At 34.3% G+C, this 57,671-nt stretch carries 37 protein-coding genes, 3 tRNA genes and 2 pseudogenes (1 of these 42 running past the window's edge); 22 read left to right on the forward strand and 20 right to left on the reverse strand.

Annotated features, from left to right (window positions below; genetic code table 11):
* Positions 1-412 precede the first annotated feature (412 nt).
* From BW942_RS15670 to BW942_RS15680, 3 genes are all read right to left on the reverse strand, one after another.
* A complete protein-coding gene (locus tag BW942_RS15670; protein ID WP_000536645.1) occupies positions 413-592 on the reverse strand; it encodes a hypothetical protein in 180 nt (59 codons plus the stop codon).
* Between the two features lie 564 nt (positions 593-1,156).
* Positions 1,157-2,497 carry a hypothetical protein gene (locus BW942_RS15675; RefSeq protein ID WP_000809922.1) on the reverse strand — a complete coding sequence of 447 codons (1,341 nt, stop codon included), beginning with the start codon at positions 2,495-2,497 and terminating at the stop codon, positions 1,157-1,159.
* An 835-nt stretch (positions 2,498-3,332) separates the two neighbouring features.
* Entirely contained in the window at positions 3,333-3,878 is a 546-nt protein-coding gene (locus tag BW942_RS15680) for a YbhB/YbcL family Raf kinase inhibitor-like protein (protein ID WP_000695952.1), read from the reverse strand.
* Positions 3,879-5,679: 1,801 nt separating this feature from the next.
* Between BW942_RS15680 and BW942_RS15685 the strand changes: the two genes are divergently transcribed.
* Positions 5,680-7,725, forward strand: coding sequence for a guanylate cyclase (locus tag BW942_RS15685; protein ID WP_000691480.1), 2,046 nt, complete (start codon positions 5,680-5,682; stop codon positions 7,723-7,725).
* 552 nt (positions 7,726-8,277) lie between these two features.
* Here the strand turns inward: BW942_RS15685 and BW942_RS15690 are convergent.
* From BW942_RS15690 to BW942_RS15710, 4 genes are all read right to left on the reverse strand, one after another.
* Positions 8,278-8,901 (reverse strand): TetR/AcrR family transcriptional regulator, encoded by a 624-nt coding sequence (locus BW942_RS15690; protein WP_000866993.1) that lies wholly within the window; start codon positions 8,899-8,901, stop codon positions 8,278-8,280.
* Positions 8,902-9,013: 112 nt separating this feature from the next.
* Entirely contained in the window at positions 9,014-12,265 is a 3,252-nt protein-coding gene (locus BW942_RS15695; protein WP_001046744.1) for an efflux RND transporter permease subunit, read from the reverse strand.
* Between the two features lie 1,677 nt (positions 12,266-13,942).
* Positions 13,943-14,659, reverse strand: coding sequence for an Lcl C-terminal domain-containing protein (locus BW942_RS15705; protein ID WP_000002920.1), 717 nt, complete (start codon positions 14,657-14,659; stop codon positions 13,943-13,945).
* A gap of 9 nt (positions 14,660-14,668) precedes the next feature.
* Positions 14,669-15,403 (reverse strand): LIC_13076 family protein, encoded by a 735-nt coding sequence (locus tag BW942_RS15710; protein WP_000793394.1) that lies wholly within the window; start codon positions 15,401-15,403, stop codon positions 14,669-14,671.
* 422 nt (positions 15,404-15,825) lie between these two features.
* Between BW942_RS15710 and BW942_RS15715 the strand changes: the two genes are divergently transcribed.
* A complete protein-coding gene (locus BW942_RS15715) occupies positions 15,826-16,833 on the forward strand; it encodes a YheT family hydrolase (protein ID WP_000625202.1) in 1,008 nt (335 codons plus the stop codon).
* A 187-nt stretch (positions 16,834-17,020) separates the two neighbouring features.
* Entirely contained in the window at positions 17,021-17,890 is an 870-nt protein-coding gene (locus BW942_RS15720; protein ID WP_001013218.1) for a hypothetical protein, read from the forward strand.
* A gap of 939 nt (positions 17,891-18,829) precedes the next feature.
* Here BW942_RS15720 and BW942_RS15725 read toward each other — a convergent pair.
* Together BW942_RS15725 and BW942_RS15730 are read right to left on the reverse strand one after the other, a co-directional pair.
* Positions 18,830-19,249, reverse strand: a complete 420-nt coding sequence (locus tag BW942_RS15725) for a DoxX family protein (protein WP_000376389.1) — start codon at positions 19,247-19,249, stop codon at positions 18,830-18,832.
* A gap of 72 nt (positions 19,250-19,321) precedes the next feature.
* A complete protein-coding gene (locus BW942_RS15730) occupies positions 19,322-20,206 on the reverse strand; it encodes a pirin family protein (protein WP_001053462.1) in 885 nt (294 codons plus the stop codon).
* Between the two features lie 71 nt (positions 20,207-20,277).
* Between BW942_RS15730 and BW942_RS15735 the strand changes: the two genes are divergently transcribed.
* Together BW942_RS15735 and BW942_RS15740 are read left to right on the forward strand one after the other, a co-directional pair.
* Complete coding sequence (locus BW942_RS15735) at positions 20,278-20,751, forward strand: LIC13081 family protein (protein ID WP_000633627.1); 474 nt, start codon at positions 20,278-20,280, stop codon at positions 20,749-20,751.
* Positions 20,752-20,817: 66 nt separating this feature from the next.
* Positions 20,818-22,494, forward strand: a complete 1,677-nt coding sequence (locus tag BW942_RS15740) for a GAF domain-containing hybrid sensor histidine kinase/response regulator (protein WP_001098064.1) — start codon at positions 20,818-20,820, stop codon at positions 22,492-22,494.
* 685 nt (positions 22,495-23,179) lie between these two features.
* Here the strand turns inward: BW942_RS15740 and BW942_RS15745 are convergent.
* The 3 genes from BW942_RS15745 to coaE are packed head-to-tail and all read right to left on the reverse strand — an operon-like array spanning position 23,180 to position 25,244.
* Positions 23,180-23,827, reverse strand: coding sequence for an FFLEELY motif protein (locus tag BW942_RS15745; protein ID WP_000372769.1), 648 nt, complete (start codon positions 23,825-23,827; stop codon positions 23,180-23,182).
* 53 nt (positions 23,828-23,880) lie between these two features.
* Positions 23,881-24,624: an SPOR domain-containing protein gene (locus BW942_RS15750; protein WP_000659917.1), complete on the reverse strand. Its 744-nt coding sequence runs from the start codon at positions 24,622-24,624 to the stop codon at positions 23,881-23,883.
* Positions 24,621-25,244, reverse strand: coding sequence for a dephospho-CoA kinase (gene coaE / locus BW942_RS15755; RefSeq protein ID WP_001181520.1), 624 nt, complete (start codon positions 25,242-25,244; stop codon positions 24,621-24,623). Before coaE ends, BW942_RS15750 begins: the two co-directional genes overlap by 4 nt.
* Before the next feature lie 1,560 nt (positions 25,245-26,804).
* On the opposite strand from coaE, the gene BW942_RS15765 reads away from it, so the two are divergent.
* The 4 genes from BW942_RS15765 (at position 26,805) to BW942_RS15780 (ending at position 32,498) form a co-directional block, all read left to right on the forward strand.
* Positions 26,805-28,094: an LruC domain-containing protein gene (locus tag BW942_RS15765; RefSeq protein WP_001218040.1), complete on the forward strand. Its 1,290-nt coding sequence runs from the start codon at positions 26,805-26,807 to the stop codon at positions 28,092-28,094.
* Positions 28,095-28,176: 82 nt separating this feature from the next.
* Complete coding sequence (locus BW942_RS15770; RefSeq protein ID WP_001153181.1) at positions 28,177-29,238, forward strand: sensor histidine kinase; 1,062 nt, start codon at positions 28,177-28,179, stop codon at positions 29,236-29,238.
* Positions 29,235-29,906, forward strand: coding sequence for a response regulator (locus BW942_RS15775; RefSeq protein WP_000805070.1), 672 nt, complete (start codon positions 29,235-29,237; stop codon positions 29,904-29,906). The genes BW942_RS15770 and BW942_RS15775 overlap by 4 nt, the downstream gene beginning before the upstream one ends.
* A gap of 927 nt (positions 29,907-30,833) precedes the next feature.
* A complete protein-coding gene (locus BW942_RS15780) occupies positions 30,834-32,498 on the forward strand; it encodes a hypothetical protein (RefSeq protein WP_000412628.1) in 1,665 nt (554 codons plus the stop codon).
* A 606-nt stretch (positions 32,499-33,104) separates the two neighbouring features.
* Here BW942_RS15780 and BW942_RS15785 read toward each other — a convergent pair.
* Entirely contained in the window at positions 33,105-36,218 is a 3,114-nt protein-coding gene (locus BW942_RS15785) for an efflux RND transporter permease subunit (RefSeq protein WP_000838391.1), read from the reverse strand.
* Positions 36,219-36,871: 653 nt separating this feature from the next.
* Here BW942_RS15785 and sppA point away from each other — a divergent pair.
* From sppA to BW942_RS15820, 7 genes are all read left to right on the forward strand, one after another.
* Positions 36,872-37,825: a signal peptide peptidase SppA gene (sppA, locus tag BW942_RS15790; protein ID WP_000440816.1), complete on the forward strand. Its 954-nt coding sequence runs from the start codon at positions 36,872-36,874 to the stop codon at positions 37,823-37,825.
* Positions 37,826-37,831: 6 nt separating this feature from the next.
* Positions 37,832-38,431 carry a hypothetical protein gene (locus BW942_RS15795; protein WP_000661083.1) on the forward strand — a complete coding sequence of 200 codons (600 nt, stop codon included), beginning with the start codon at positions 37,832-37,834 and terminating at the stop codon, positions 38,429-38,431.
* A complete protein-coding gene (gene surE, locus BW942_RS15800) occupies positions 38,428-39,180 on the forward strand; it encodes a 5'/3'-nucleotidase SurE (protein ID WP_001023250.1) in 753 nt (250 codons plus the stop codon). Before BW942_RS15795 ends, surE begins: the two co-directional genes overlap by 4 nt.
* A 940-nt stretch (positions 39,181-40,120) precedes the next feature.
* Positions 40,121-40,828: a tetratricopeptide repeat protein gene (locus BW942_RS15805; protein ID WP_001280575.1), complete on the forward strand. Its 708-nt coding sequence runs from the start codon at positions 40,121-40,123 to the stop codon at positions 40,826-40,828.
* A 35-nt stretch (positions 40,829-40,863) separates the two neighbouring features.
* Positions 40,864-40,935 (forward strand) — tRNA-Pro (locus BW942_RS15810).
* A 17-nt stretch (positions 40,936-40,952) separates the two neighbouring features.
* Positions 40,953-41,029 (forward strand) — tRNA-Arg (locus tag BW942_RS15815).
* 16 nt (positions 41,030-41,045) lie between these two features.
* Positions 41,046-41,121: transfer RNA gene (locus BW942_RS15820), tRNA-His, on the forward strand.
* Positions 41,122-41,597: 476 nt separating this feature from the next.
* Here the strand turns inward: BW942_RS15820 and BW942_RS15825 are convergent.
* Positions 41,598-42,218, reverse strand: a complete 621-nt coding sequence (locus BW942_RS15825; RefSeq protein ID WP_002083627.1) for a hypothetical protein — start codon at positions 42,216-42,218, stop codon at positions 41,598-41,600.
* Positions 42,219-42,288: 70 nt separating this feature from the next.
* Here BW942_RS15825 and BW942_RS15830 point away from each other — a divergent pair, with 70 nt between their 5' ends.
* Positions 42,289-43,203, forward strand: a complete 915-nt coding sequence (locus BW942_RS15830) for a TIGR01777 family oxidoreductase (RefSeq protein WP_000690042.1) — start codon at positions 42,289-42,291, stop codon at positions 43,201-43,203.
* Positions 43,204-43,679: 476 nt separating this feature from the next.
* Here BW942_RS15830 and BW942_RS15835 read toward each other — a convergent pair whose 3' ends face one another.
* From BW942_RS15835 to galK, 4 genes are all read right to left on the reverse strand, one after another.
* Positions 43,680-47,459, reverse strand: a complete 3,780-nt coding sequence (locus BW942_RS15835; RefSeq protein WP_001188885.1) for an Ig-like domain-containing protein — start codon at positions 47,457-47,459, stop codon at positions 43,680-43,682.
* Positions 47,460-48,963: 1,504 nt separating this feature from the next.
* Positions 48,964-49,512 carry a uracil-DNA glycosylase family protein gene (locus BW942_RS15840; protein WP_001984957.1) on the reverse strand — a complete coding sequence of 183 codons (549 nt, stop codon included), beginning with the start codon at positions 49,510-49,512 and terminating at the stop codon, positions 48,964-48,966.
* An 82-nt stretch (positions 49,513-49,594) separates the two neighbouring features.
* A complete protein-coding gene (locus BW942_RS15845; RefSeq protein ID WP_002068150.1) occupies positions 49,595-50,017 on the reverse strand; it encodes an STAS domain-containing protein in 423 nt (140 codons plus the stop codon).
* A 17-nt stretch (positions 50,018-50,034) separates the two neighbouring features.
* On the reverse strand, positions 50,035-51,186 hold the full coding sequence (galK, locus tag BW942_RS15850; protein WP_000611879.1) for a galactokinase: 1,152 nt from the start codon (positions 51,184-51,186) through the stop codon (positions 50,035-50,037).
* A gap of 39 nt (positions 51,187-51,225) precedes the next feature.
* Here galK and BW942_RS22145 point away from each other — a divergent pair.
* From BW942_RS22145 to BW942_RS15865, 5 genes and pseudogenes are all read left to right on the forward strand, one after another.
* Positions 51,226-51,411: pseudogene (locus tag BW942_RS22145) on the forward strand (hypothetical protein).
* A 1,181-nt stretch (positions 51,412-52,592) separates the two neighbouring features.
* Positions 52,593-53,930, forward strand: coding sequence for a glucose-6-phosphate isomerase (locus BW942_RS15855; RefSeq protein WP_000620160.1), 1,338 nt, complete (start codon positions 52,593-52,595; stop codon positions 53,928-53,930).
* Positions 53,931-54,076: 146 nt separating this feature from the next.
* Entirely contained in the window at positions 54,077-54,397 is a 321-nt protein-coding gene (locus tag BW942_RS15860; protein ID WP_000833373.1) for a hypothetical protein, read from the forward strand.
* A 502-nt stretch (positions 54,398-54,899) separates the two neighbouring features.
* Positions 54,900-55,079: pseudogene (locus BW942_RS22150) on the forward strand (hypothetical protein); the annotation flags it as partial.
* Between the two features lie 392 nt (positions 55,080-55,471).
* Complete coding sequence (locus BW942_RS15865) at positions 55,472-56,350, forward strand: hypothetical protein (RefSeq protein ID WP_000371768.1); 879 nt, start codon at positions 55,472-55,474, stop codon at positions 56,348-56,350.
* A 415-nt stretch (positions 56,351-56,765) separates the two neighbouring features.
* Here BW942_RS15865 and BW942_RS15870 read toward each other — a convergent pair whose 3' ends face one another.
* Complete coding sequence (locus tag BW942_RS15870; protein ID WP_000667727.1) at positions 56,766-57,494, reverse strand: sugar phosphate nucleotidyltransferase; 729 nt, start codon at positions 57,492-57,494, stop codon at positions 56,766-56,768.
* Positions 57,491-57,671: the 3' end of an aminoglycoside phosphotransferase family protein gene (locus tag BW942_RS15875; protein ID WP_001027030.1), read on the reverse strand. The gene runs 815 nt beyond the window's last position; the window shows 181 of its 996 coding nt (coding positions 816-996); its start codon lies beyond the right edge, outside the window — the gene reads right to left on this strand; it ends in the stop codon at positions 57,491-57,493. The genes BW942_RS15870 and BW942_RS15875 overlap by 4 nt, the downstream gene beginning before the upstream one ends.

Consider the following 57,671-nt stretch of genomic DNA (forward strand, 5'->3'; position numbering starts at 1 on the left):
AACTCAGCACAACGCTTTCCTATGGGTCGCGTTGTGGGATGGGAACTAAGTTTTACAGAGGATTTGTCGTAATTTCGACAGATTTATATTGAGATAACACTTGTGGGGTTGGTTATGATAGAAAGCGTTCTGCTGAATTCCTTGCATCGCCCCTTTCACTTTATACTAAATTCTCGTTAACATAATAAAAAATTTTCACTATGACCTTAAGAATTCAGTTTAAGAAATTTATTTTTCTGGAAAAAGTTGAAATTTAAATTTTGCAGTTCGATTTCTAAAATGTGGGAACTACCGCAAATCACGATTTTACTAACAAATTCTAAAATTGCAGAAACTCATATCTTTAGAAAATCTTTTCTCAACCGGATTCACGTTAATTTATTAGAAAATTTTTATAAAATGAATTTTTAATTCAATTAATGAAAGCTTTATAAAGTAGTTTTTTATTTTTATGCTGATCGCAAACGGTAATTCTATGCAAAAATTTGATCGGATAACGATTCTTTTTAGATTTTATAAATAGTTCTCTTAGCATAAATTGAACATAAGGAAAAAGTTTTACCCTAAAACTTAAATTTGTATGAGTTCCCACAGATTAAGTCTCCTAACTTGGAAAACAGTTTTTTATCAGTGAACTGTCTGGTGGAAGTTCCCACATTTGATTTTTTACAGAAAAATTAGGCTTTATAAAACAAATTTTTTATACAGATATAATAAAGAAGCTGTTTTAAATGTAGGAACTACTTCTTTTTTAATAACGTCTGCTTATCCCCCTAAAATACTGATTTTTACAAGTCTATAACCGACCTAAGCTATAATTTGTGGGAACTCACACAGATTTGAATTTTTACGAGCCATCCAGGAATGTCGAAAACTCAAAAGTTTCACACTCAAAATACAAAAGTTCGATCTGTAAATAAAACGAAAATATTTTCTCAGCAAACAAAGTATCAGTTTATTACTAAACTAATAACCGCATATGAAAGTTGAATTTCCAACTTTCATAAAAAAACAACCAAAACGTTATGCTACTATTAACATATACCAAAACAATAACCTGCAATTGAATCTGAGATGAATTTCACTCTATGTAAGTTCACTCGTTATACGAGAAAATTTCAATTGAATTCAACTCCGTTTCTTATACCTGTTACCTCTATGGAAAATTCTTTCGAAAGGCTTCCTTTGAAATATTTCCATCCCAATCCGTTTGAATGAGAAGAGCATCTATATATTGAGCTGGTTTTTTCTTAGTATAAGAAAGAATAATATAACCCTTGTCGTTTTTTAAAATCTTATTCGCCATATAAAGCCTTTGAGAATGTTTTTTTTCCCAAACTTTCTTCCCGTTAGAATCGAATTTGACTAAAATCATAGGTCCTTCTCCATCAGAAAGAACTCCGAAAAAACCTTGATCTGGAGATTCTATAATAGGCCCCATAAAATTATGACCACCTAATCTTTGTTTGGTTTCCCAGATCACCTCACCTTTTGGAGAAAGTTTCAAAAGCCAAACCGCTTGATGATTTTGCCCTGAAACACCACCGGATAAAAGTAGATTCCCATCGGAAAGTTTAAAGATAGAAACTGCAAAATCTTCTATATTAGGACTTCCGAATCTTTTTTTCCAAAGCGGTTTTCCATCTGAATCATATCGATGTAAAACCAAGTCTCTTTGAGATTCTCTCCCAGATACGTTATCCGTTCTTACTGCAAAAACAATCCCTTCTTCATAAGAAGTAGTTGCACTAGGAGCATATTCTAAATCTGGAATGTGTTTGGAACTTTTAACAGAGCCATCCTTACTCAAAAGGGTATAAAAGAATCCTGTCTTAATTCCGCTTATTACGGTAGTAGTATTTCCATGTTGCTCCGTAGATTCTGTTCTGTAAGAAACAGAAACAAGCGCCCTAAATTTTTCATTGGCAAGTTCTTGAAGATGAAATATATGCGGATCTTCAAATCCACAAACGTCGTCACAAATTTCTTTTGCTTCTATAATTTTATCAGAAACTAAACTTCCTTGTCCGTCGTATTTAGAGAATACGATCTTTCGATTGTAAGTTCCGCTCCCAATCGAACCTGAAGTAATAAAACCTCCATCTTGAGTCGCTATAAGATTTTCTCCTCGAACGCTATCGTGATTGTGAACGCTAACGGTATAACCTCCCATGTCGATGGGAACACTTGTAAAGAGATATTTCCACCAAACTGGATTCCCCAATGGATCAATTTTTGCAGACCAAGCAGCACTATATTTTTTCTGTTCTATTTTAAGGTTTGTATCTTGTCTGGAACAATCGTTAGAAGCGCCTACAACAACATAAGTTCCATCTTTTAAAGAAACCAATCCGGATGGAAGTTCCTCCGGACATTCGTTTGGTTTCAATCCATTATATTGTTCACCGCCAAAAATGGTTTGCCAAATAGAATTATTTTGTGCAAATGCAGAAGTTCCGCAAATCAGAAGAATGAAAAAAACAGATATTTGTTTCATCGTATGGTCCTTGTGAAATGGAATGTATCAAAGAGATTTCAAAATTGTAAAGAATTTATTTTTTAAACTCGAAATAGAACTTTATATTTGGTTGATTAGGAAATGACTCCCTACAAACAATAATCTATATATAAAACCAATCTAGATTTATTCAGGGAAAAATTTAAACATCCTCTGATAAAAAGCACATCTCAAAAATTTAAAACAATCGGCTAAAGTTATTCGGAAAATTTAAACGACCTAAAGATACAATAAGAATATATTAGAATTGTTGAAAATTACTTTTCTTTTATTTCTTATCCATTATTCATAACTATATAATAAAGTACCTAATATTTTGTATGGAACCAGCGTTTTGTGATAAAATTAACGGTACTCAATTCTATAGAGATCAGTAAAAGCAAACGGATAATGCCATTTTACTAATGTTAGATACGAAATTTTCAAAAACTCTATAAATAGACATTTAAAGATTGTGTTTAAGTTGAAAATGCAATAAGACATACAATCTTTAACTTTCTCTAAAAGTTTATAAATTTTCCAAAAAATACAATCCGTACTAACTGACATACTTTATAGGCTTAAGATAATTTTTATTTAAAACTTTTATTTCTTTGAAATTTAGAAAGAATTCATATTTTAGAATATTCAAAAAATTTGAATTTATAAATTAAGAAGTCATTTCAAAATTATATCGATTTTTTTAGGGTTTTATGGAGATTTTTAGGAACAGTTTACGCAATTGATAAAAAAGACACGTTCAAACTTAAACCAAAAGATTTGTTATATTCAAAAAAGGATCTGCTCAAAAAACAGATCCTTTTTTATTTAATTTTTATCTGCCGTATTTTGCTAAAATCTGTGCTTCGCCGATTTTAAGTTGATTGATATAAAATCCGATCAAAGCTCCAGAAGAATTTTGATCCGCCGGGATTTTATCTTTAAGGGCGTACACCGTAAAATAATAACGATGCGGCTTATGACCTTTTGGAGGACAAGGCCCGCCGTAACCAGACGTTCCAAAATCGGTTCTACTTTGAATCGCTTCTTTAGGAAGAAGGTTTTTTTCCAAGTTGCCAGCATTAGCTGGAATTGAAGTAATCGTAGATGGAAGATTAAAAACCACCCAGTGCCACCACCCGCTTCCAGTCGGAGCATCAGGATCATACACAGTTAACGCAATACTTTTAGTATCTTTCGGAAGACCCGTCCAAGATAGAGAAGGAGAAATATTCCCTCCAGAACATCCAAAGCCATTAAACACTTGTTCGTTGGCAATTAATTTAACCGATGTCAATTCAGGACTTTTTAACTGAAACGGTTCCGCTTGAAGCCAGCTAACGCTAAACAAAAAAACAAATATAAACCATTTGATTTTCATAAAATCAAAACCCTCCTAGATAAACTTTAAATTAGGAATTAAGTAAAACTATGCAAGACGGATTTGAAAATCAAATGAAAATTTTAGTTCTTTAAGAAGTTGAGAAATCTTGAATATGCAAAAAAATATTCTTTCTTTTTTAGTTTTGAATAGGTATCTAAACTAAAACTTCCAGAAATTGAAAAACTTTCCTTTCCAAGAAAGGATCGTATTTTCAATCAATTTTAATTGACATAAAGTACTTTTTTATTTTGTGAAATCATTTTATTACTCATAGCTATGTAATAAAGTACCTAATATTTTGCATGGAATCAGTGTTTTGTGATAAAATTAACAGTATTCAATTTTATAGAGATCAGTAATAGAATTGTTAAAAAATGAATTCTCCATCTATTTCATTGTATTGGAATGGACGATTCAAGTAGTTTTGCTAATCTCCATTATGGAATTTTTAACAATCCTATTTAGATATTCAACTTTATAAGATTAGTAATCAAAAAAGGCCTATCTTAAAACTTTAAAAGGTATCAAAGATAATTCTTTAGAAATTTCTAATAAAATATTAAAAACCGCGAAAATCATCACATCTGGTATTTATAAACTTTCCAATACTTTCTATTATCAAATCTTTATAATATTTAAATTTTGAGGCAGGTTCAAAATAAATTTTTAATTTCTTTGAAGACCCAAGGAAACTTCATGCAGAAATTTGATTTTACTACAAAAACTCAATCAAAATGAACGATGAATTTTTTGTGAAAATATAAAGCTTTATAAATTGCTGCTATTCTGAAATTTATAACTTTTTCGAGAAAGATCCTGGATTCTAACTTTTAAAACAAAACATAGTATTCTTTTCGTATGTTCTTGCAATAGGATCATCCTTTTGGATTTTATAAAAGTTTCTAAAAAATAAAAGTTCGACTATAATTTATCTTAAATCGAAACATAATAATTTTAAGGATTCAATTTTGCTTAAAATCTTCGTTGTAACAAAATTGAGTTAAAAATTTTTTTGTCTTATTCTTTAATCTCACAAACTACTTCTGGAAGAACTCTTTACTTTCAAATACGAAAGAAAAAATTTAAATCTTACTCAAAACTATAAAATAAGTATCAATATTTTGCTTCCAAACGAGGTTTTATAATAAAAATTATAGTACCTAATTTTTATAGAGGTCATTAGTATAATTGCGAGTCTTTCAAGTTTATAAACAATACCTTATTAAACTGATCCTTATACAATAGTAAATTTCGCAATAAACCCTAGTTTAAAAACAAAGTTTTGAGTAATTTTTTTAGAAGATTAACCCAATTTAGATCGTTTACGATTCTAATTCTCATTTTATAAAAAACATGAAAGTTATGAGCAATTGCAAACAGATATTCATCAAGTTTGTTTCAAATTAGACAATTAAAAGACAACATATTGTTTTATTCTAATAAAAGAATGATTTATCGTTATTCTATCTTAAGAGAAAATTAAAAATCACATTTATCTTTTAATTTGTTTTGAAATACTAAAATGAGTTCTTAAATGTTTATTCGAAAAATTTTTCATTCAGATTGCTTATCGAAATAATTCTAAATAAAATCTTGTCCAAACTAAAACAAGGTTTCAAGAGAAGTTATCTGATTCAAATTTCTTTATTTTTGAATATGTAAATTGGAAGCCATTTCAAAAATACTTTATCTTTGTTTAAAACAGTATTTAGAAATTCTTGAAATAAATTTTAGTTCGTCCCTTGCTCGATGGCGACAAACATCCGCCATAACCTGAAGGAAGGATCGGAGAAGTGATATGAAAATAATAAAAATTTTAAGAATTGTATTTCCGATCCTTCTTACGTTACCCACATTTGCTGAAACGATTCCTTGGAACGAGAATCAAGTTCGCCTTGGAATTTACTCTCAAATTTTAGAAGATCAGGATTCCAGTTTGACAATTGAATCCGTTCAAAACAAAGAATTTCAACAATCCAACCAAACAAATCCTTCTTTCGGATTTACTAAATCCGCTTATTGGTTGAAGTTTTCGTTTAACAATCCTGAAGAAACTTTCAAAGAAAAACTTTTAGAAATTACGTTTCCATTGATCGACGAGGTAATTCTATATTCTCCCGAAAATGGCACCTACCAACAAACTATCGTAGGAATAGAAAAACCTTTTACGGATAGGCCTATCGAAAGTCATACCTTCGTGTTTCCAATTCATGCTCCTCCAGGTGTATCCACTTTTTATCTTCGATTTAAAAACGAAGACAGTATGCAAATGCCTCTGATTCTTTGGGAACCTGATGCATTCTATAAGAATATTAGAGATATTCAATATATTAACGGGATTTATTTCGGAATTCTGATCGCCATGGCTGTATATAACTTATTTCTCTTACTCACGGTAAGGGACAAAAGTTATTTTTTTTACGTTTTTTATATTCTTTGTTTTGCTATTTTTTTGATGTCTCAATATGGATTCGCCTACGAATATCTTTGGCCAGAATTTTCCTGGGGAGCTAGACGAATGAATCCGTTCTTGGCCGGTCTTTTGGAATTTAGTATTTTACTTTTTACAAGAGACTTTTTGGATACAAAGAACACGTTTCCCACCCTACACAAGTACAATCATGTTTTAATCATTCTTTGTGCAATGGCTTCGTTCTCTTCTTTTTTTGTGAACCTAACTCAAGGAGCATTGCAGGTCGCAATCTTAGGTCTTTTAACTGCAATCTCCATACTGGCTTCGGGAATAAAAGCGTTGATGTCAGGTTTTCGTCCTGCTCGTTATTTTATGATCGCATTCTCCGCCTTACTTTTAGGAGGAGCGTTCTACGCATTAAAAACTATAGGAGCCATTCCAGTTTCTTTTGTTACGGAATATAGTATGCAAATCGGTTCTGGTTTGGAAGTAACTTTACTTTCTTTAGGACTTGGAGATAGAATTTCTATTTTGATTAAAGAAAAACAAGAAACTCAAAAAGAATTGATCCGAGAACAAAACGATTCGATCGAAAAACAAGCCAAACTGAACGAATCCTTTGCAAGATTTGTCCCTTCTAAACTCATTCATCTTTTGGGAAAAAACGAAGTGATACAAGTTGCACTCGGTGATCAAATTCAAAAAGAAATGACCGTTTTATTTTCCGATATTCGTTCTTTTACTGAACTTTCTGAAAGTATGAATCCACAAGAAAATTTTAATTTTCTAAACTCTTACTTAGAAAGAATGACACTAGCAATTGAAAAATATTCCGGAACCATCGATAAGTTTATCGGAGACGCGATTATGGCACTTTTCGAAACAAACGCGGAAGACGGTTTGATGGCTGCTATCGAAATGCATCGTCAATTGAAATTATACAATGCAGATCGGGATCGCCAAGGTTATAAGCCAATCGAAACAGGGATCGCCCTTCATAAGGGACCTGTTATGTTAGGTACAATCGGTTCCCAAAACCGGATGGAGGTAACCGTAATTTCGGATACGGTAAACACAACGTCCCGCATAGAAGGTCTTACTAAAAATTACGGGGCAAAAATACTTTTGAGTGAAACTGCGTTTTCTTCTTTAAAAGATCCTTCCCAATTTCTATATCGTTATCTCGGTAGAACATTTGTAAGAGGAAAAAAAGAAGATCTTTCTATATTAGAATTTTGTGATACAGAAAGCGACGAAGCGGAACAATTTTTTAAGACAAAAAGTAAATTTGAAAAAGGAGTTTTTCATTTTTTTGAAGAAGAATATACTTTCGCTTTCAATCATTTTAGGGATGTTTTATCGGAATATCCTACTGACTCTGCGTCTGCTTGGTATTTACAGGCTTGCAGAACTTCTCTCAAGAGAGAATAGGTTATTTTTAAATTTCAGAATATGGTAATAATGGCAAAACTCTAATAACACGTGAGTTGGACGTAAGAAATCCATAGTTTATTTTTCTAATAAAAAATTGTGATCTCAATTCCTAAAATGTGGGAACTACTGCAAATCATGATTTTACGAACAAATTCTAAAATTGTAGGAACTCATACTTTTAGAAGATTCTTTCTCGTTTTGTTACACCCTCCTCACGTTAATAACAAGTAGAACTGTTAAAAATTTTATACCTTACTAAAGGGACTTAATCCGTGGGAACTACTACGAAAATTTAATAGATAAAATTCAATTTAAAACCTCAATCAAATTAGAAATCGATTTATAAGGTTTTTCTTAATTTACTTCACAGCAAGAGTCGAGTGCTCTTTTATAAAACTGAATTTTTCTATAAAAGATGAACCTAGGAACTGTTAAAAATTTTATACCTTGCTAAAAAGACTTAATCTGTGGGAACTACCACAATTTAGAATTGATTCTAAAACATTAAAATGTGGGAACTATTACATTTTTTAACCACAAAGATACACTCTAATCACTTGAAACTTTTTCTACGGATTGAGTTTCGGATGAATTCATAATTCCATAAAATAAAATTCCGTGAATTTCTCCCTGCAATTGCATCATCGAATAAGGAGAATTTAAAAGAAGTTCTGGAGTTGCGGTCATTTCGATCGCAGAATTTAAAAGCGCCGCAAAAATCGTAGGATTTAAGTCCTTACGAATTTCTCCTTTTTCAATCCCTTGTTTTACAAGAGCCTGAACCGATTTAGCAACAGATTCCATTCTCACTTCTTTGATATAAGCGTAGTGATCTGGAGCCTGATCTCTAATTTCTAAAATGAACTCATTCGCTCCAGTGGGAAACTGACTAATTTTAAATTCATTGATAGCTTGAATCTTTTCATGCACAGATAAAGAATCATCTTCACTGATCTTTTCTAAAGTAGAACTCATCAAGTTATGTTTATGGGAAAGAATCTCAAATAGAAGATGATTTTTATTTTCGAAATGTTTATACAAAGTCTTACGTGAAATTTTCAGGACCCTTGCAATTTCTTCCATTTTAGTTTTTGCATATCCATACTTTAGAAAAAGCTCAAGTGCTTTATCCATAATACGGTGTTTCACTTCGTCCTGATCCATCACTTTCATTTTCACTCACTCGCGCCATTTATGAAACTCTTTTTTTAAATTCGACAAAAATTCAAAATCAATTAAATCATAAACGGCGAGAGCAAATTCTTATTCATTACTTATGAACTACTTACGCATCAGGATTCGGAGAATTTCTTCTTACCATTTGATTCAGTTTTTCTATATAAGAAAATGCTGCAGGAACCACCACTAAAGTAAGTATCGTAGAAGAAATCAATCCACCAATGATCGCAACTCCCATACTCGTTCTTTGACGAGAAGCTTCGTTCAACCCGATTGCAATCGGTAACATTCCCGCGATAAGAGCAAAAGAAGTCATCAAAATCGGTCTCAATCTTTCTCTTCCCGCTTCGATAATCGCTTCTTTCATTTCTTTACCTTGTGACAACAATTGATTCGTAAAGTCCACAAGAAGAATTGAGTTCTTGGTAGCGACACCGATCAACATAATCAGCCCAATCATAGAAAAAATATCCAAGGATTTTTGGGTAATAAAAAGAGCGATAAAAGCTCCACAAAGCGCAAGAGGTAATACGAGCATGATCGCAATCGGAGTGATAAAACTTTCGTAAAGAGAAGCAAGAACCATGTAGATAAATAAAATCCCAAGTCCCATGGCGATCGCCATAGAAACTCCCATCTCTTTAAAACTTTCTGCCTGTCCAGAATAGCCGATCTTTACACCGGAAGGAAGAGGAATTTCAATCTGACTGATCTTTGTAACTTCTTCCATAGCTCCTCCCATTTCAGGACCTTTTGGATTTACATCTGCATAAATTTCCACGGCCTTATTTCGGTTGAGACGATTGATCGTTGCAAGACCAGTGGATTCTTCCGCCTTTGCTACGTTTTGAATTGGAATCAATCTATTGTTAAAGTTAGGTACAAAAGAACTATAAAAATTTTCCTTTAAATCTCTTTGAGAATCCTTCAGTCGAACTCGAATATCATACTCAACTCCATTTTCTCTATAAACCGCAGGTGTAGTTCCTTCTACAAGAGTTCTCAATTCAGTTCCTATAATCGTTCCAGGAACTCCTAAAAGTACTTCCTTTTCTCGATCCGGAACCACTCTAAACTCAGGAGCTCCCGTTCGATAACTCGTATCTACGTCTAAAAGCGCCGGAGATTTTTGAAGACGTTCGAACAACTTCTTAGCATAGTCTTCTACAACTTCTCTCTTTTGACCGCTGACTGTTAGAGTAAAAGGTCTTTGTCCTCCTCCCACATTGTCTACGTCCTTTACGATCGGATTGGCATAAGAAAATTCCGCCAATTCATTACGAAGAAACGCTTTAAACTGAGTTGTGTTCATCTTCCTATCTCTGGAAGGAACCATTTCTACGAACATATTCGTACTACGGTTCGTGTTAAACATGGAAACAATTTTGATTTCCTTATAAGAACGAATCTTTTGGTCTACTTGAAGAGCAATCTGAGACATTTTTTCCAAGGACGTTCCGGGTGGCATATCCAAAGTCACTGTAAATTTACCCTCATCCTGAGCAGGAAGAAACGTTTTTGGAATAAACTTAGTCAAAACCAAACTAACTACGAAAATTAAAATCGCTCCAGAAAGTATAAAAAAAGGTCTTTTTAAAGTGAATTTTAAAACGGAAGCGTATTTTTCTTCTAACCAAGATTGAAAAACATTAAAAATACTTAATATAGAATCTAGTCCTACTTCTAACTTTCCTAAAATGAACACAATAGGAGAAAATACGGTGGATAAAATTCCTCTGGAAGTTTTATTCTGAGAACGGATTTTAGAATAAGCAATCTCTTCCAGCGTAGTAGTAGCGCCTTTTGTTTTTCCTTTGACTGCTTTGGTTGTGATTTCAGGAATCGATTCGGAAGAATTATGTGCGTGATTTCCTACCTTTCCACCAAAATATGCAGACAACATAGGAGCAATCGTAAGCGCGTCATAAAGAGAAATGAGAAGAGCAAAACATACAGTCAATCCAAATTCTCTTAAGAACTGTCCCACAATTCCGCTGATAAATGCAATCGGCATAAAAACCGCAATCACCGTCATCGTAGTAGCAATTACCGCAAGTGTTACTTCTTTGGTGCCTTCGATAGAAGCCTCTCTCGCAGTTTTTCCCATTTCTCTGTGTCTGAAAATATTTTCTCGAACTACAATCGCATCGTCGATAAGAAGTCCAACCGCAAGGCTGAGAGCCAAAAGAGTCATCACGTTTACGGTAAAACCAGCAATCGCCATCAAAATAAACGCGCCTAACAAAGAGTTTGGAAGTGCAAGTCCAGTAATCAAAGTAGAACGAACACTTCCTAAGAATAATAACACTACGATGATCGTAAGTATGATTCCAATGATAATCGTTTCTTTTACATCATAGATATTGTTGTCGATCGTTACAGAAGAATCATTCGTAGACGTCAACTCAGGTGAACCGTTACGTTTCGAAAGATCTTGATTGATTTCTAAGACTTTCTTTTTTACAGATTGTGCAACCGCAACCGTATTGGACCCGGACTGTTTATATACCATGAGAAAAACGGCTTTTCGACCGTTTAGATAAGCGCGAGAGGTTTCGTCTTCAACTGTATCTTTGACTTCGCCCAATTGTCCAATTTTAATAGGAACTTCATTTCCAAAAAGAGAGATAGGAGTGTCTCTGATTTCCTCTGGAGATTGGAATTCATTGATCGTTCTATATACAAGTTCCTTATCGGTTTTACTTACTTTTCCGGCGGGGATGTTCATTCCTCCCGAAGCAAGTCGATTAGACACAACTGAAGCTGGAATCATATGTTCTTTGAGTTTGTTTCGATCCAGTTCTACGTGAATTTCTCTTTTACGTCCTCCGTAGATGGTTACGTTTCCTACGTCTTTGGTAGAAAGAAGAATCTGCTTCACTTCTTCATTAGCAATATCATAAAGTTCCGCATCTGGTAATTCAGCTCTTAGTGCAATGATTACGATCGGTTGGTCCGCTGGATCGATTCTTCGAATGACTGGTTCTTTTGCATCATTTGGTAATTTCGGTTTAACACTAGATACTTTATCTCGAACCTGTTGTTCTGCATACTTTACATCAGTTTCCAGAGTAAACTCTACAATAACGGTCCCCACTCCTTCGTTACAGACCGCTCTGACCCTTTTCACTCCCGAAATCGTAGATAGTTCGTCTTCAACCGGTTTTGCAATTAGTGTTTCGATTTCATTAGGCGCCGCACCTGGATAAGGCACGGTTACGGTCACGACCGGAATCGTTACATTGGGAAATAAATCTACCCCCAATTTGCTCAAAGAAAGGTATCCCGCGACCAGGATGAGTAAGACCGTACAAGTGACGAAAATCGGTCTTTGAATCGAAAGCGAAGCTAAGTTCATTTTGTGAACCTCCTAATTTTACCGGCTGACCAAAGCGTAGAAACTATAAGATTTTTCTAAATTGGAAACAATTTTTGAATTATTTGTTTTTCATCAACTAAGAATTTTCTATACCAAAGTAGTTATCTGGAAGTTCCTACAGAATGTGTCAAGGTGTTCTAAATTCTAAAAGTTAAAGATTATAAATGTATTTTAACTTATTAATTTGATATACGGAATATTCAAATCTACTGAATTGTGGGAACTACTCTAATCATTAAAAAGAATCTATTTTTTTACAAACCAATCTTTTGTATTCTTTATGCAGGAAACTTTTTAAAGCTTGCCCAAAACCTCAAAGAATTTCTACACGATCATTCTTTAGAAATTTTGAATCAAATGCAGTAGTTCTTACAAATTTAGATCGCATTTAGCAATTTGTGAACTTTCGAACCGTTCTAATCTCGTTAAATTTTCATAGTAGTTCCCACATTTTTATGAAACTCAATTTCACTTTCGAAAAACTCAGCAAAACCTCTAAGGATCGGCGGCAACTCAGCGTCTCACTTCTACGGTCGCTCGAAGTAACTCAAGCAAACACCTCCCTAAGGATCGGTATTTAGAATTTGGGACAAGTTCTAAATTTTTGAAGGGTTTCTAATTACAAAATCGAGATCAGAATGATTCTACATTACTGACAAAACGTCGTTTAAAAAGATAATTTCAGTGCATTCTACAGTCGTGGGCAAAAATCGTTTCTCTTATAAGTTTATTTTTTCGTAAAAAAAATTGGATATTTTAAAGTTGGGGTAGTTCCCACAGATTACGTCTCATTCCAACACCTTAGAGATTTTGAAAGTTCACTATCAAACGTGAGTCTGTGGAAAAATCAGAAAAGTAGTAGTTCCTACATTTTTAAGATCCGAGAACAAGCACTTGGTAAAAGTTCAGTTTTATACTAAACTCATTTTATTTATAATGAAGTGTTAAATTACAAAATCTATACACAGTTTGTCTTAGTCCCTGAATTTAGCATCAAATAGAAGATGAAAAATCCTCTAAGAAAAGTGAACCTTTGAAGGAAATAATGAAGAAACGTTTTGCGGCAAAATTGAACATTTCATTTTCTGAATAAAAGTACAATACTCTTTAATTCAATACGTCACTGATTTCTATAAAATTGAGTACCATAAATTTCTATTGTAAAAACCCTACTTTAGCCCCAAATATTGGGGATTTTATTATATAGTTCTGAGTTATTTTCCCAGAAGGCAACAATTACTAACTAACGTAAATTCGGTGTATAAAATCCGTAATCCATTTTTCTGAAAAAAAGTTGGGATCTGAGCTTTCCAGATCTATTCTTAACGTGAGTTCGGCGTAAGAAACTCATGATTTATTTTTCTGAAAAAATTTGAACTTTACAGATCGATTCCTAAAATGTGGAAACTACCACAATTTATAAAATAGAAGCTTATAACAATTGAATCTGCCGTATTCAAGTGCAGGAAACCTAGGTTTATCCGTAAATGATGTGGGAACTACCACGAATCACAGTTTTAAGAACAAATTCTAAAATTGTAGGAACTCATACTTTTAGAAAATACTTTCTCATTTTCTTACACCGAACTCACAGTAGGTGGTTACTCGGTCATTCTGCTTTTAGACCAAACTCCAACCAATTTCACTATAAGACCATCAACGAGAATTACTCACACAACGAAGATACCCGGAAACATTTTTTGGAGAAGTAATGTTTGTAGAACCGTTCGTAAAATTTACCTTCCAAGCAACTGCAGAATTCTGAGGATCACTCGTGCTACTCCAAAATTCAATTAGACTTCCAGTAGGATTTCCAGGAAACCAATCCTTTCGAATTGTAGGAGCTTCATAACTGGTTCCAGAAGAAGCACAGGTTTTAGAATAATCCTGTGACTGGGTCAGATCCGTTCCGTTCGAACAAAATATAATTCCCTTTAATTCGGAATGTGTAGGAACTCTCCAAGTTGCAGACTTACCGGAAACCTGGAAAGTGGAACAAGAATCGAAAGCAGATCCAGAAATTAAAGTACCTCCCGAAGTTCCATTACATTGGTTGTCTAAACTAGAACAATACTGAGGAGAAACTAAAAAACCAGTACAAGAATCGGAAGAGGCGTTGTAGGTCTGACCTCTAGAACATCTCATCCAAGTAAGACCGGTAGATGGGAAAAAGATCGTTTCTCCTTGGATCACTGGAGGAGAAACCGCAGTCGAAGATAAGATCAATAACAAAGGAATTAAAGATTCTTCTTTTTCATCGGAAGAAACTAAATCCTTAAAAACAGGATTCAAATAACAAGCAGAGCTAAAACTTAAAAAGAAAAAAAACAAAAGAAAAATTCTTAAAGAAAACATTAGAACGTTATTCGCCATTGGATCTACTTAATCTTGAAACCGAACTCTTTGTATGTCCGAACGACGAAAAGTTCTTTCTTTACCTTTATAAAACAAACGCACTCCATCTCCATCCATACGAGTAACGGTACCTTTTGCAACTTCACCTGACTTTAAATACAAAAGAGAAAGATTTTTAGATTGTTTTACTTCCTTATTCCAAGTATTGTCCAATTCCTCTTTAAAAGAAGAATGAATCCTTTCTTGCAATTCTTCTTTCCATTGTCTTTCATTTTGTCTAATATAATCTTCTTTGATCTTTGCAGTATCAATTTTAGAAACTTCTTTTTCCTGTTTTTCAGTTGGAGGATTAGAAACAGGAAGCACTTTAGAAGAAGCAATCTCTTTAGGATCACAACTTTCTGCATCGATGGTTTTACGAGTAACGGAAGCAGCAACTCCCAAGAAAGTGCTGAGGATTCCGTCCAACCAGGTAGTTTTCAAACTCACTCGATAAGTTCGATTTTGATCCGGTATAATTTCCGAATAATTGATCTTATTGATAGGAATCGAACCAAATAAAACATACCATTGATGTTTTTTACCAATCGATTTACAACCATCCAAATTAGAATTCTTTTGAGGATCAGTAGTAAACTGTCCTCCTCTTACTGAACCCAATTCTAAACTTGTACAAGAATATAAGAAAAACAGAATTAACGCAAAGAATCCAAACCGAAATAAAACCAAAAAAGAATATAAAAGACTCAATAGATTCTTCACTTACTACAGACTCCCAACTTCACAAAATGACGTGCTGTTGGTATATTTTTAGAAACTGTTCTAAAAGCGACTTTTTTTCTATAGAAAGCCGTATCAAAAGCTTCTATTTTATTTTCAAACAAATTTTAAAATACTCCTAAGTTCGTTTTTAAGATAAATTCTGATAGCTTGGAAATAATTAACGCAAGTTCATTGTAAGGAACCCGTTTTATAAAAGTTCGTTTTATCTCGAAAAAATAAAAACGAATGTGGAGATTACTATAAATGCAAATTTTAAAGATAAATCTTGAAAATGAAACTAACCATACTTTTAGAAAATTTTATCAAATTCTTTTAACCAAACTCAGATGAATTATTATCAGCGTAATAGATAGAAAGAATTATACAACCGATAGTCTAAAAAACATTTTTAAAACAAACAGATGATCTCAAACAATTTGAATCTTAAAAAACTCAAAACTCCAAAATTCACTCCGAGTGGAATTTTAAAATCCCCTTTTATACAAACGGCTCTCGCTTCCTTAAAATGGAACCTACCAAAAGAAATGACCTTCTTAAAAAATACAGAAAAAATGATCTTAGACGTCGGAAAAGGAGTAAGACTAGAAGGTTACCTAAGCAAACAAAAAAATCAAAAACCAAAAGGGTTTTTGATTCTATTACACGGTTGGGAAGGCAGCGTTAATTCAACTTATATCTTGAAAACTTCTAACTACTTTTATGAAAAAAAATATAATATTTTTCGTTTAAACTATAGAGACCACGGAGAAACACACCACCTCAATCCAGAACCGTTTAACGGAAGTTTGCTGGAAGAAACATACGAAGCCGTTCTTAAAGTTGTAACGTTTGCTGATAAAGGGATTCCCATTTTTATCATCGGTTTTTCTTTAGGAGGAAATTTTACTCTTAGGATTGCTAGACTTCATTCTCAATCGAAAAATAAAATCAAACAACTTAAAGAGTGTATTGCCATATCACCCGCAATTCATCCGAAAGATGCAACAATTCTAATGGACCAAAAGCTCATCATAGGCAGATACTTTCTTAAAAAATGGAAACAATCAATATTAAAAAAACAGAAACATTTTCCTGCTTTGATTCCTTATGATAAAATTTTAAAGGAAAAGTCCGTAATGAAAATGACCGAAAAGATGATAAACTCTACCGAAGAATTTAAGGATCTAGATCATTATTTCGGAACCTATACTTTAGGAGAAAAAGAACTCTCTCAAATTTTAATTCCAACTACCATCTTAACCGCAAAAGACGATCCAATTATTCGAGGAGAATCCTTTCTTTCTCTCCATCCAAATCGAAACGTAAGAATATCTATTCAAGATTTCGGGGGACATAACGGTTTTCTGGAAAACTGGAAAGGGGCTTGCTGGTATTTTCGCGTTTTAGACGAAATTTTTAGTGAGTATTAAAAACTTTCCCAAAATCTCAAAAAGTATAAATGATAATACTTTAGAAATTTCTAATAAAGACTGTGAAGTTCCCACAAAATTTAGAGGTTTGTAAACTCCAGTAATAATTCTCCACATTAAAATCTTTGTAATCTTTAGATTTTACAAATGCTTAATTATTATTCTGACATTTATATTTACTCAAAGAATGAATGGTATTTTTATTGTTATCTTACAAAAAGGTTTTAAAATGAAAAAAATAATTTCACTTTTCTTTGTCATTTTCATTTGTACTGAAATGACAGCAGAAACAAAAAGAGGCCCCCTTTTTTTTGAACTTACTTATGGAGAGGGATTCGATTATCTAAAAACCAATCCAAATAAAATCGATCCAAACTCAATGAATCGGGATTTTACATATGGTAACTCTGAAATTTTTGGATACTATGCAAGTGGAATTGGTTCAACCGAAGATAAATTGTTAAGCGCATACTTATTTGACCAAGCGCCCAAACCAAAAATTGCCGGACAAAATTCTTCGTTCTTATTTGAGTATTTAATAAAATCAAAATTTGGAATTGGATTTAGTCTCAATCAATCCCAATTTCAAGCGTCTAATCTTTCCTTTTCAAAATTTGATTTTTTATTAGTCACTGGATTTGCTCGTCTTACTGATTCCTCTTTTCAGAACGTTTCATTTGATCAACTAACAAAATGGGAAACAGCCTTTCCTTATTTTACTTATCGCAATAACGAATTAATGAAGGCAATGACGTTTAACGTGCATTTTTCTTACCATTTTTTAGAAAATTCTATATTGGATCCATATGTTAGAATTTCGTTCGGATATGGAAGAGACTCAGTTTCCAATTCTAAACTTTTTCAAACAAGTTTAATAATTGGCTCCCGTTACTTTATAACAGATCGAGTTTATCTTTTAACAGAATTAGTTGCTACAAATTACGACTCTTATTCTAAAACATACGGAAGTTTAAAAAATCTATTCAGCGAAAAGGAAAGACATATCTGGTCCTTACAAGAATATTCTGCAAAATTTGGAATCGGTTTGAACTGGTAAGATAACGTGAGTTCGACGTAAGGAGAAATCCTGGTTTTTTTTCTAAAAAAGTTGTGATCTCGATTTTTAAAATGTGGGAACTACTGCAAATCACGATTTTACAAACAAATTCTTAAATTATAGGAACTCATACTTTTAGAAAATTCTTTCTCGTTTTCTTACGCCCTGCTCACGTTAAGATACGTTTTTGAATTCAGAAACTATATAATAAGTTACCAATTTTTGTATTGAAACCAAAAGTTTTGCGATTAAGAGTTTGTCCCAAAACCTCAAAGAATTTTATGCGATCATTCTTTAGAAATTTTTAATATTATACAGTAGTTCCTACAAATTAGTCACATTTGGTAATTTGTGAACTTTCAAGCAATTCTAATCTTGTTCAATTTTGTATGAGTTCCCACATTTCAAAATCGTAGAATCAAATGGATTATACTTATTTTGTGTTTTATATTGATTTGAATAGAATTATTGAAAAATAAATTTCTCCATTTTACTTCTGTTTCATGAAATAATCTATTAAAGCAATTTTGTTAAATGCCGTTATGGAATTTTTCAACAACTCTAATATTTAAAGGCTAAAAATATGGGAGTTCCCACATTTTATTTTTACAGAAAAATTCAATTTTAAACTTGTCTCAAGATCTTTGATCAAGTCTTTAGAGCTTGCTCCAAAACCTCAAAGAATTTTACGCGATCATTCTTTAGAAATTTTTAATATTATACAGTAGTCCTACAAATTAGGTCGCATTTGGTAATTTGTGAACTTTCGATTAGTTCTAATGTCGTTAAATTTTTGTAGTAGTTCCTACATTGGACGGTTTTGGGAAAAACTCTTAATAATAAAATGTAGGAACTTCTACAATAGAATTTTTTCGTAAAATCGTCGTTTTACGACCGTCATCAAATTAAAAATTTATTTTATAGAAGTTCTTTTTACATCTAAACGCTCTTATGAGTTTCGATATAATAATCCGCTGAAATTCTTCCAGATCCATATAAAGAAAAATGGAAAAGTAATAAAAGAATCATCGCGGCATACGGAAGATTGGATCCCGGTGCCATAAACCCTTCTTTAGCGTGGATAAATAAAACTGCCCCGATCAATACCGGAACTTGAAGAATCGCCGCAAAACGAGTTAATAATCCTGATAAAAGCAAAACTCCTCCGCAGATATGTGCAATTACGATATAATGAGCGAGTAACGTAGACGCCATTGGTGCGTTATTCATCTCCATCAAACGAATCAACGCGTCCGTATCGTATAAAAATTCCAGACCTTTATAAATCAAAACTCCTCCCAGATAAATTCGCAGGAAATCAACCAACCAATCCCGATGATCTTTTAGCCAACGATCCATAACTTACCCCCAGGTTTTTAGGTAATGATACCCCTTTTCAAAACTTTTGCAAGGTGAGAAGTATAGAATTTTTTACGAATCAATATTCCCCATCTTACCAGATTGAAAATCGTGAAATGCCTGATAAATTTCTTCCTGAGTGTTCATCACAAAAGGACCGTATCTCGCGACCGGTTCCTCCACTGGTTGCCCTCCTATCAAAAGGAATTCCCAACCATTCGAAGAATCCTCCGGCAAAAAGAATCGAATGTCTCCTTCTCCTCTTTCAAACCAAACCATCTCCCCTTCTTTTAAAGTAACCTTTCCTTCTTGAGCATATAAAATACCATCTCCTGAAAATGGAAAAGCAAACACATTGTATGATTCAGGAATTGGAACGGAAACGTCTGCGCCAGGAATAAGATGAAAATGATAGTATAGAATCGGAATCTTAGTTTCGATCACCGCTTTTGTTCCAAATACTTCTCCGGCAATCACTCTAATTTTAGTTTTTCCATCAGACGTTTCAACTTCAGGAATTCTTTCTGAAGGAGTGTCTTGGTATCTAGGACGACTCATTTTTTGGGAAGAAGGAAGATTAACCCACAATTGAAAACCATGCATCCAACCACCGTTTTTCTGAAATTCATTCGAAGGCAATTCGGAATGAACCAAACCAGAACCTGCAGTCATCCATTGAACGTCTCCTGGTTTCAGTTTACCATAGTTTCCCCAAGAATCCCGGTGCTCCATTTCTCCGGATAATAAATAAGTGACCGTCTCAAAACCTCTATGCGGATGTTCTGGTGCTCCAATTGCTTTACCAGGTTTGTATTCTACAGGTCCCATTTCGTCTAATAACAGAAAAGGATCTAAATGAATTAAATCTTGAACAGGAAAAGGTCTGCGAACGGGGAAACCTCCTCCTTCCATTGTTCTCAATGACGGTCTGATTGTTTTCACTTTTCTTAAATTCATAAATCGCACACTCCTAGACACTCTGGTCGCAATACAAATATTTCTTAGACAGATTTTAAGGTTACAAAAAAATGATAACGACTACTGTAACTTTTTTAGTTTCATATTCTTTAGACGATACGTTTCAATTCGTGGCGGATTTTAGAAACTTAATTTACTGGGGAGATAAAATTTCCAATGTATCTCCAATTCTTTCCAAAAACGGAAATAGCTTTCCAATTTATGAACTACTTTATTCTTTTGGACCCTTCAAACTTAAGGCAAACTATTCTGCAAAAGAATGGATTCCTAATTCTAGAATGATTATGGAAATCCAAAGTTCGCTCATCGATCAAAGGGATATTTATACTTTTCAAATCACAGATCGAGGAACAAAAATAACGTTCACAAATCATTCTAAACTTAAGCTTCCTTATCACTTTATAGAAAAAATATTTGCTTCCGGGATTAGAGGAAGAATTTACAAAGAAATGAGGCAATTACAAAATTGTTTGTATCAGGATGAAAGTGGTTTTCCAAAACATTTTCAAATTATCCGAATTTAGTTTTCCGATCAAAATTCCTCTTGCCTAATATTAGTTTTTAGTGAAAATGTTTTCGGTTTAGTTCCAGTGAATACTTCAAACAACCATTCAGTTCCTATTCCACTTAACGAGACGGCAAGACTCCGCGCTCTACATTCTTATCAAATCCTAGACACGGCTTCGGAGGAAAAATTTGATTCATTAACTCAAATAGCAGCGTATATTTGCAATTCTTCGATGGCCTTGATTTCGTTAGTCGATACAAACCGACTTTGGTTTAAATCGAAATTGGGAATGCAAGAATCCGAAGCTCCTAGAAAAATTTCCTTTTGTCAATATGCAATCATGAAGGACGATCTTTTAGAAATAGAAGATGCTCTGGAAAACGAAATATTTAAGAATAAACCCTCCGTTTTAGGTCCCCCCTACATCCGTTTTTACGTGGGAGCCCCCTTAAAAACTCCGGATGGTTTTAATATAGGAACACTTTGTGTGTTCGACTCACAACCGAAACATTTAAATCCTAAACAAAGAGTCATTCTAAAAGCGTTATCAAATCAAATTATCTATAACTTTGAACTAAATAAAAAAAATATAGAACTATTACTGATTCAAAAGAAAGAAGAAGAATTACAAAAATCTAAAAGTCTGTTTTTTGCAAACATGAGCCACGAAATTCGTACTCCAGTTCACGGAATTTTAGGAGTTTCTGGTCTTTTATCGGAAACGGAATTACAACAAGAACAAAAAGAATACGTAGATACGATCCAGAGAAGCGGCAAGTTATTACTCAATCTTTTAAACGATATATTAGATTTTTCTAAATTAGAATCATTCAATATGAAAATTGAAATCATAGCTTTTGATCTGATAGATTTGTTAAAAGACGTATTTCATCTTTTTGAGGCGGATGCAAAACGTAAAAATATAGAATTTAAATTAGTAGGAAAACAACCCTCTCACTCGATCGTATCTACAGATCCGCACAGATTTAAACAGATCTTAGTCAATCTTATTTCCAATGCCATCAAGTTCACCGAAAAAGGAAGTGTATTGATCGAATTCGATTTCAAATCCGACTTAAAACATTGTGACATACAAATTCGAATAAAGGACACCGGCGTTGGAATACCGGAACAAAAGCTTAAAGAATTATTCCAAGCCTACAGACAAGTAGACACGTCTGTTTCCAGAAAATATGGAGGAACCGGACTAGGTCTTTCAATCAGCAAAAACCTTTCAGAGATGATGAATTTAAAATTAACTGCGCGGAGCATTATTAATCAAGGAAGTGTTTTTGAAATTTCGGGACAAATTCCACTCGCCGAAAAATCAGAAGTAAATTTTGAACCTAAAAAAGCGACCCAAAATATAGAGATTCAAAATCTAAATATTCTAGTGGCAGAAGACAACGAAACCAATCAAATGCTAATCAAAAAGATTTTGGAAAAACTAGGTTACAAACCTGTAATCGTTTCCAATGGAATAGAAGCGCTTCATCACATAAAAATGTATAAAACAGACGTTTTATTTTTAGACATTCAGATGCCAGAACTGAACGGAATCGAAGCCGCTAAAATCCTAACACAACAAAACGATTCATCCATTCGTCCTTATATCATTGCAATGACGGCTAATGCTAGTCAAACGGATAAGGAAGATTGTATGGCCTCGGGAATCGACCAATATCTCAGTAAGCCCTTTCACAAGGAAGAAATAGCAGACTTACTAAATCAATTTATTTCTCACAAAACAACAAATTGATTCTCTTAGGACAGTTAGAAATTGCCTTAAAACCTAAAAATGTGGGAACTATTACAGTTTTAGATTGAACTTTGGAATTATAGTAATTACTACAAATTATATTTTTTACAGATAGATCCTGAAAAATACGATTAGAATATTCTATTTTTACTTATATAGAATTCACATTTAAAATAACGCTGAATTTTTTCTAAAACTTCAAAATTACAATTTTTAACGCTTTAAAAATGTAAAATTATAATTTTCAAATACCAAGCCTAACTTGAAAGAATATTATTTTTTTATAATAAATTTTGCACCTAAAAATGTGGGAACTCCCAAAAAAACCATATTTCACAGTATAATTTTCAAGATTTTAGAATGTGTAAGAGCAAAGTTTTTTCTACGCCAAACACGAACTAATTAATGTGAGTTTGGTGTAAGAAAGAATTTTCTAAAAGTGTGAGTTCCTACAATTTTAAAATTTGTCTCTAAAATCGTGGTTTGTAATAGTTCCTACATCACTTTACAGATAAACCTAAGTTTTGTGGTAGTTCCCGCACTGGAATACGACAGATTGAATTGTTATAAACTTTTATTTTATAAATTGTGGTAGTTCCCACATTTAAAGAATCGATCTGCAAAGTTCAGATTCCAACTTTTTCAGAAAAATAAATCATTCGAATTCCTTACTCCGGAACTCACGTCAATTAGCAAGTTCTCCAACAGGATGCCCAGTCTCTAATTTTGTGATCAGACGAATCTCTCTATCCAGAAACGCATCTATAAAAGGATTTAGATCCTTGATCTTGCTGGACAACTCATATCCTGCTTCCATCGTTTCGACCAAAGAATTTGCACCTACCATAGAAGCGGCAACCTTAATCGGAGCCATCACAAGTTTGATCATAGGAAGTTTAGAAAGGGAAAAAAAGAATTTAAGAGTATTACCAACCATTTGGATTTGGGTTTTTCTTTCGTCAAAACGATTTGCTTCGCCCATTGCTGCATATAGATTATTTCTAGAAATTTTACCATCTTCGATGAGATTGTTTTCGATCACAACCTTTGCAGTGTCATAATCCAAAGAGTCAGTCAAACGATTTAACAGAATGATCTGATGAATGTTTTCGGTCATAGATTTACCAGCGACCGTTTTCAATTTCTCATAAAGACTTTCTAAAGCGTTATCTCTTTCTTCTTTGTTTGAAGGAGAATATAAATTGAACTCGAAAAAATCCGGAATCCCATCGTATCCTTTGACAACAAGAAGATCCGAATAAGTTGTACGAAGCCTCTCGATAGTCGCGCGAACAACCGCTTTACGCGTTAGCTCTAACACCTGTTGATCCATTCTTAATTCAGAAACAGATTTCGTAGGCTACGTAACTTAGGTCAATATAAAAATCAATCCTTGACTACGATGGCTCCGGATCTCAATTTAGCTGGCAAAAATTTTGCAAGGTTTTCCGCTCCTTTTTTAGAGGAGTCCGATCCGAACCGAACCGTATAATATCCGTTTCTGGATCTTTTGACGTTTGCTTTTATTTTTTTCACCGTATTTGAAATCGATTTTGCTAATTCATCCGCTTTTTCTTTTTCTTTAAATGCGGCCACTTGAAGCGTAAATTTATCTGATTCTTCGTCGGATGAGGATTTGATAGAAACTCGTTTAGATTGTTTCTCTTCGTTTCGTTTGATTTTTTTAGAGGTTTTAGACTCTTCTGGCTCCTTAACCGAAAGAGTTTCAATCGAAGAGTGACTTTCCTTTTCCACATTAGTTGAGCTTGCTTTAGTTCTTTTTAAATCAATAACTTCCGTAGCTGGAGGAATGTTTTTAAAAGTCACTGAATCTTGAGAATTTGTATTAGAAGGTAAATTCGTGTTTGCCTGTGGAATTTCAGCAGAGGCAACTTTATAATTACTTTCAGTTGGGATTTGACCAGGTTCAGCAAAAGGAATCGAACTTTGAATCTCCTGATTTTTGTTTTCGTTTAACGTTAGAGAATCTACCCCAGAATCAGCCGCGCGTTTTTTACCGACCGATACTCCTAATAAAAAGAATGAGAAAAGCAATCCGATTAAGAACGTGGATAAAATTAGAATTCTCTTATTATCCAAATTGATCACATAAAAAATTTTTTCTTTCATAACATTTTTCCCAATAAAGTGGAGTATAAACTTTTACATTCTTCTCTCAGAGAATCTATATTCCCTCTGTTTCTAAGTATATAATCGGCTCTTTTTAGTTTTTCCGTAAGAGGAAGTTGGTTTTTGATTCTAGCTAAAACGTCTTCTTTTTTCACTTTGTCCCTTGAAATTGTTCTTAAAATTGATTCTTCAGGATCGGAATCCACGGTTACGGTTGCGTCGCAGAGAGTATAAGCGTCAGTTTCAAACAAAAGTGGAACTTCCCAAATTACCATTTTTCCTTTTGCAGTCGTTTCTAAAATTTTTTGAAAATCTTTTCTAACCAAAGGATGAATCAATTGATTCAGTCTTGACAATTTTTTCGGATTATTAAAAACAATTTCCGAAATTTTTTTCCTATCCGGTTTTCCTTGCTCATCTAAAATCTCACTTCCTAAAAGTTCCACAAGTTCGATTAAAATAGGAGAATCTGGTTCTGTATAACGTTTGGCCAAACGATCTGCATTGATTCCAAAACATCCCATTTCTTCCAAAATTTTAGTCGCGGTACTTTTACCTCCTCCGATCATTCCAGTAATCCCAATCAAAAAGGTTTTTTTACCAGAATCGGAATTCTGCATACGTTGAAGATAGAGCGCCTGGACAAAAGTACAAGCAAAAAAGATAGATTGTTTAGAAAGCTTTATTCTTATCAGCTTGGATCGGAATTCATAGCCGAACGACAAAGATCCAAGACAGCAATTTTTGTAGGAACTACTTTAGAATCATCATGATTTCTATCTTAAAACTAGACTCTCTAAAATTTCAAAATGTAGGAACTCATACAGAAATTTGAATAACACGAAAAAACGTTCAAATTCATATATTAGAGTTGTTGAAAAATTCCATAGCAACAATTAACAAAACGCTTCAATCGACCGTTTCCATACAACGAAAGCCCATAGAGAATTAATTTTTCAACAATTCTAATATCAATGATCTTGTGGGAACTAACACGATTTTAAATTACTGAAAAATTTCAAAAGACTAATGAATCCAAATGCGACTAGGGAACTATTACAAATTCAAATTTTACAGCAAATTTTAGAATGTGGAAACTAACACGATTTTTATCACGAAAGACTGAATCATTTCAAAATTTCCTCTGAGTCTGCTTCTGTCGGTTTAACAAAAACATTGGGTGAAGATGTATGTTTTCTACAACCGTAAAAATATTCTCATTTAAAACTTTTATTTCCGAATTAATTCTTTTAGCCGGATTTCCTATTAACATTTCTAGAAATTCCATATAAAATCTAAAAATAATGGTCTTACTACAAAGATGTATCAAGAAAGTACAATGATCCTGCTCGTTCCTATAAAATTGAATACCTAAATATCTATCTCAAAATGTCGTTTAACGTAAATTAAATATAATCCGATACGAAAGCGATTGAAGTACAGTGGAAAGAACGCTCTTTCAAACTCAACGTTTCATTTCTTGAATGCCGATCCTTAAAGAGGCATTCGCTAAGTTTTCTGGATCGCGTTTAAACTTAGCAAAATGCTCTCTATCGATAACCAACCCCACAAGTTGAATAGAATTTTAGAATCAGAATGAACTCAACAGAACGGGCTTTCTTATGGATCGCGTTTTAGGTCGTTCGAAGTAATTCAGTGTTTCGGCGCTCGACAAATCGCTTTCTATAATAAATTGAAACTAAAGAGAAATTATCGCATTATGCTTCTTTTATATAATTTATTGACTGTAGTTAAAAATGTGGTCCGGCAATGCTGGATTCGCTCAAACTTGATTACACAGAAGCTACATTAGAGTTATTGAAAGAGGCATTTAACAAAATTGTGTTAATAGATCATTTCATGAAACAAAAACAAAATGGAGAATTCATTTTTTTATAACCTGTTATTTTATAGATAAAACAAAAATACTATAAAATATTTTTTGAATATACAATAAAACTTATTTGATTTTAAAACTTTTAGTTTTGGATTTTTTAAAAATAAAAAACAAATTTAAATACAATCCAAACAAATGGTTCAAAACTAGTTTATAACCAAAAACTACCGTAAAAAATTTAATTCCATTTTAGCCCTGTTCGCTTAATAAAATACGTACTTGAGACTATTGTTCACTACTTCCCTTTGTGAGAGAATGAAAGGTGCTAAGGAATGAAACAAAAATGAGAATTTTTCAAAAACTAACAAATACGATTTTTATAGGGGTTCTTCTGATCGGAATTAACGCCTGTACAAATTCTCAAGATCCCAACCTGCTCTGGCTTTTAAGCGCAACACAGCCCAACCAGTCGTCTCCACCTCCGGCCGGAGAACAACCGTTCAGTATTGTAATCAACGATGAAACCGCTCCAGTAGATTTCGTCTTCGACACTACAAAAACGGTAAACGTAAACATCCAGGTTCTCAGCCCGGAGTCTCCTATTTCAGGAAGTTTAGTACAAATTTTTAATATAGATAATACTTCTCAAAAATCTATCTTCAGAGCAGTAACTGCAGAAAACGGGGAAGTCAAGGGAAGTTTTACAATCGATGAAACAACTCATAAAGTTTTACTCAAAGTACAAGCATTTGGTCAACTTTACGAAGCAGAAATCCAAATCATCAACGCTTATAGCATTTCTAGACGAATTACAGTAGTAATCAAAGGAAATAACGTAATTCTTCCAGATACGGATGGAGATGGAATTATAGATCGAGACGATACATATCCAAACGATCCTACTCGCGCGTCTACGTTTCGTTATCCAGCAGAAGGATATTATACAATTTCATTTGAAGATTTATACCCGAATCAAGGAGACGCAGACTTTAACGACTATAATATAAGAGCTATATTTGAAGAAGACTGGAACGCAAAAGGAGAAGTGGCGAGAATACGGGCAAATTTTATCCACGTAGCCAAAGGAGCCGGCTATAATCACACTTTACATCTTACGATTCCACAAATCACTGCCTCATCGTATTCTCTTACTAGATATGGATATGATAGTTCAACCATAGAATATAACTCTACTGGCAATAACTCTACAATTTCTTCTTTAGAAATTCTTCCGAGATCCAATACTACAATTCTATCTTCAAATTCTTCTAAAACCAACACCATTTTTAAAAAAGGCAAGTCTGCAAGTTTAGAAGTAATTCTACAAAATGCAATCAACCGAGTAACCCTAGGGCCCGCTCCGTATGATACTTTTATCAAAGTGATTAATACCAATCAGGAAATACATTTTCCAAAAAGATATTTTGATACCAACGGAAAGGATCGTTATTTGGATTCGACAGGATTTCCTTGGGCTTTATTAGTTCCCGGAAATTTCCTCTGGCCTTATGAAAGTACGGATATTCGTAAATCATATCCTTCTTTTAAACCTTGGTACGAATCTATGGGAAATACAAATCACAATTGGTATCTCACTCCAGTTTCCTCGGAAGTATTTCCTGCATCGAACTGAATTCATTTTCCCAGGAATTTTTTCCTGGGAATTCTTTTTTTCTTTTCTTTCTTTGAGGTAAAACAAAAGTGTTTAACCTCTTATGCAGGATTTGAAACGTAAGAATCGAAAACGTCTTACCACTACAACGATATTGAAACCAGGTCTTCCGCCTAAATTTTTTCTCAATCTTCTTAAAGAGATTTCTCCCATCGTAGCAATTGACAACACTCAAACGATTCTGTTTGCAAACCAATCCTTTCAAAAAGAATTTGCTGGAAGCTCTCGGAGTTTGATCGGTAAAAACCTATTTCGAATTCTGAACCTAAATCCGGTAGACCACGAAGAAATGGAATCAAACATCAATTTATCCAAATGGGGAAAAATACAAAATCAAGAATTTAGAAAACAAAAAATCTATTACGGTTACTCCGTATTTCGTTTTGGAGATCACATAGGAATTATTCTCAAAAACATTACAGAAAACAAAAGATTGGAAAGAAAAATTGCAAGTCTTCATACCCAACTCCTACAATCCCAAGAAGAAGAAAGAATTAGACTTTCCGGAGAATTGCACGATGGAGTTGGTCAAACCATCCTCGCGGCAAAACTCAACTTCCAAGCATACAATCGAAATCCTAAAGTCTATGGGGCACAGTTCGATACGGGACTTCTTTTGATAGATAAGGCAAGCCAAGAACTAAGAGATATTTATACAAATTTACATCCTTCCACACTCAGAGAAATCGGCTTAGAAGCCGCAATTCGATCCTTAAGTTCGGATCTATTTCCGCCTATGGACATAGAAGCAGATTTAGACTTAAATCTCAAATTGAATCTAGAGCAGACAACGGCCAATCAGGTTTTTAGAATCGTTCAGGAAATCTTTCAGAACGTGATTAAACATTCCCAAGCGAGTAAAATTTCTCTCAAGATTCAAGCCAAAGGAAGACAGTTGTTTATAGACGCTAAAGATAACGGCATCGGTTTTCAGGAAAGAAAGGTCAGAGCGAGGTCCTCCGGTTTTGGACTTGAAAATATCCGTAGAAGAGTAGAAGATTTAAATGGTAAAATTAAGATTGATTCTTCTGCTGGGAAAGGAACTAAGTTTATCATCCGAATTCCTTTGGAAAAAAACAAAAACACTTACGCTAAAAAAACATGAAACCTACCGATACAAAAATATTTCTAGTCGATGATCACGCAATTCTTAGAGAAGGATTAAAAATGATTCTCTCCGGCCAACCCGGTTTCGAAATTTGTGGCGAATCGGGAGACGCTGAAAAAGCATTAGATCAAATCGGCAAATTGAATCCAGATCTAGTCATCACAGACATTTCAATGCCGGGATTAAGCGGAATCGATCTCGTAAAAAATCTGAGAAAATATTATCCAAATATCCGAACTATCATTCTTTCACGTCATGATAATAAAGAATACGTTCAAAAATTATTAGAACTAGGGATAAACGGATACGTATTAAAAGACGACGCAGGAAATGATCTTCTTCGTGCTATCGAAGCGGTTCATAAAGGAGAAACATATTTAAGTCCGGGGATAACGACACACTTTTTATCCGGATTTGTAGGTTCCGGGAAACCAGGAGAAGACAATCAAGACGCTAAAAAAGCGTTTTCGGTACTTTCAGATAGAGAAAGAGAAATTTTGAAATTAGTCGCCGAAGGAAACTCTAACGAATCCATTGGAAAAATATTAAGAATTTCTCCGGCTACGGTTAAGGTTCATCGCGCCAATATTATGAAAAAACTGGATCTACATAAGGTTGCAGATTTAGTAATGTATGCGATTCGCGCCGGTTTAATTGAATCCTAACTATTTATTTTGCGAAGTTTTGTTTTTTCAGATCAACATTTCAAAACCAAACTCTTTATAGATTTTTACTGATCCTGAATAGAAATTTAAAACCTAGGAACTCACACAAAGTAACAACCAAAAAACCGATACAAATGATACAGAAAAGAGGACTTTTAGACTGAAAGGATATGAGATGATTTATTTTTACCCTCTTTTTTGTGGACATAATTTTTTATTTATTTTAGCGCCTTTTCTAGTTTGATGAGAAATTCAATTCACGTTGAATTAACTAGAAAAATTCTATTTTAACGTGAATTCGAAGTAAGAAAAACTAAGAAAATTTTTCTAAAAGTAGTAAGAGCTTGTCTCAAAACCTCAAAGAATTTTATGAGATAATTTTTTAGAAATTTTTAATAAAATACAGTAGTTCCTACCAATTAGGCTTCATTGGCAATTTACGAGCTTTCGAGCAGTTTTAATCTCGTTAAATTTTTGTAATAGTTCCCACATTTCAAAGTTTTACCGTAAAATATAGATTTGTGAGAGTTCCCACAGATTCAGTCTCATCATAAATTTTTAAACATTCATTTTTTATGATTCGAGTTGGGAAATTCCCACATTTATTTTTATGGAAAAAATCAGTTTTTTATAAAACGAATCCTTACGCCGAACTCACTTTATTTTAAAAGCAAAACCATTGATCTTTAAAAACGTTTTTATGTTTTATAGATCCATCTCGAATTTAGAATTTTGCTAAAAGAAAATATCCGTTATATATTTCTAAATTATATAACGTCTTACAAATACATTATTCTAAGACCCGAACTTGTAATCAAATTGAAATACTCTCCTCATCCAGTTGTAATCAAAATGAAATATAAGTTTCAGAGAAATTACAAATGGTTCAAATAGAGAAAGGGGAACGGTCTTATACCGGCATTTGAAATGGAAAAGAAAAGAGAACGTAATAAAAGAAGCAGAAAATTACAAATCGGTTTTCAAATTTTTAGTTTAATATTACTCACCGAAGTTGGGTTATTCGCACAAGAAAAACCAGCCGGAGTAGATTCCAAACCAGTAGAAAAGCCAAAAAAAGAATTTTACGAAGACAACGACACCGGTTTGATCTACACAAAACCCGGTCCAAATCGCACTAAGATCGATTCCTTCGAAAAGGAAAATTTTCCTGAACGTAAGGATATGCAACTTCCAAATCATTACAAACATAGACCTGAAAATTTAAACGAGGAAAAGTTGGTAATCGCTGCAAGAACTCAGTTTCGCGGAGTTAGTGGGGATCGTAATTCCGCATTTTCTGGCAACGAAGACTTTCACACTGCAGACGCAAACTTCAGAAGACTTCGCCTTGGTTTCTTTTATCAAGGTGCAAAATGGTGGGGATTTGCAACTCAGCTTCGCTTAGAAAACGCAATCAATAGTCAGTTTTTAAGAGTAACAAAAAATAAAACTACTGGCGATGTTCAAGACGTAACTCTCAACGATTCAAGAGGTTTAATTCACGAAGCAGTCATTTGGATGAACATTCCAATTCTTAGTTCTCGTATCACTTTGGGACAAATCAACGTTCCGTTTAACAGAGAATATATTCAAAGTTCTGCAAATTTTATTTCTTTAGAAAGATCGATCGTCACGAACATGCTTCCTCAGTTTGACACAGGCGCAATGATCGCAATTCATCCTTTAGAAGCGATCGATAAAAAATATACGAGATATTTATCTCTTCATGGCTTTATTGGAAACGGTCACGGTGGCGGTGGTGACTACGGTTATGGTAGAAGACAAGATAATACGGCCGCACGTCAAAATCTTCCTCAATTACTTGCACCAATTTATTACGGAAGAATTCAATACAACGTATTTGGCGGGTTGATAAAAAAAGATAAAGACATAGGTTGGGTCGAAGGAGACGAAATTTTTCAAGACGACGCCAAACTATCGTTAGGCGCTGCAGTGGCCCAAACGACTCAGCTTAAAACTTCACAGCCAGTTCCAGTAGAATTCCTTCTTAAGGATCAAACTCCTACTAGACTTGCAATTCAACAGACTACACCTACAGGCGGAATTGATCCAACCGGATTGAAATCCGATTATCTTGCTGATAAAACGATTACAACACCTGGAAGACCAAATTTTGGTATTGTAGGTCATACATACGACATGACTTTTACTTGGAAGGGATTTTATTTAAACGGAGCTTGGAGTAAATTTTCCGGTTCGGCAGCCAATCAAGTGATGGGTTATCATGGTACGATCGGTTACAATTTTCATATTAGCGGATCGAAATATATTATGCCGGTTTTCAAAGGAGAATTTTTGAAGGGGGACTGGAATCAAAATCAGACTTTCGAACCAGGAGAAGCTTATTACATTTATTGGGCCGGAATAAACCTGTTAGGCGATTATCATCTTTATAAGATTCAACTTTTTTATCAGGTCATTCATACGAATACCGCTAAAAATTATTTTATCAATACAGCGGATAATCGGGACGCAAGAACAGTTTATCTTCAATTCCAAGCAAATTTTTGGACTGGAACTTCTTCTCCTGAAAATATTTCAGGCGGAGCGATTTATAGGCAAGATTATTAATTCGACTTTGTAAAAGAGAAAAGGAACTTTTATAAAATAGTTTTTTCATTTTTGTGATAGCCGCAAAACGGCGATTTTATGCAGAATTTGATTAGACGATTCTTTTTGAATTCTATAAAGGTTTCTTTTAGATTTTATAAAAGTTTAATTAACAAAATCATCTTTCCCTAGTATATTATATTTTTTGTAAGTATAGTTTCAATTTAACTCTAATCAATTATTTTAAATTGTTCTTAAAATTGTGATTTGTGATAGTTTCCACATTTTACTGATTGATATAAAATTGAGTGCCATATTTTTTTTGCAAAATTCTATTTCAGTGCAAAATACTGGGGATTTTATTATATCGTTCTGAGTAGGAATAGATCTTAAGTTCAGCTTTTTTCAAAAAAATGGATCATGGATTCTTACGTCGAACTCACGTTAAAATATGAACTCCTACAATTTGAGGTCTATGAAATCATAACTTGTAAGATTGGGTGATTCGTAGACTTTTAGATAATGGCAAAAATTGCATGAGTTCCCACAAATGTGGGAACTACTAACTTTCTGGTTTTCTTTACATCAAATCTGCGTTAAAAAGATTAAAGCCATTAATCAAATTTCTTACTTCTTTTTTGACCTTTTTTCTTTGAATCGAGTAGTAAGATCATTAAACACTGATAAGGTGACCGGAACATATAAAAGACTTCCTAATGTTCCAAAACCCAAACCCCAACCCAAAGCAAGTGTCATAGGAATAAGAACCGGATCGGAACCACCAAGACTATAAGCGGTAGGTAACAAACCCGCTACCGTAGTCAGAGTCGTTAAAAGAATCGGCCTAAATCTTCTTTGACTTGCTTCGATTAAAATATCGTCCATACTTGCCTTGGAATCTTTTCGGATAGAATCGATACAATCCACTAAAACAATCGAAGCGTTTACCAAAACCCCAGCTAAACCAATAATACCGATCATTGCTAAAAAGCTAATAGACTTTCCAGAAAGAGGAAAACCAATCACAATACCTATAATTCCCAAAGGAATAGTGCTGAGTATCAAGACAGGCTTCCAAAAACTTTTGATTGTAAGAGCCAAAATTCCAAAAATGCCAAATATAGCAATGATCCCCGCTTTTGCAAGAGAGGCCATAGATCTTTGTGTATCCTTTTCTTCTCCTCCAAACGTAATCATAATTCCGGGATATTGTTTTTCGATTAGCGGTTTAAACTCCGTGGCTACTCTTTGGTTTGCGTCGTGAGCCGTAATTTCGTCTAACTTTACATCTCCGTTAACGGTAATGGCGCGTTCAAAGTCTTTATGCGCGAGAAGTTCAGGAGATTCGATCAAATCCATTTTAGAAATCTTTGCAAGATTTGTAATGTTTCCCGCCTTATTACGTAATGGAATCGTCTTAATTTCATTAGGATTTTTCCGAAAGTCTCTATCGTAAAGAACTCTTAAGTATATTTTTGTTCTTCCTTTTCGAACGGTTCCCGCCCTTTCTCCATCATACGCAGCACGCAGACCGTTCGCTGCGGACAAAGTGGATACCCCAGTAAAACTTTCCAATCCCTCGTCGAGTTGAATATACATCTGCTTACGACCATATCGATAGTCATCTCGAACAGAAAAAACTCCGGGAATCGACTTTAAAAACGATTGTAACTCATTCGAAATGTTCTTTAGAGTTTCATAATCTTTGCCTTGAATAGAAATAGTAATCGGAGCACCAATTGGAGGAGCATTTCCAAATTCTTCTAAAAAGATTTCGTTTAAACCTGGAGTTTTTTTAAGATCCGGTTCGATCGAACGAAGAATTTCAGTCGCCTTTCTTTCGCGTTTTACTTCAGGAGTCAGATAAATTAAAATCACTCCCAAGTTTTCACCAAAACGAGATAAAGGATCATCTGGATCGGTTTGTTGCACCCCTATCTTTGTGGAATAGCTGACCAATTCTTCTTTAGGAATTTTCTGCACAATACTTTCCATATATTTCATTTTTTCTCTGGTTTGAAAAATTCTGGAAGTAGGTGGAAATTCGGCTTTGATCATGATGATTTCTATATCTTCTTTTGGAAAAAGTACAAAGTCCATCTGAGACAAGGCTCCACAAGAACCAAAGACCAACAATAAAATGACCGCAAACGAAGATTTCTTATGTCGAATATTAAAAGAAACTAATTTAGAAAAATTTGTTTCGATAGAGTGAAAAATCGAATCCATCTTGAGACGAAATTTACTTTTGATCTTCATCTGGTTTGGAGTTTTTGCAAACGCAGCAATCCTCGCCGGCAAAAATAAAAACGATTCTATAAGACTCGCTGTAAGCGCCACAATCACTACTAAAGGAATTTCCCAAATGAATTTTCCCATAATTCCAGTCATAAACAACATGGGCAAGAACGCGGTTACAGTTGTAAGATAAGATCCAAAAATAGGAACGATCATTTCCACGGTTCCGCGTAACGACGCAGCGACAGAATCATTTTTTTCAGCAAGATATGTATATATATTTTCCGAAATTACAATCGAGTTATCCACCAACATTCCAAGAGAGATGATCAAACCCATCATAGAAATCATGTTAAACGATACGTCGAAAAATGGAAGAACCGAAAAAGTCATCAACATCGAGAACGGTAATGAAAGAGAAGTCAATGTAGCCGTTCTAAAATCCAAAAATAGAAATAAAATCCCGAATACGATCGTAAATCCGATCAAAGCGTTAGAAGAAACTACGTTGAGTCTGTTTTTAGTCCTTTTGGCCTCGTCGTTTAACACAAAAGTTTTCATTCCAGAAGGATAAGTTTTGGAAAGTTCGTTTAGTCTTTTGTGAACGTTATCTGCAACCTCAATCGCATCCGATCTTTCTTTTTTGATCACAGAAAGAATTAGTCCCTGTTTCCCATTTGCAATCGCAAGAAATCTAGGATATTCAAAAGTATCTTCCACCCTTGCAATATCTTCTAGTTTAACCGTGGAAAAAATTTCGTTAGTCCTTGTAGGGATTTTCCCAATTTCGGAAGGGTTTTTAAATTCTCCATCAATTCTCAAATCGAACGCAGTTTCCGAATCCACGGAACCGGCAGGAAGATTAATGTTTCTGTTCCGAATCGTATTGATAATATCGTTTAAGTCTAAAGAATATTGCTTTAGTTTATTAGCATTTACTAAAATATGCCATTCTCTATCTCTTTTACCAAAAACGTCTACCCTAGCCACACCTTGAATTTTTTCAAGTTCTCGTTCTACAAATTCGGCGGTGGTATGTAGTTCGATTTCGTCCTTTCCTCCAAAAATAGAAAATTCAAGAATCGGAAAAGACCCTGACTTGCGCTCCGTCATTTTAGGCTTTTCGGTAACTTGAGCCGGTAGCTCTCCCATCGCATTGTCTACGGCTCTTCGAATTTCATTTAAAACTTTTTCCGGATCTTTTTCTTCCAGACTAACACGAACGTCAATGTCCGAAACGGAATTTCTAGAAAAAGAACGAATCTCATCGATTCCATCTATTTCTTTGAGCTTTTCTTCTATAGGATAAGTGACTCTAAGTTCTACATCGGCGGGAGAAGCCCCAGGAAATTTTGTAGAGATCACCATTTGCTTTAAGTCCACATTAGGAAATGCATCTCTTCGTAATCCGATCAGTGAAACAACTCCGGATAAAAAGATAAAGACCATCCCTAAATACATAAAAAGTCGATTTTGAATAAAAGATTCTATGAGTGATTTCATATTTATTTTTGACTGACAGATCAGTTTCCAGAATGCCATGACCTACTGTCAAACTGGAAAATATGAATTCAGAGGGCAGAAATAAGGAAAGCGAATTTATCTAAACTTGGTGTTGGGTTCGGGCTTTTTGAAATCCTAGGAATTGCCCGGAGAGGAATACCGAGCTTGATTTAAAAATTCAAAATCTCTAATTTAGAAAAAATGCAAACTCTTGATGTAGCGAGTGGGCTCTCCTCCGTTTCAGAAAATAGAAAAAATAATCAACGAAATTTACATTATAAAAATAAAATATAGATACTGCCTTTAATATTTCAAAGGAAAACTCTGCCACTTTCGTTCTCTATTTAGAACGAGCGAAACGAAATTGGTCTCGTCTTCTGAAATCGAGCCAATCTCAAAATGAATCCATCTAGTTGCTCATCTTTATAAAAATAAATATCGTAAATTTTAATTACAAGGTTCTGTTTAAGTGAGAAATATCGGTTTCCCCGTTATATAATTCTGAGTAATTACAAAAAGATAAAATTTTCGGCTTCTGATTCCACAAACTTCAATACAAATTCTATTTTCTTTAGCCCCAAGAATCCTTAAAATGTGAAAGCTCAGATAAAATCTCATTTGACACCATTACGGGGAAGAATCTGATTTCAAGTGTGGAAAGAAACCGTCTAGCATTAGCAATCACATTCGTATTGACCACTTTGTCCATATTGATCGGACTCGTGAATATCTCTTTGGCAACTACAACTTCGAAATACTCTCGAACCACGGGAGGAACATTTTTTAGTACGGCTCCTATTGGTGCCGCACTGATTAAAATCGAAGGTGAAATTCATTCGGGACATTCTACTTTTGAATCGACCGGCTCAGAAAGCATATTGCAGAAACTGAGAGATATAGAACAAAATCCGAATATTAAAGGAATCTTAATCGAAATCAATTCTCCCGGTGGAACGGTCGGTGCCTCCCAGGAAGTTTACAACGAATTAATGCGACTTAGAAAAACAAGAAAGATCGTAGTGTCCATGAAAGACATGGCGGCATCGGGCGGTTACTACATCGCTTCGGCCGCAGATAAGATATTCGCCTTGTCCGGAACGATCACAGGATCAATCGGAGTCATTGCAATGGCACCGAACATCAAAGGGCTTTTAGATCGTTACGGAGTCAAAATGAGAACTTATAAAGAAGGAAAGTATAAGGATTCCTTATCTTTATTTCGAGATTCTACTCCCGAAGAAGACGAAATGATTCAAAAGATGTTATCCGATACTTATAACGAATTTATTCAAGATGTAGCGAAAGGAAGAAATCAAACCGTAAAGTCGGTTCAAAATCTTGCGGAAGGAAAAATTTATTCGGGACAAGACGCATTTAGAAATAAACTCGTAGATGAAATCGGCGGAAGAAAAGAGGCTCTGGAAGAATTATCCAGACTCTGTCAGTATGACGGAGAAATACCTTTATATGAGGAAGATGAATCTCCATTCGATAGATTGTTTATGATGTTAGGATCTAAAATGAATTCTTTTTCCGGCGAAAAAATCTTCTTTAAAGAATTCAAAAATTCTCCTGTGCTCATCATTCTTCCTCAGGCGATCAGGTAGGTTCTCTTGAAAGAATTATTCAATACAATACTCGGATTATTGGAAGCATCTATTTACGAACCGATTCGGCTAGAAACAGCACTTGCAAATATTTCCGAAAGAAATCTAAATTTGTATTCTTGGATCGTTTTGATTCCAAGTGCTCTAAGTATTTCCGTTGGTGCAACTTACATATCCCCTCCTTATACGGGAAATTCTTTTGGGATGATTGGATTATCGTTCCTTGCAAATTTATCTATGATTTCCATTCTCCCCATGATTTTAGGAGCAGTAATCGATTTTCACGCACAAAAGAAACAAAGAACGGGTAACGTGCATTTTTCGTACAATCTATGTCGTTTCGGGATGGCGATCTTTGCTTTTTTTGCACCCATTGCTATTCTATTGCGTGAAACGGGTATGACGGGAGGAATCGGTTATTTTACAATTCTACTTTTTCTAATCGGATACTATGTAACAATCCTTTCAAAAGGAATCCAATTTATTTACGATTTAAAAACTACAGATGCAGTTCGTTTTTCCTTAACGGCGGTGTTTTTTTCCGGCGCATTTCCTTTTATATTTTATTTTTATATTTCAGGTTCTATACTACATTTGATTTTATGAATATTCTAATTACAAACGATGATGGAATCGCCTCTTCTGGAATCAAAGCGTTAGAAACGATCCTTCAGAAAGAACACAATACATATTTAATCGCTCCTTTGCGGGAAAGATCCGCCACTTCCATGGCCTTGTCGATTTACGACTCCATGAGAGTAGAAAGAATCAACGACAATCATTATATCGTAGACGGTTATCCGGCGGATTGTGTGAATATAGGTTTGCACGGAGAAATTTTTCCAAAAATTGATCTGGTTTTATCCGGAATCAATCGAGGAGTCAACATGGGTCACGACGTTCATTATTCCGGAACCGTCGGAGCGGCCAGACATGGAGCGATACATAAGAAACTTTCCTTAGCGGTCAGCTCTGGAAATATTGCTAAAGATTATGATTATATTAGAGAAGCTGAATTCGTTCGAAAGTTCATTAACGAATATTCTTCTCAATTGAAAGTGGGAGTAGTTTACAATATGAATATTCCCTCTGATTTTATATCCTCAATGGAGAATTTAAGAGTTACAAAATTAGGCAAACGCACTTACGAAGATACCTACTCCCAAAAAAATATTATCGGAGGAATCGCTGATTTCTACTTAGGTGGTTCAGAACTCGGACATTCTACCGAAGAAGGAACGGATTTCACTGCATTCTTTTCGGGAAAAATTTCCTTAACTCCCTTATCCCTAGATCAAACCGATTTTTCTATCTTAACGCAACTTTCGGATTCCTTAAGTAAAAACATTTCTTAAGTTTTCAAAAACCGAAATAGAAATACATAAATGATACTTTGTAAAATGGTCTTTTAGTTCTCTATTGTCTCAAAATTAAGAATCAATAGAGTCGTTGAAAAATTAATGTCTTATCCGCTTTATATTTCATTGAAATATGACGATGAATCAGTTTTGTTAATTTTGAACTACAGAATTTTTTAACAATTCTAATTTTTTATTGAATGATGATCGCAAAACGGTAATTTCATAAAATTCTTAGAGTAAAACTTTTAAAGAAGATAAAACTCAAAGGAAAATGAAGAAACACTTTGAGAAAGAACAAGATTAACAATCAATTGAAAGTATCAGAATCAAAGGAAATAAAAATATACAATAAATCAAAAGGAATACAATTGATTTAAAAACCGTCCCAAAACAATAGCTTCTTTAAAAACTTCACTTCTTTTAGGATTTTATGAAAGTTTTTGACAAGCTCTTTAAGAGTCATTTTTAAATACTTTTATGGTCATCTCTATAAAATGAAATTTTCATTTAAAAATCGTCAAACAGTGATTTTATGTAAAAATTCAATTCTGAAATCGTTATATTTGAATTTATAGAAATTTTCTTAAATATACAAAAAATAGAATTCACCAAATGAAAGATTATAAAATTGAAAAGTATTTCTGTGTGAGAATGATCATATCGTTGCGGTCAAGAGTTATGTATAAATAGAACGTCTAAACATAGATTAATTGAACTATAGAATAGAGTGTCCAAAATTCTGTTTCTAAATTTGGGTTTATTTAAAAACTCATAGTATTCTACTATATAGAAATTATAACACAAAAAACTAAGACATCTATTATTAAGAATCAACAAATATGCGAATTTTAATAGGTACGTGAAAATAAAAATATAGATCAATAAATCCATTACGTTTTGATATAAAATAACTGTCGTTAGGTGAATTATAAAAATGTCCGACAAGGATAAAAATAAAAAATTTTCTTCCGCTAAGAGAAGGATTCTTCAAGAAATCAATAAGGAAAATTTTCTTTTTGCACTGACTTTAATCGATCGAGAAATTTCTTCAGGAAATGAAGACCCGGAACTATATTATAATTTTGCAATATGCTGTGCAAGAACTGATAATTATAAAAAATGCGTTTCTATTTTAGAAGAACTCCTTGAAAAATTTCCTAGATTTGGTGAAAGGGAAAATTCCATTTTGATGATCGTTTATGCGTTAATTCAAAATAAAGAATATTCAAAAGCCTTAGATAAATGTGAAGAACGCCTCAAGTTTCAAGTGGACGATCTAAAAATTCTTTCTATGAAAGCATTTGCTCTGGAAAAATCCGGTAAGGTCGAGGAAGCAATAGAAATTCATAAGAGAATTCTTAGGCTACGTCCCGATTATAAAAATAGTCTAAATTCTCTCGGTTATTTATTGTTAAATCAAAAAAAACCTAATCCGGAAGAATGGAAGTTGGCCGTTGATTGTTTAAAATCCGTTTTAAAAAATGAACCTGATAACCCCGCTTATTTGGATTCTTTCGGTGTTCTTCTTTTCAAAAGTGGTAAAAAAGAAGAAGCAGTTTTAGCTTTTAAAAAAGCTCTCTTAAAATCTCCTACACATCCTGAGATATTACGACACATTGAAAAAGCGGAAGACTCTACTTGACACTGCTACTGTTTTCAAAAACATGGAGTCGAAAACGGGATGTAGCGCAGGGGTAGCGCATCTGCCTTGGGAGCAGAGGGTCGTAGGTTCAAATCCTATCATCCCGATTTTCCAATCCTCCCAAGACTCGGTAGCTCAGTTGGATAGAGCAACTGCCTTCTAAGCAGTGGGTCGGGGGTTCGAATCCCTCTCGGGTCACCAGGATCAGCAAGAGACGGAGAACGTAGCTCAGTTGGTAGAGCTCCAGTTTGTGGTACTGGCCGTCGCGGGTTCGATTCCCGTCGTTCTCCCCAGTTTTGTGGGAACTCCAATTAAAAATTCAGACAATCACGAGTTTTGATGAATGTGATAATTCCCACAGGTCTTTTTATTCAAAGTTTATAACCTTTGAACCATATTCTTGTTGTTTAAACAAAGTTTAAGCTTGGCTTCTCAAAATTTTATTTAGGAAAGACTGAATTTCATTTGAATCCGATATAAAAATTTATCTTTTTGGATAAAGAATGTGGGAATTCATACAAAATTACAGTTTAGCAACTCATTATAAACACTACTTTTTCTAATTTATTTACAAAAAATTCATATTCAATTCAATACTTTCAAAGTTTATAATATATTAAAATGAGACCGAATCTATGTTTGCACAAACCACGATTTTACAAATAAATTCTAAAAATTTAGAAACTATTACCCTAAAAAAATTTCCTAATTTTCTCACACTGAACTCATAATCTAATTTTCAATGAAATAATAAACTAGTAACTTTACTTTAATCCTCACTCAACCAAATATCTTCCAAACAAAGTTCTTTTGAAAAATCAGAATCTTTTGCAATCCAAGTTCCGTTAACCGTCCAGATAAACATATTCTGTGGGAACTCCTCGCTCATTTCAGGTTTATAATACAAATCTAAAGGAATTTTAAAATGTCTGGACTCTGAAAAATTCAAAAATTTTTCTCCTATAATTCTGTCCTTAGGCAATCTAAGTTCAGTATCCATATCAATCGATTCGCGTAAAATAATACCGAGCTTCAATATTTTCACACTCTCTTTACAACCTACAACGTGAAGGGTTTTCCATTTTGAGATTTCAGGCTTTTGATTTTTAAGGTGGTGTGTTTGTCGTAACTCAACTAAAAAGTCTTCCTTTTGAATTGAGTTACGAAGTTTAAACCATTTTGTAGAAGGATTTTGATCTAAAAGATTACGGATTCTGGAACTTCTATTAGAAAGATAAGAATTCGTAAAATCAAAAGCTAAAAATGGAGGTTGAATTGTAAATGCTTCGATTTTATTCTTTGTAGTATTAAAGAGATAAAAATTCCCTAAAATGATCGTGACCGGAAAAATGAAAACTAAAACTTTGGGCAACAGGCTTTTAGGAATCATAAGATCAAAAGTGTGGGAACTATCACAATGGGCAATCAGGATTTTGAATCACAACAAAAGGTAATTAAGTATGAAAATAGGTATTGTAGGTGGCACTGGATTAATCGGCAGGAATCTTACATTTCGCTTATTAGAAATGGGATACTCTGTAAAAATTTTAAGTAGATTTTCTAATATTCCTAAACTTCTTCAGAGCAAGAAAAATTTAGAAGTTGTCGAAGGAGATTTCCCAAAATCGGAAAATCTAAAACATTTAGATGCGATTATAAATTTAGCCGGATCTCCTATCGCCGGAGTTAGATGGACAAAAAAAGTGAAAGAAGAGATTCGTTTGTCTAGAGTGGGTTATACGGAAAGTTTAGTTTCCTCTATCTCTAAAATTACAGGAGCCCTGCCCAAGGTATTAATTCAGGGATCTGCGATCGGCTATTACGGTTCTTATGATCATGATACAGAAAATTTTTCAGAACATTCTTCTGCCGGTAAAGACTTTCTTTCGTCTTTATGCGTGGATTGGGAGAAAGCCGCTGAACCAGTTTCAAAACTTGGAATCAGATTAATTCAAGTTAGAACAGGAGTCGTTTTAAGTATTCAAGGAGGAGCTTTAAAAAGTATGCTCCCTTCTTTTCGTTTAGGTTTAGGAGGGCCATTAGGTTCCGGAAATCAAATTCTTAGTTGGATTCACATCGACGATGCAGTTAATGCAATCATTCATTTATTAGAAAATCCTAATTCTTCTGGACCATTTAATTTAGTAGCACCGAATTCGGTAAGTAACGAAATTTTTTCGAAAACTCTTGCATATATTTTAAAACGCCCTGCGTTTTTTAGAGTTCCTACTGCGATTTTAAAAGTTCTTTTTGAAGAAGGTGCAGACGTAATTGTAAAAGGTCAAAGAGTAATTCCAAAAAAATTACAAAAGTCTGGATTTTCTTTTTTATATCCAGAATTAGAAACTGCGTTGCAGGATTTGTTACGATCGTAATTCTAACAATTCTGTCTCGTTTTCATGAGATTTTAAAATAAATCTCTAATTTATACTTAAAATTCAGGGCAAATCATAGAGAGTTGTTGAAAAATAAATTCTCCATCCGTTTCTGTTGCATTGAAATGGACAATTGAAGTAATTTTGTTGATCCCCATTATGGAATTTTTCAACAACTATAGTGCAAAAAGGAATTTTAAAAATTTATAATATTATAATGTGATCTATGTATAGAGCTTATCCCAGGATCCTTTCTGCCAAGACTCTTTCACAATCTGTGTTTGATTAGGCGGTTACAAACCTATATTAATTCGCTTACAAACATAGCAGTTTTTACAAATTAGAACCATTTTTATTACTAAATTCATGTATGAATTTTTTCACATTTTAGTATTTTGTGATAAATTCAGTAGGGCAAAAAATTTAAATCGTTCACATCGGAAGAAAATCTACCGATGTGAATTCTCATTTCAATTTCAATATATAGCAGTTCCGAATTCGTTTGAATTCAAAGCAGCCCCCCAAATTCCACCCGTAAGACCAGAACCCAAAATAAGACCCGATGGAGTTGTAGGATCATTCGTTATTGGTGTAGCTCCACCTACAGAGTGAAAGATACGAACTGCCTCATTCGATCCTCCTACAATTACATCCGAACGACCATCACCATTAATATCGCTTAAAGAAAGAGGAATACCTTGTCCATTATTTTGATCAGTAGTAATTCCAAGCGCCGGAATCGCTCCTGCAACCATAGTCACGTCTGCAGTCGTCGTATCTCTCTGCCCGACTCCCCCTTCCAGGAAGACAAGAACCGAATTGGGCGTAAATGGTGCTACCCATAACTGTACGGTTGCGATAACAATATCTGCCATTCCGTCCAGATTCAAATCCTTAACCCCAAGTGTGAGCCCTATACCCTGCCCATCTGCAGCATTCAATCCAGTTATAGAGCGATGAGCGGCACCCAGAGTTACATTTCCCATACCGCCAGCACCAGCTGAAAATAAAGCAATTATCCTACCCTGCCTATTAACATTTGGATTACCAACTTGTATGAAGTATGGCGCTCCTCCGATCACATCTGCAAAACCATCTCCGCTAACATCAGCCACTGCAACTGTATATCCAAGTTGTGCAGCCCCACCTGGCACTCCAGCTGCTACAGGAGCATCTCCTGTAGTATTTGTAAGAGTATGTGTTGTCGCAGTTAAACCAGTGCCTGAACCATAGTAAGCATATATTCTTCCCCAATTTGGCTTGGTTCCGTTTCCATTAATGAAATCAAAACCTGGAGCCCCTACTGCAATATCATCTGCAACTCCACCATTGATGTTTCCTACAGCTAAAGAAAATCCAAATTTCTCACTCGGTAAACCACCAGTTCTAAAAGAGTTAGCCCCCGCTCCACCAGCAGTAACAGCTGCAGTAGCAATTCCTGCTGCTCCAGCGGAATGAAAAATATAAATTCTCCCTCTAGACCCATTATAACTCGGAGCACCAACAACCACATCTGCAAATCCATCTCCGTTAATATCTCCTGCAGCTATAGAATCTCCAAATCGATCTGCGGTTCCAGCTGTACCAGTAAGTGTACTATTTGGGAATGCAGAGAAGGATGTAGTCACACCTGCGGTTCCAGAAGAATGGAAAATATAGACTCTACCATTATCAGGAGCACCAACAACCACATCTGCAAATCCGTCTCCGTTAATATCGCCCATAGTAACTGTTTTTCCAAACTGATCTGCAGCACTTCCTATAATAATTCTGTTCGCAAATTGTGCACTTGTAGTTGTAATCCCTGCAGTTCCAGACGAATGGAAGATATAGACTAATCCTTGACCATATTCAGGAACTACTAAGTCCGAATAACCGTCCCCGTTAATATCTCTATTGGTTCCTTTTCTCACAGTAACCATAGCTGATGTAGTAACGTTGTTAGAAGTATCCGTAGCTCTTACTTGGATTGTATGTTGAGAGTTAGGTCTCCAAGTTGCAGCTCCCGTTGGAAGAGGATATTTCCAGGAAGTAGTTCCAATTACACCTGCACCTGTAAAACCTCCACCATCGATTGAAATTTCAATACTTGCAATCCCACGTGCATCAGCCGCAGTTCCGATCACAAACCCAGACTCTACCATACTATTGGTTCTTAAGTTTTGAATTGCTATAACAGGAGGTGTAACATCCGGGGCTAGTCCAGTTGTAAAATTCCAAGTTAAACTAGGGCCAGGAACAATCGTATTTCCTTGTAAATCTTTTACAGTTACTACGTTAACGGTATAATTGGTACCTGTATTGAACGGAGTTGGCACAGTAGGAGTAAAAGTTGCGGATGCTCCGGAACAATTGGTATTTACGAAAATTCCATTATTGACTGTAAGGTTCAAAGTAGAACAATCAATCGTTTCACTAAAAGAAACCGTGATATTTGAATTTGTAGGAATCCCAGTTGCTCCAGGCAAAGGACTTACTAAAGAAATTTGAGGAGGGGTTACATCCGGTGCCGCTCCTGTTGTAAAACTCCAACTATAAGCTCCGATCAGGTTACCTGATGCGTCCGTTGCAGTAGGAGCAATCGCTACCGTATACGTCGTGTTAAATGCTAAGGCGACTGCCGGTGCAAAGGTAGCAGTATTTCCGTTACAGTTAATATTTAAAGGTACTGTAGAAAGTGGAGTAGTAACATCGTCATCCATACTGATACTTCCCAAAACCGTTCCACAATTCATCGCCTCGTCAAAAGCAATACTTCCACCAGCATTGGTAGGCAATCCTGTAGATCCATTTGCAGGAGTTACAAAAGCTACACTCGGTGCAATCTGATCTGGACCAGGACCAGTTGTAAAATTCCAAGAGAATGGAACAGCTGGGAGATTGGCACTATCGCGAGCTCCCGCATTAATTTCGACCGTGTACGTTGTATTAAATGCTAAAGGGTTGACTGGATCGGGCGTCCAAGTTGCGGAAGTTCCAAAACAAGCAACGCTTCCAACTAAATACACTCCTGTTGCTTGTCGTTTTAATTTAAAAGAAGCGGCATTTACAGTACCACACGCCATCGGCTCACTAAAAACTACAGTAGGATTGATATTCACACCTACTCCGGTCGCATTCACGGTAGGAACCGTAAACGTAACAGTGGGCGGAGTTAAGTCTGGGGCGGCTCCCGTAGTAAAAGTCCAAGTGCGTGGCATTATTGGATTGGAAGATAAATCCGTAATTCCTGCGGTGAGAATAGCTTTATAAGATTTATTGAAGTCCAAACCTGCAACTGCAATCGGAGTTATAGAAGCAGTTGCACCCGAACAGGTTAGAGTTACACCTACATTATTCCCCGGAACAAGCGTTTCTTCTAAAACAAAATTTCCAGGAACCGAACCACAATGAATCGGTTCGTCAAAAGCGACTCCAATAGCAGAGTTCACTGATACACCCGTTTCTCCAGGACTTGGAGATGCAAATGAAAGCGTAGGAGGAGTATTATCTTGACCAGCCCCTGTAGTAAAAGTCCAGTTCAAAGCGCCTGCAAGCGGATTATTGGCTAGATCCTTCATAGAAGCAGAAACTTCAACGCGGTAAGTAGTATTTGGAGTTAAAGGGTTATTTGGACTTAAGCTAGCACTGGAACCCAAACAATTTACACCGGAAGGTTCTACTACATTTGTAGCATTGTTTTTAAGTGTGAGAGAAACATTATCAACGGTAGTACAATCCATTGTTTCCGTGAAAGCTACTTGCACGGATGTTGTATTGGAAATAAGAGCAGCACCAGCTGCAGGTATTCTTAAAGATAAAGCAGGAGCCACTGCATCCACTATAGTAGCCGTGGTAAAATTCCAGGTAAGATCTTCTTTTAGAGAAATTCCTTCTGCAGATTTAATTTCTTTGGAAATTGTTACGCTGTAAGTTGTTGAAGCAGATAAGGCCGAACTAGGAGTGAGAACAGCAGTATTATTATCTAAACGTAAGGTTGCTAAAATAGGATCTCCACCTTTGTTAAGAAAAAAAGTAGAAGAAGTCACGCTTGAAGAATCAAAAGCACTATTGAAAGTCGCTTGGATTGAAGTATTGAGAGGAATATCGGACACACCCGAACCTGGAGTGATTTGCGCAATCGCAAAGGAACTTCCTCCTTTAGTACTCAAATCTAAATAGGCAAAGAAAGGTAGGGAATTTTTACTTCCATTAATACAATTTATTCCCCAAGTGAAAAATAAAACCAATAGAACGGTTTTTATAATTCTCTGCATATCGAACCTCCAACATACTTCGAGCTATCTATTTATTGCGACGAACGTATATCAGTAGAATATCATAGATGATTAGTATTTATCTCTTTGAGTTATAATATGAACGGTAAACTTTGGAATCCAAAGTATCTACTCATTTGGGACTAATGATTCTGTCAAACTCACTAATGTGAACACTTTATTATAAAAAAATGATAATAAGTACATAGGTTTAATTTCGTTTAAAAATTTTTTCTCATTTTCCAAAAAGAAAAAAGAAAAGAATTTAACTTATTTTATAACTTGAAAATACAAAACTGTATCATCCAAATAAATAGCTTAAATATAAGGCAAATTGAGTAATCGTACAAAGAATTGCTTATGTTAGGCGGATTTATAAGTAAAACAGATTATTTGCATCTATCTTTTCTGTATTTGATTGTTTTATCGGAATTTTTTAATTTCAGAGAAAGGTAAGTATTTCAATTTTATACTTAACCTAAATGATGTTAGTGAATAAAATCCTAAAATTTATTTTCTATCTATTCTTAAAAAGATCTTCTTCGGAAACTTTATAAAATGAATTTTGAATTTGATTATAATCGCAAAACGATGATTTTACGTAGAGGTTGAATTCGTTATCTCTTCGTTTTTGTTTTTAAAAATATCTCAAGCATAAAGAAAAGAATACCCAGACTTCATGTCTAAATAAAAAATTTATATCAAATTTATGATATTCTGTCATATATAAGACTTGAGTGGGTGTACTTACAAAGTTAGAAAGTGACTATTCAATTAACGTGAATTCGATGTTAAAGACTCATTTTATAAAAATCCGATTTTTTCGTAAAAATAAATGTGGAACTCCCCGGGCTCTAACCACAAAAAATGAATGTTTAAATGGGACTTAATCTGTGGGAACTATAACAAATCTATATTTTACGGTAAAACTTTGAAACGCGGGAACTCCAATGTTTTAAATCTTTAGAAACTTAAAAAATAGAATCGATCATTTCTATCAATGAATGTAGTAACTCTCACTTTTAGAAAAAATTTCCCTAGTTTCTCTTAAGCCAAACTCACGTTAAATTAATAGAGTTGTTGAAAAATTCCCTAGTTCCGATTAACAAAACTGCTTTAATTGCCAGTTTCCATAAAATAGAAACAGATGGAGAATTAATTTTTCAACAATTCTAATGTGAATTCGATTAACTTTCAGCGACATAATAAAGCCTTCAATATTTTGCATTCAAGCAAGGACTTTAACAAAAATCCACAGTACTCAATTTTATAGGGTGAAACTAACGCAAAAGAGATGATTATGTTATGAACCGAACGTGTGCCTCATAGAGAGTATTTCATTGAGTTAACACGATTCATGAGTTTTATTCGCCAAAATTCTATTATGTCGAATTCACGTTAAATTAAGAATACCAATGAATCTTTTGATTTCTAAAAAATAGAAGGTTCCTACATGCAATTTTATTTTTTATATAAAATTTGTATGAGCTCCCACAAATTCGGATCAACGGAAAAACTCTTTTCGAATCACAGGGTGGTCTTTTAACAATTCCAATGCTTTTTGGATTAATTTTTTACCAGTCTCAGTTTGATTCCATACGTTCAATCCGGAAGGATGCGGTAATGGAATCCAGTCTAATTGAACTCCATAAAATTTACGGGAAAAACTTCTACCGATCACGTCTTCAAGTTTGTATTTTCCAAGTTCAAACACTTGATCAATTGCAAGCTTACCAATCGGAATCAAAAGTTCTGGTTTATGAAAACGAACTTCAAATTCTAGAAATTGAGAACAGTTTTTTACTTCTATCGAATCCGGTTTACGATCTCCACTTTTTGCTTTGCCAGGAAAACATCTACAAACAGCAGACATATTTACTTTACTTCGAAAGTTTTCCTCTTCAATTCCGATTTTTTTGAACCAACCAAAAAGGGTCTTTCCAGCAGTATAAGCAAACGGTCTACCAAACCTTTCTTCGTGAATTCCAGGAGCTTGACCCAAACTAATAATTTTTGAAACGGGAACACATCCATGTACAGGATTCCCTTGCATATTAGGACATTTTCTACAACTTAAAAGACGTTCTATATGATTCGAATATTCTAATTTTCTACTTTTCATTCTATAGAAAAATCTAATTTAAAAGAATCTTAATCGACTCCGCCAAAGAATCAACAACCCGAATAGTGGATTTTAATTTTGTAAGCTCTAAAATTTTTTTTACGTGAGAAGAAGGAGAAAATATTGCCATTCCACCTTTTCCTTTTTCCACAAACTTTGTATGCGTATTTACAAAAACGGCTAGTCCGGAAGAATCAATATATCTAGTTTTTTCCATATTCACAAAAATAAATATGAATCCTCGATCAATTAAATCGAAAAATTTTTCCTTAAGCGCGTATGCAGAGTAAAGATTAATTTCTCCGCTGATTTTTAAAATCACGGCATTTTCTGGAAAGTTTTCGGGGAGATCTTCTTTTTGTAGGGCTACGTCCAATTCATTGATTGAAAAATCCACTTCTTTGGCGTCGAGGTTAAGTGAATCTTCTGATCCCATACCATTTCCCCCAGTTTTCAAATTTCTCTGACCCCGTCGGAGACTTTAAACGAATACAATTTTAGTTCATTTTGGAATTTATCAAAGTAACGGGTTTTTATTTTTTCAAACAATATATTTTTTCTACCTACTTTGTCCAGTACCAAAACACAACCTCCAAAACCACCTCCGATCATTCTTGCTCCTAGAACTTCTTCCATTTTAAGTTCATGAACTATAAAATCAGTTTCTTTACACGAAACTTCGTAATCTTTAGAAAGCGAAGAATGACATTCAAAAAGTATTTCACCTAATCCTTGTACGTTGCCGTTTTTTAAATTTTCGATCGCTTTAGAAGTTCTCAATCTTTCTCCGATTACGTGTTTTGCTCGTTTTTTTTCGATTTCGCTCAAACCAAAAGAAACATTGTCTAAATCCTCCAATTCCACCTGATAAAGTGTTTTTACAGATGATTTGTATCTTTTAATTTTTTGAAACGCAGATTCTACTTCCTTTCTGCGTTCGTTATAAGCGCTATCTTTTAGAGAATGTTTTATTTTTGAATCGATCAGATAAAATTCACAACCTTCTAAGTCCATCTTATGAAAATCGTATTCTAAACTTTCCGTATCAAGAGAGATACAGTATCCTTCTCTCGCGGTAGAAATAATAAATTGATCCATAATACCACAGTTAACTCCAACAAAGTGGTTTTCTGCTCTTTGACTTAACAATGCGATCTCTTCTTTGGATAAGTTCCAATTATGAATTTCAGAAAGTGCAAATGCCACTACAACTTCAAAAGCGGCAGAAGAAGATAATCCAGCACCTTGAGGAATATTTCCCCAAACTACTAAATCAAAAAAATCGGAAATGAAATCTAGTTTTCTAAATTCCTCGACTATTCCATAAACATAATTTACCCAAGCATGTTTGGGATCATAAGTGATGGATTCGACTTCGATTTTTTCTTTGGAAGCAACAGAATAAATTCTGAACTTTCGGGTTTGATTTTTACGGATCGCAATTCGAATTGAAAAATCGATCGCCGCCGGTAAAACAATTCCTCCCGCATAATCCACGTGCTCTCCTATGATATTGATTCTTCCAGGAGCGGTAAAAAATCGAATCTTCTCCTCATTTGATGGAAATTCTTTTTTTAGATTTGCTGCCAAGTCTTCCGGAATCATCATTTACTCTTGATTTGAAATTTGGAAAGTCTTGAAACATTGTTAGAACCTTTGATTCTAGTCAATCTTTCTCTGGTCGTTCGTTATTCAATTTTTATGGTTTGATACACGGAATATTCCAACTTACTGAAATTGTGGGAACTATTTCCTTTTATTGAAATTTTAAAAATGGCCTTTAAAGATTATTCTGAAATTTTAATAGAAACCATTTACAAGTTACAGTAATTCCCACAAATTACGTATCTTGAACTAACGGATTTTTTAAATAGTCTTCTTGTTCAATTTTTATAGTTTGATATGCGGAATATTTTGAATTAGTAAAATTGTGGGAACTCCCAATTTCTTTTTCACAAAAAAGTTTTTGTCATTGGGAAAAAATCTCCGCGCTTGCGATTTAACAAACTCTTCAAGCCGCAATCGTTAGTCGAAGACTATAGCAGTGTTTAATTTTTTTATAGAGTTAATCTAAAACGCCATCATTAAAAATAGAAATAATATTCTATATTCCAAATATAAGCTGAGTGACCTTTACTTTGGGCATCAATGAACTTGAAATGAGACAAAATCTATGGGAACTCTCACATTTTTAATTAATGTGAGTTTGGCATAAGAAATCCGTAATTCATTTTTCTAAAAAAGTTGTGATCTGAATTTTAAAGATCAATTCTTTAAATGTGGGAACTGCCACAATTTATAAAATAGAAAGTTTATAACAATTGAATCTGTCGGATTCGAGTGTGGGAACTACTACAAAATTTAGGTTTGTCTGTAAAATGACGTGGGAACTAACCGCAAATCACGATTTTACGAGCAAATTCTAAAATTGTAGGAACTGATAATTCTTTCTCGTTTTATTACGCCAAACTCACGTTAATTGCCGTATAACTTTCAAACGCCAATAGAAACGAGGCACTTTAGTTTCACAAAGATGTGAAAACTTATACAGAAACTATAATGCTAAAGAATCGTAAATTGTACAATGTGACAGTTTCTATAAAAACCTAACGCTTTTTATGGGACTCAAAAATGATTGATGATAAGATTTCAGTTTAAGAACAAATTTTTACTGGCCCCTATAAAATTAAGTATTGTAAATTTTGTCGTAAAGCCTTGTTTCAGTGCAAAATATTGGATACTTTATTGTATAGTTCTGAGTAATAAGTGAATACAATCTTTTTGGATTTTTCGTTTATTTGATCTAAAATTTCTATAACTTATTCTCAAAATTAATTTTTTTCCAAAAATTTATACAATACATTTTTACACAGAAAATATCTATTGAGTGACTATAAACAAAAAAGACTCTGAATTTTTTTCAGGACAGATTTTAATTTTCAATAAGCCACAAACTGGATTTTTCTTGCCGATCGGTTTAATTTTTTAAAACTGTTCAAGCGTTCTTTTTTATGATTCGACTAGAAACCAGATTCGCTTCTTCTTTTATACAATCCTCTAAACTCGAACCTTTTTTAGAGAAGTCAGAATCGGCCCGACTTACACTTCACTCCTCTCAAGGACAAGGAAAAGAATACTTAGGATGGTTGTATCTCCCCAAAGAGTTGAAAAATTCAGAAATCGAAAGAATGACTCAAGTCGCAGAACGCTTAAGAAATTCTTCGGAAGTAATCGTAGTGATAGGAATCGGAGGTTCTTATTTAGGATCGCGCGCCGTATTGGAAGCCACACTTCCATTTTTCAAAAAACCTTCCATCGGAAATCCAGAAATTATTTTTGCAGGACATCATCTCGAATCTAGATATTTTTCTGAACTAATAGAATATCTCGAAGATAAAAATTTTTCGATCAATGTCATCTCTAAGTCAGGAACAACCACGGAACCTGCCATTGCATTTCGTCTTCTTTGGGAACTTCTTCGTAAAAAATATGGTTCTTCTGCATCTTCCAGAGTAGTCGCTACCACAGATTCATCCAAAGGAGTTCTAAAAAAATTTGCGGATTCGGAAAAACTCGATACGTTTACAATTCCAGATAACGTTGGCGGAAGATATTCCGTCTTAACCCCCGTAGGTTTATTTCCTCTTGCAGTCGCCGGAATTTCGATCAGTAAATTTATATTAGGATTTCAAAATATTCTAAATGATATTCATTCAATTACTGATCCTACCCGCAACCCTGCTACTTATTATTCCGCATTAAGAAATTATTTTTTATCCGAAGGAAGATATATAGAAGTATTAGCAAATTTTAATCCTTCTCTCCGATACGTTTCAGAATGGTGGAAACAATTGTTTGGTGAAAGTGAAGGAAAAGAAAACAAAGGAATTTTTCCGGCTTCTATGGATTTCACTACCGATCTACATTCTTTAGGGCAATACATCCAAGAAGGAAAACGTATTTTATTCGAGACGGTTCTAAGCCCTTCCGAAGTTTGCTCAAATCTGACCTTGAAACCAACTCAAGACAATTTAGATTCTTTGAATTTTCTTTCAGGAAATACCCTCGGATACGTAAACGAACAAGCAAGATTAGGAACTCTACTTGCCCATGCGGACGGTGGAGTACCTTGTTTAGAACTTGTATTTCCGGACATATCTCCTCAATCCTTGGGAGAATTGATGTATTTTTTTGAATATTCCTGTGCAATTTCAGGTTACTCCTTGGGAGTGAACCCATTTGATCAACCTGGAGTAGAAGCGTATAAAAAAAATATGTTCGCTCTTTTAAATAAACCAGGTTTTGAGCAAGAAGGAGAAACACTTCGCAAAAGAATTTCAAGGAACTAAAAATCTCTAAATCTTTAAGAGCCTTTCACATCTCCACTTGAATAGAACCTTTTGAAGTAGTAACACTCAACGATAAGAATATAAGATTATGGTAAAATTTCATTTTACTGCTTGACATCTTTTAAAATCAAGAGCTGGATGAAGCTATGAAGAGGTACAGAAACAAAATCGGCGCCTGCATTTTGGCGTTTTTGTTTGTATCCATTTCGTTTCCCTCTTCTAGCAATCTTCCTGGGAAGTTGTATCCCCATAAACAAACCATAGATGGGGTTGAATCCGAATACAAAGAACCGGTTCAGCTAGAAAAGGAATTCGAATTCCTATTCAGTTTCCACTCTTTGACCCATAAAAATACTTTATTTGTATTCAAGAGCAAAGTTACTTCCCTTCAGGATAGGTTCCAATTCCATTTCTGTAACATCCAAACTCTTAATCTGCTGAATTTACCTCCTCCTTCTCTCGTATAACGAAACTTTAATTTTCTTAGTTTTGTACTTTACGGGGTAAATATGTCTTATCGTCCTCTTTTAGTCGCGTTTGTTATACCTAACGTAGCTTTTTTAAGCATAAACCCTTCTTTTTATTTGGGTTAAATTTTTGTTTTACTGTTTGCAACTTACGGATCTCCAAGTTTTGCCAATCCCTATTCTTTGGGTATTCCACTCTTAGGGTTGGGATTGGCATATTTTTTACCAAGTTCAAACTCGGAATTGTTAGCATTTTTGTGAGAGTTCCTACATTTATTTTTTATGGAAAAATCAGGTTCTTATAAAACAAATCTCTTATGCCAAACCTACGTTAAAATATAGATTTGCAGTAGTTTCCACAGATTAAGTCACATTACAAATTTTTAAACATTAGAATTGTTGAAAAATTAATTTTCTATCGGTTTTCGTTGTATGGAAACGGCCGATTGAAGCGTTTTGTTAATTGTTGAATTTTTCAACTCTATTCATTTTTCTGAAAAAGTTGGAATCTGAACTTTACAGATGATTCCTAAAATGTGGGAACTACCACAAATCACGATTTTACGAACAAATTCTAAAACTGTAGGAACTCATACTTTTAGAAAATTCTTTCTCATTTTCTCTACAAATTCACGCTAAATATCAGCGATTGTTAAAATTCTCATATTCCCTCTTTTTCCAAATTAAGAGCTTGTTCCCAAACCTCAAAGAATTTTACCCTATAATTCTTTAGAAATTTTTAATATTATGCAGTAGTTCCTGCAGATTATAGGTGGCGTTTGGCAATTTGCGAATTTTCGAGCAGTTCTAATGTCGTTAAATTTTCGCAGTAGTTCCCACATTGAGCAGTTCTTAATTAACGTGAATTCGGTATAACAAATGCGAAAGCGATTATTATGCTGCGATCGCAGCATTGAGTTTGGAAATTCCGAAGGAATTGAAACGAAAAGCGCGGTCGCGAGAGCAATTCGCCCAGATTTTTTCTTATGCTACACTCACGTTAATTAAAAAAAATAGGTTTTCTTTCTAGAAAACTTAGATAGTTTTTCCCGGAAATTTTCTACTGAAGTAAAAATGGACCAAGAATTTAAAAGATGGACCCGTCTTCTTAGGGCAATCGAAGCGGGAACAAAAATCGAACTCGATGGATATATACTCAACGATTCCTTTAGATCGAATTTAGAAAAGTTCGTAAAACTTTGTCTAGAAAACTATAACAAAAACGATCTGGCTCCAGTGGTTTATTCTGTAATTCAGGAAATGCTTCTACGGGCGACTGTCTCTAATCTGAGAGAATATTTTTGCCAGGAAAACGGAATCGATTTTTTCGATCAAAATTCTTTCGATTCTAGTGAAGAACAATTTAGGAAATTCTTAAATACTTTAGATCTCAAAGCGGTAAGAGATTCTTTAAAGTCAAAGGATTTATTTTTAAAAGTGATCATTCGTCACAACCATACTGGGCTGGCTGCAGAAGTATTCAATAATTCTAAATCGATTCCATTTATAGAAGAACGTCTAAGAAAATATCTTGCTTCCGCAATGGAATATAAAAATCTAATGGACTATTATAATTCTTATCCGGAAGATAAAGAAGGCAAGAATCTTGGGCTTGCATTTTCTATTTTAATGCTTCGTGAAACCGGATTAAAACCGGAATTGCTTAGAATCAGTTCCAGAAACGACGTTCATATTTCTAGACTGGAAATTCCGTTTGGAGAAGAATATAAAAGTATTCGTAAACAAATTCTAAAATCCTCTATTTTTACAAACGAAAACCAAGAACCAGAACTTCCTTGGAAAACGAGCCGCTGCAGTTACTGTGGTAGAACCGTAGACGATCGTATTTTTTTCTCAAAAATTCCAGAGGATATTCCAGTTAAAGGAATTCCGGAACCAGTTCGGTCTGGAAACGGCATTTGTGCATGGTGTTTTTCCTCTTATTTAACGTAAGTTAGGCGTAAGAAAATTTTTCTAAAAGTAGTAGTTCTTACATTCATTTATAGAAATGAGTAATCCTAATTTTTAAAGGTTAAAAACAGCTGATTTCCCACATTTCAATGTTTTATCGTAAAATATAGTTTTGTGAGAGTTCCCACAGATTAAGTCGCATAATAAATTTTTTGTACATTTATTTTTGATGGAAAAATCAGGTTTTTATAAAAAGAATCCTGACTTCGAATTAACGTTATTTAACGTGAGTTAGACTAAGGAAATTTGGTTCTGAAAAAATTGAAATCTAAACTTTACAGACTGATTCTTTAGATGTGGGAACTACCATAAATTACGATTTTATGAACAAATTCTAAAATTGTAGGAACTACTACTTTTAGAAAATTCTTTCTTATTTCCTGACTTCGAATCCACGTCATTTATGATTGGGAAGTCTACAAAGTTCCAAAAACTCTTTCCAACTAGAACCTAAACGTTCGGAAAAATCATTATCCTTTAGAGAAATATAATATTCTTTTTCACCTAAATCGAACACATTTCCTGGAAAAATTTTTCCACCTAACCTTTGCTTAATGGAAAGTTCTTGAAAGATTTGAGAAAGATCAAAGAAAGTTTCTGATTGAATTCCATCCAGAATATTACTATTCAACACGGAAATTCCTACGTAGAACATATTTCCTTTTCCGAAAAGAATTTTCCCATTTTTCAATTCAAGTCCTGTATAACTCGCTGTCTTTGGCTGAGGCAATAAATACAAAAGGCAATCTTCTTCCGAAAGAACATTTGGCATTTGAAAAAGCTTTTCTGGAAAATAAAGAAAATCAGGATTAATAATCCCGACCGTTTCCCCCATCCATCCTGCCCTTTCCAATCCGGTTCTAATTCCTCCGGCTGTTCCCAAAATTTCTTTTTTTTCCTCAGAGAAAACCAGCGGAAAAAGTGAAAATGTTTCCAGCTCTTTACGAATCTTTTCTCCGAGATAATGAATATTGATTATGGCAACTTCTGCATTCTGTTTCCAAGCTTGAAATAAAGAATAATAGATAATAGGAATTCCATTTACAGTAAGTAGTGGTTTAGGAACGTTTTTGGTAAGCTCCTTCATCCTAGTTCCAAAACCGGCTGCGGGAATAAAAAATTTCACCTGATCCCTTTCATAAAATTAGAATCGGATAAGAGTTCTTCTTTTAATAGATGAAAAAATACGTAGAGTTGATCTGGAAACAAACCAACTTGAACAATTTCCAAAAGATTATCAAGCGCATTCAAAACACTTTGCTTATACTTATTCATCTTTTTGTCAGCTATCAAATAAAAATAA

Source organism: Leptospira interrogans, from assembly GCF_900156205.1.
Lineage (GTDB): Bacteria > Spirochaetota > Leptospiria > Leptospirales > Leptospiraceae > Leptospira > Leptospira interrogans.

What these genes read in the sequence shown, in the direction of transcription:
- BW942_RS15730 (WP_001053462.1), bottom strand. Translation starts at nt 20,206, where the DNA reads ATGAATTTAAGAAAAGTGAAAACAATCAGACCGTCATTGAGAACAATG.
- BW942_RS15825 (WP_002083627.1), bottom strand. Translation starts at nt 42,218, where the DNA reads ATGATTCCTAAAAGCCTGTTGCCCAAAGTTTTAGTTTTCATTTTTCCG.
- BW942_RS15780 (WP_000412628.1), top strand. Translation starts at nt 30,834, where the DNA reads ATGGAAAAGAAAAGAGAACGTAATAAAAGAAGCAGAAAATTACAAATC.
- BW942_RS15770 (WP_001153181.1), top strand. Translation starts at nt 28,177, where the DNA reads ATGCAGGATTTGAAACGTAAGAATCGAAAACGTCTTACCACTACAACG.
- BW942_RS15735 (WP_000633627.1), top strand. Translation starts at nt 20,278, where the DNA reads ATGATAACGACTACTGTAACTTTTTTAGTTTCATATTCTTTAGACGAT.
- BW942_RS15785 (WP_000838391.1), bottom strand. Translation starts at nt 36,218, where the DNA reads ATGAAATCACTCATAGAATCTTTTATTCAAAATCGACTTTTTATGTAT.
- BW942_RS15725 (WP_000376389.1), bottom strand. Translation starts at nt 19,249, where the DNA reads ATGGATCGTTGGCTAAAAGATCATCGGGATTGGTTGGTTGATTTCCTG.
- coaE (WP_001181520.1), bottom strand. Translation starts at nt 25,244, where the DNA reads ATGCAGAATTCCGATTCTGGTAAAAAAACCTTTTTGATTGGGATTACT.
- BW942_RS15685 (WP_000691480.1), top strand. Translation starts at nt 5,680, where the DNA reads ATGAAAATAATAAAAATTTTAAGAATTGTATTTCCGATCCTTCTTACG.
- BW942_RS15840 (WP_001984957.1), bottom strand. Translation starts at nt 49,512, where the DNA reads ATGCAAGGGAATCCTGTACATGGATGTGTTCCCGTTTCAAAAATTATT.
- BW942_RS15750 (WP_000659917.1), bottom strand. Translation starts at nt 24,624, where the DNA reads ATGAAAGAAAAAATTTTTTATGTGATCAATTTGGATAATAAGAGAATT.
- BW942_RS15805 (WP_001280575.1), top strand. Translation starts at nt 40,121, where the DNA reads ATGTCCGACAAGGATAAAAATAAAAAATTTTCTTCCGCTAAGAGAAGG.
- BW942_RS15690 (WP_000866993.1), bottom strand. Translation starts at nt 8,901, where the DNA reads ATGAAAGTGATGGATCAGGACGAAGTGAAACACCGTATTATGGATAAA.
- BW942_RS15745 (WP_000372769.1), bottom strand. Translation starts at nt 23,827, where the DNA reads ATGGATCAACAGGTGTTAGAGCTAACGCGTAAAGCGGTTGTTCGCGCG.
- BW942_RS15855 (WP_000620160.1), top strand. Translation starts at nt 52,593, where the DNA reads ATGATTCGACTAGAAACCAGATTCGCTTCTTCTTTTATACAATCCTCT.
- BW942_RS15835 (WP_001188885.1), bottom strand. Translation starts at nt 47,459, where the DNA reads ATGCAGAGAATTATAAAAACCGTTCTATTGGTTTTATTTTTCACTTGG.
- BW942_RS15775 (WP_000805070.1), top strand. Translation starts at nt 29,235, where the DNA reads ATGAAACCTACCGATACAAAAATATTTCTAGTCGATGATCACGCAATT.
- BW942_RS15845 (WP_002068150.1), bottom strand. Translation starts at nt 50,017, where the DNA reads ATGGGATCAGAAGATTCACTTAACCTCGACGCCAAAGAAGTGGATTTT.
- BW942_RS15705 (WP_000002920.1), bottom strand. Translation starts at nt 14,659, where the DNA reads ATGGCGAATAACGTTCTAATGTTTTCTTTAAGAATTTTTCTTTTGTTT.
- surE (WP_001023250.1), top strand. Translation starts at nt 38,428, where the DNA reads ATGAATATTCTAATTACAAACGATGATGGAATCGCCTCTTCTGGAATC.
- BW942_RS15765 (WP_001218040.1), top strand. Translation starts at nt 26,805, where the DNA reads ATGAGAATTTTTCAAAAACTAACAAATACGATTTTTATAGGGGTTCTT.
- BW942_RS15830 (WP_000690042.1), top strand. Translation starts at nt 42,289, where the DNA reads ATGAAAATAGGTATTGTAGGTGGCACTGGATTAATCGGCAGGAATCTT.
- BW942_RS15865 (WP_000371768.1), top strand. Translation starts at nt 55,472, where the DNA reads ATGGACCAAGAATTTAAAAGATGGACCCGTCTTCTTAGGGCAATCGAA.
- BW942_RS15720 (WP_001013218.1), top strand. Translation starts at nt 17,021, where the DNA reads ATGAATGGTATTTTTATTGTTATCTTACAAAAAGGTTTTAAAATGAAA.
- BW942_RS15860 (WP_000833373.1), top strand. Translation starts at nt 54,077, where the DNA reads ATGAAGAGGTACAGAAACAAAATCGGCGCCTGCATTTTGGCGTTTTTG.
- galK (WP_000611879.1), bottom strand. Translation starts at nt 51,186, where the DNA reads ATGATTCCGGAAGACTTGGCAGCAAATCTAAAAAAAGAATTTCCATCA.
- BW942_RS15675 (WP_000809922.1), bottom strand. Translation starts at nt 2,497, where the DNA reads ATGAAACAAATATCTGTTTTTTTCATTCTTCTGATTTGCGGAACTTCT.
- BW942_RS15715 (WP_000625202.1), top strand. Translation starts at nt 15,826, where the DNA reads ATGATCTCAAACAATTTGAATCTTAAAAAACTCAAAACTCCAAAATTC.
- BW942_RS15695 (WP_001046744.1), bottom strand. Translation starts at nt 12,265, where the DNA reads ATGAACTTAGCTTCGCTTTCGATTCAAAGACCGATTTTCGTCACTTGT.
- BW942_RS15680 (WP_000695952.1), bottom strand. Translation starts at nt 3,878, where the DNA reads ATGAAAATCAAATGGTTTATATTTGTTTTTTTGTTTAGCGTTAGCTGG.